General features: G+C 72.7%; 53 protein-coding genes and 1 pseudogene (2 of these 54 cut by a window edge). 13 read left to right on the top strand and 41 right to left on the bottom strand.

All coding sequences use genetic code 11. The features are described from left to right. A protein-coding gene (locus tag ACIRJR_RS05280; protein WP_403774120.1) for a LuxR C-terminal-related transcriptional regulator crosses the window boundary here: on the top strand, nt 1-688 show its 3' portion. Its footprint begins 314 nt before the window's first position; only the last 688 of its 1,002 coding nucleotides appear in the window; its start codon lies beyond the left edge, outside the window; its stop codon occupies nt 686-688. Nucleotides 689-776: 88 nt separating this feature from the next. On the opposite strand, the gene ACIRJR_RS05275 is transcribed toward ACIRJR_RS05280, so the two are convergent. The 19 genes from ACIRJR_RS05275 to ACIRJR_RS05185 all read right to left on the bottom strand — a co-directional run bounded on the left by ACIRJR_RS05275 (nt 777) and on the right by ACIRJR_RS05185 (nt 22,311). Continuing rightward, a complete protein-coding gene (locus tag ACIRJR_RS05275) occupies nt 777-2,297 on the bottom strand; it encodes a DHA2 family efflux MFS transporter permease subunit (protein ID WP_403774117.1) in 1,521 nt (506 codons plus the stop codon). Nucleotides 2,298-2,328: 31 nt separating this feature from the next. Further along, the gene (locus ACIRJR_RS05270) at nt 2,329-3,510 is read right to left on the bottom strand and encodes a hypothetical protein (protein WP_403774114.1); all 1,182 of its coding nucleotides are present in this window, start codon (nt 3,508-3,510) and stop codon (nt 2,329-2,331) included. Continuing rightward, nucleotides 3,507-4,208, bottom strand: coding sequence for a hypothetical protein (locus ACIRJR_RS05265; RefSeq protein WP_403774111.1), 702 nt, complete (start codon nt 4,206-4,208; stop codon nt 3,507-3,509). The genes ACIRJR_RS05270 and ACIRJR_RS05265 overlap by 4 nt, the downstream gene beginning before the upstream one ends. Beyond that, complete coding sequence (locus ACIRJR_RS05260; protein ID WP_403774108.1) at nt 4,205-6,523, bottom strand: beta-ketoacyl synthase N-terminal-like domain-containing protein; 2,319 nt, start codon at nt 6,521-6,523, stop codon at nt 4,205-4,207. Before ACIRJR_RS05260 ends, ACIRJR_RS05265 begins: the two co-directional genes overlap by 4 nt. Next, nucleotides 6,523-7,566, bottom strand: coding sequence for an aminomethyl transferase family protein (locus tag ACIRJR_RS05255; RefSeq protein ID WP_403774105.1), 1,044 nt, complete (start codon nt 7,564-7,566; stop codon nt 6,523-6,525). Before ACIRJR_RS05255 ends, ACIRJR_RS05260 begins: the two co-directional genes overlap by 1 nt. Nucleotides 7,567-7,651: 85 nt before the next feature. Then, nucleotides 7,652-9,688 carry a GNAT family N-acetyltransferase gene (locus tag ACIRJR_RS05250; RefSeq protein WP_403774102.1) on the bottom strand — a complete coding sequence of 679 codons (2,037 nt, stop codon included), beginning with the start codon at nt 9,686-9,688 and terminating at the stop codon, nt 7,652-7,654. Between the two features lie 97 nt (nt 9,689-9,785). Beyond that, a complete protein-coding gene (gene fabZ, locus ACIRJR_RS05245) occupies nt 9,786-10,337 on the bottom strand; it encodes a 3-hydroxyacyl-ACP dehydratase FabZ (protein ID WP_403774099.1) in 552 nt (183 codons plus the stop codon). Nucleotide 10,338: 1 nt separating this feature from the next. Then, nucleotides 10,339-10,629 (bottom strand): acyl carrier protein, encoded by a 291-nt coding sequence (locus ACIRJR_RS05240; RefSeq protein ID WP_403774096.1) that lies wholly within the window; start codon nt 10,627-10,629, stop codon nt 10,339-10,341. Between the two features lie 59 nt (nt 10,630-10,688). Next, nucleotides 10,689-11,441, bottom strand: coding sequence for a 3-oxoacyl-ACP reductase FabG (fabG, locus tag ACIRJR_RS05235; RefSeq protein ID WP_403774093.1), 753 nt, complete (start codon nt 11,439-11,441; stop codon nt 10,689-10,691). Continuing rightward, nucleotides 11,438-12,472, bottom strand: coding sequence for a 2,3-diaminopropionate biosynthesis protein SbnB (gene sbnB / locus ACIRJR_RS05230; protein ID WP_403774090.1), 1,035 nt, complete (start codon nt 12,470-12,472; stop codon nt 11,438-11,440). The genes fabG and sbnB overlap by 4 nt, the downstream gene beginning before the upstream one ends. Continuing rightward, a complete protein-coding gene (gene sbnA, locus ACIRJR_RS05225) occupies nt 12,469-13,560 on the bottom strand; it encodes a 2,3-diaminopropionate biosynthesis protein SbnA (protein WP_403774087.1) in 1,092 nt (363 codons plus the stop codon). The genes sbnB and sbnA overlap by 4 nt, the downstream gene beginning before the upstream one ends. Then, on the bottom strand, nt 13,557-15,893 hold the full coding sequence (locus tag ACIRJR_RS05220) for a lantibiotic dehydratase (RefSeq protein ID WP_403774084.1): 2,337 nt from the start codon (nt 15,891-15,893) through the stop codon (nt 13,557-13,559). The genes sbnA and ACIRJR_RS05220 overlap by 4 nt, the downstream gene beginning before the upstream one ends. After that, on the bottom strand, nt 15,890-17,068 hold the full coding sequence (locus ACIRJR_RS05215) for a PLP-dependent aminotransferase family protein (RefSeq protein ID WP_403774080.1): 1,179 nt from the start codon (nt 17,066-17,068) through the stop codon (nt 15,890-15,892). The genes ACIRJR_RS05220 and ACIRJR_RS05215 overlap by 4 nt, the downstream gene beginning before the upstream one ends. Nucleotides 17,069-17,074: 6 nt before the next feature. Then, a complete protein-coding gene (locus ACIRJR_RS05210; RefSeq protein ID WP_403774077.1) occupies nt 17,075-17,329 on the bottom strand; it encodes an acyl carrier protein in 255 nt (84 codons plus the stop codon). Beyond that, entirely contained in the window at nt 17,310-18,836 is a 1,527-nt protein-coding gene (locus ACIRJR_RS05205; protein WP_403774074.1) for a class I adenylate-forming enzyme family protein, read from the bottom strand. The genes ACIRJR_RS05210 and ACIRJR_RS05205 overlap by 20 nt, the downstream gene beginning before the upstream one ends. Next, complete coding sequence (locus ACIRJR_RS05200) at nt 18,823-19,770, bottom strand: ACP S-malonyltransferase (RefSeq protein WP_403774071.1); 948 nt, start codon at nt 19,768-19,770, stop codon at nt 18,823-18,825. The genes ACIRJR_RS05205 and ACIRJR_RS05200 overlap by 14 nt, the downstream gene beginning before the upstream one ends. Before the next feature lie 101 nt (nt 19,771-19,871). Further along, a complete protein-coding gene (locus ACIRJR_RS05195) occupies nt 19,872-20,669 on the bottom strand; it encodes an ABC transporter permease (RefSeq protein ID WP_403774068.1) in 798 nt (265 codons plus the stop codon). Continuing rightward, nucleotides 20,666-21,565: an ABC transporter ATP-binding protein gene (locus tag ACIRJR_RS05190; RefSeq protein WP_403774065.1), complete on the bottom strand. Its 900-nt coding sequence runs from the start codon at nt 21,563-21,565 to the stop codon at nt 20,666-20,668. The genes ACIRJR_RS05195 and ACIRJR_RS05190 overlap by 4 nt, the downstream gene beginning before the upstream one ends. A 362-nt stretch (nt 21,566-21,927) precedes the next feature. Next, nucleotides 21,928-22,311, bottom strand: a complete 384-nt coding sequence (locus tag ACIRJR_RS05185) for a cold-shock protein (RefSeq protein WP_329231467.1) — start codon at nt 22,309-22,311, stop codon at nt 21,928-21,930. 163 nt (nt 22,312-22,474) lie between these two features. Between ACIRJR_RS05185 and ACIRJR_RS05180 the strand changes: the two genes are divergently transcribed. Then, nucleotides 22,475-22,711 carry a hypothetical protein gene (locus ACIRJR_RS05180; RefSeq protein WP_403774062.1) on the top strand — a complete coding sequence of 79 codons (237 nt, stop codon included), beginning with the start codon at nt 22,475-22,477 and terminating at the stop codon, nt 22,709-22,711. Between the two features lie 16 nt (nt 22,712-22,727). Here ACIRJR_RS05180 and ACIRJR_RS05175 read toward each other — a convergent pair whose 3' ends face one another. The 8 genes from ACIRJR_RS05175 to ACIRJR_RS05140 all read right to left on the bottom strand — a co-directional run bounded on the left by ACIRJR_RS05175 (nt 22,728) and on the right by ACIRJR_RS05140 (nt 32,147). Continuing rightward, entirely contained in the window at nt 22,728-24,374 is a 1,647-nt protein-coding gene (locus ACIRJR_RS05175) for a bifunctional aspartate transaminase/aspartate 4-decarboxylase (RefSeq protein ID WP_403774059.1), read from the bottom strand. 33 nt (nt 24,375-24,407) lie between these two features. Continuing rightward, the gene (gene aspT, locus ACIRJR_RS05170; RefSeq protein WP_403774056.1) at nt 24,408-26,111 is read right to left on the bottom strand and encodes an aspartate-alanine antiporter; all 1,704 of its coding nucleotides are present in this window, start codon (nt 26,109-26,111) and stop codon (nt 24,408-24,410) included. Nucleotide 26,112: 1 nt separating this feature from the next. Further along, nucleotides 26,113-27,789: an aspartate-alanine antiporter gene (gene aspT / locus ACIRJR_RS05165; RefSeq protein ID WP_403774053.1), complete on the bottom strand. Its 1,677-nt coding sequence runs from the start codon at nt 27,787-27,789 to the stop codon at nt 26,113-26,115. A gap of 132 nt (nt 27,790-27,921) precedes the next feature. Then, nucleotides 27,922-28,548 carry an HAD family hydrolase gene (locus ACIRJR_RS05160; protein WP_403774050.1) on the bottom strand — a complete coding sequence of 209 codons (627 nt, stop codon included), beginning with the start codon at nt 28,546-28,548 and terminating at the stop codon, nt 27,922-27,924. A gap of 107 nt (nt 28,549-28,655) precedes the next feature. Then, complete coding sequence (locus ACIRJR_RS05155; protein WP_403774047.1) at nt 28,656-29,570, bottom strand: SDR family oxidoreductase; 915 nt, start codon at nt 29,568-29,570, stop codon at nt 28,656-28,658. A 231-nt stretch (nt 29,571-29,801) separates the two neighbouring features. Next, on the bottom strand, nt 29,802-30,347 hold the full coding sequence (locus tag ACIRJR_RS05150; protein ID WP_403774044.1) for a TetR/AcrR family transcriptional regulator: 546 nt from the start codon (nt 30,345-30,347) through the stop codon (nt 29,802-29,804). 8 nt (nt 30,348-30,355) lie between these two features. Then, nucleotides 30,356-30,937 carry a sugar O-acetyltransferase gene (locus ACIRJR_RS05145; protein ID WP_403774041.1) on the bottom strand — a complete coding sequence of 194 codons (582 nt, stop codon included), beginning with the start codon at nt 30,935-30,937 and terminating at the stop codon, nt 30,356-30,358. 70 nt (nt 30,938-31,007) lie between these two features. Continuing rightward, nucleotides 31,008-32,147: a hypothetical protein gene (locus tag ACIRJR_RS05140; RefSeq protein ID WP_403774038.1), complete on the bottom strand. Its 1,140-nt coding sequence runs from the start codon at nt 32,145-32,147 to the stop codon at nt 31,008-31,010. Nucleotides 32,148-32,211: 64 nt separating this feature from the next. On the opposite strand from ACIRJR_RS05140, the gene ACIRJR_RS05135 reads away from it, so the two are divergent. Continuing rightward, entirely contained in the window at nt 32,212-34,683 is a 2,472-nt protein-coding gene (locus tag ACIRJR_RS05135; protein WP_403774035.1) for a helicase C-terminal domain-containing protein, read from the top strand. 81 nt (nt 34,684-34,764) lie between these two features. Here ACIRJR_RS05135 and ACIRJR_RS05130 read toward each other — a convergent pair whose 3' ends face one another. Next, on the bottom strand, nt 34,765-35,544 hold the full coding sequence (locus tag ACIRJR_RS05130) for a uracil-DNA glycosylase (protein ID WP_403774032.1): 780 nt from the start codon (nt 35,542-35,544) through the stop codon (nt 34,765-34,767). 141 nt (nt 35,545-35,685) lie between these two features. On the opposite strand from ACIRJR_RS05130, the gene ACIRJR_RS05125 reads away from it, so the two are divergent. Continuing rightward, nucleotides 35,686-37,329: a DNA repair helicase XPB gene (locus ACIRJR_RS05125; RefSeq protein WP_403774029.1), complete on the top strand. Its 1,644-nt coding sequence runs from the start codon at nt 35,686-35,688 to the stop codon at nt 37,327-37,329. 21 nt (nt 37,330-37,350) lie between these two features. Here the strand turns inward: ACIRJR_RS05125 and ACIRJR_RS05120 are convergent, their stop codons facing one another. Next, nucleotides 37,351-37,542, bottom strand: coding sequence for a hypothetical protein (locus ACIRJR_RS05120; protein ID WP_403774026.1), 192 nt, complete (start codon nt 37,540-37,542; stop codon nt 37,351-37,353). 363 nt (nt 37,543-37,905) lie between these two features. On the opposite strand from ACIRJR_RS05120, the gene ACIRJR_RS05115 reads away from it, so the two are divergent. Continuing rightward, nucleotides 37,906-39,966 carry a HelD family protein gene (locus tag ACIRJR_RS05115; RefSeq protein ID WP_403774023.1) on the top strand — a complete coding sequence of 687 codons (2,061 nt, stop codon included), beginning with the start codon at nt 37,906-37,908 and terminating at the stop codon, nt 39,964-39,966. A 33-nt stretch (nt 39,967-39,999) separates the two neighbouring features. On the opposite strand, the gene ACIRJR_RS05110 is transcribed toward ACIRJR_RS05115, so the two are convergent. The 9 genes and pseudogenes from ACIRJR_RS05110 to ACIRJR_RS05070 form a co-directional block, all read right to left on the bottom strand. Next, nucleotides 40,000-40,665, bottom strand: coding sequence for a GPP34 family phosphoprotein (locus ACIRJR_RS05110; RefSeq protein ID WP_403774020.1), 666 nt, complete (start codon nt 40,663-40,665; stop codon nt 40,000-40,002). Between the two features lie 22 nt (nt 40,666-40,687). Next, a pseudogene (locus ACIRJR_RS05105) lies at nt 40,688-40,900 on the bottom strand (MMPL family transporter); the annotation flags it as partial. A 12-nt stretch (nt 40,901-40,912) separates the two neighbouring features. Next, complete coding sequence (locus tag ACIRJR_RS05100; protein WP_403774017.1) at nt 40,913-41,602, bottom strand: copper homeostasis protein CutC; 690 nt, start codon at nt 41,600-41,602, stop codon at nt 40,913-40,915. A 180-nt stretch (nt 41,603-41,782) separates the two neighbouring features. Next, nucleotides 41,783-43,192: a lipase family protein gene (locus ACIRJR_RS05095; protein WP_403774014.1), complete on the bottom strand. Its 1,410-nt coding sequence runs from the start codon at nt 43,190-43,192 to the stop codon at nt 41,783-41,785. 184 nt (nt 43,193-43,376) lie between these two features. Then, nucleotides 43,377-44,366, bottom strand: coding sequence for a CU044_5270 family protein (locus ACIRJR_RS05090; RefSeq protein WP_403774011.1), 990 nt, complete (start codon nt 44,364-44,366; stop codon nt 43,377-43,379). Continuing rightward, entirely contained in the window at nt 44,359-45,009 is a 651-nt protein-coding gene (locus tag ACIRJR_RS05085; RefSeq protein WP_403774008.1) for an RNA polymerase sigma factor, read from the bottom strand. Before ACIRJR_RS05085 ends, ACIRJR_RS05090 begins: the two co-directional genes overlap by 8 nt. A gap of 85 nt (nt 45,010-45,094) precedes the next feature. Continuing rightward, complete coding sequence (locus ACIRJR_RS05080; RefSeq protein WP_403774006.1) at nt 45,095-45,955, bottom strand: biotin-dependent carboxyltransferase family protein; 861 nt, start codon at nt 45,953-45,955, stop codon at nt 45,095-45,097. Further along, nucleotides 45,952-46,587, bottom strand: a complete 636-nt coding sequence (locus ACIRJR_RS05075) for an allophanate hydrolase subunit 1 (protein WP_403774002.1) — start codon at nt 46,585-46,587, stop codon at nt 45,952-45,954. The genes ACIRJR_RS05080 and ACIRJR_RS05075 overlap by 4 nt, the downstream gene beginning before the upstream one ends. Continuing rightward, a complete protein-coding gene (locus tag ACIRJR_RS05070) occupies nt 46,584-47,333 on the bottom strand; it encodes a LamB/YcsF family protein (RefSeq protein WP_403776353.1) in 750 nt (249 codons plus the stop codon). The genes ACIRJR_RS05075 and ACIRJR_RS05070 overlap by 4 nt, the downstream gene beginning before the upstream one ends. Nucleotides 47,334-47,487: 154 nt before the next feature. Between ACIRJR_RS05070 and ACIRJR_RS05065 the strand changes: the two genes are divergently transcribed. Both ACIRJR_RS05065 and ACIRJR_RS05060 read left to right on the top strand, forming a co-directional pair. After that, nucleotides 47,488-48,156 (top strand): hypothetical protein, encoded by a 669-nt coding sequence (locus ACIRJR_RS05065; RefSeq protein ID WP_403773999.1) that lies wholly within the window; start codon nt 47,488-47,490, stop codon nt 48,154-48,156. 72 nt (nt 48,157-48,228) lie between these two features. Next, nucleotides 48,229-49,548: a Cmx/CmrA family chloramphenicol efflux MFS transporter gene (locus tag ACIRJR_RS05060; RefSeq protein WP_403776350.1), complete on the top strand. Its 1,320-nt coding sequence runs from the start codon at nt 48,229-48,231 to the stop codon at nt 49,546-49,548. Here ACIRJR_RS05060 and ACIRJR_RS05055 read toward each other — a convergent pair. Then, nucleotides 49,499-49,771, bottom strand: coding sequence for a DUF4031 domain-containing protein (locus ACIRJR_RS05055; RefSeq protein WP_403773996.1), 273 nt, complete (start codon nt 49,769-49,771; stop codon nt 49,499-49,501). The genes ACIRJR_RS05060 and ACIRJR_RS05055 overlap by 50 nt on opposite strands. Continuing rightward, the gene (locus ACIRJR_RS05050; RefSeq protein ID WP_403773993.1) at nt 49,768-50,136 is read right to left on the bottom strand and encodes a hypothetical protein; all 369 of its coding nucleotides are present in this window, start codon (nt 50,134-50,136) and stop codon (nt 49,768-49,770) included. Before ACIRJR_RS05050 ends, ACIRJR_RS05055 begins: the two co-directional genes overlap by 4 nt. A gap of 102 nt (nt 50,137-50,238) precedes the next feature. Between ACIRJR_RS05050 and ACIRJR_RS05045 the strand changes: the two genes are divergently transcribed. The 5 genes from ACIRJR_RS05045 to ACIRJR_RS05025 all read left to right on the top strand — a co-directional run bounded on the left by ACIRJR_RS05045 (nt 50,239) and on the right by ACIRJR_RS05025 (nt 54,696). Next, nucleotides 50,239-51,156, top strand: coding sequence for a MurR/RpiR family transcriptional regulator (locus tag ACIRJR_RS05045; protein ID WP_403773990.1), 918 nt, complete (start codon nt 50,239-50,241; stop codon nt 51,154-51,156). Nucleotides 51,157-51,233: 77 nt separating this feature from the next. After that, complete coding sequence (gene murQ, locus ACIRJR_RS05040) at nt 51,234-52,196, top strand: N-acetylmuramic acid 6-phosphate etherase (protein ID WP_403773987.1); 963 nt, start codon at nt 51,234-51,236, stop codon at nt 52,194-52,196. Nucleotides 52,197-52,231: 35 nt separating this feature from the next. Further along, on the top strand, nt 52,232-53,761 hold the full coding sequence (locus tag ACIRJR_RS05035) for a PTS transporter subunit EIIC (RefSeq protein ID WP_403773984.1): 1,530 nt from the start codon (nt 52,232-52,234) through the stop codon (nt 53,759-53,761). Nucleotides 53,762-53,983: 222 nt separating this feature from the next. Continuing rightward, the gene (locus tag ACIRJR_RS05030; protein ID WP_103516400.1) at nt 53,984-54,151 is read left to right on the top strand and encodes a DUF5670 family protein; all 168 of its coding nucleotides are present in this window, start codon (nt 53,984-53,986) and stop codon (nt 54,149-54,151) included. A 191-nt stretch (nt 54,152-54,342) separates the two neighbouring features. Beyond that, nucleotides 54,343-54,696, top strand: a complete 354-nt coding sequence (locus ACIRJR_RS05025) for a PRC-barrel domain-containing protein (RefSeq protein ID WP_403773981.1) — start codon at nt 54,343-54,345, stop codon at nt 54,694-54,696. 77 nt (nt 54,697-54,773) lie between these two features. Here the strand turns inward: ACIRJR_RS05025 and ACIRJR_RS05020 are convergent, their stop codons facing one another. Beyond that, on the bottom strand, nt 54,774-55,379 hold the full coding sequence (locus ACIRJR_RS05020) for a Uma2 family endonuclease (protein ID WP_403773978.1): 606 nt from the start codon (nt 55,377-55,379) through the stop codon (nt 54,774-54,776). A 234-nt stretch (nt 55,380-55,613) separates the two neighbouring features. On the opposite strand from ACIRJR_RS05020, the gene ACIRJR_RS05015 reads away from it, so the two are divergent. Continuing rightward, a protein-coding gene (locus ACIRJR_RS05015) for a hypothetical protein (protein ID WP_403773975.1) crosses the window boundary here: on the top strand, nt 55,614-55,906 show its start. Its footprint extends 736 nt past the window's final position; 293 of the gene's 1,029 nt are visible here — the first part of the coding sequence; the start codon lies at nt 55,614-55,616; its stop codon lies off the right edge, out of view.

The following is a 55,906-nucleotide window of genomic DNA, read 5'->3' as shown; positions in this document are numbered from 1 at the left end:
GGCCACCCGGCTCGACAAGCGGATCGAGGGCGTCGAACGCCTGGACGGCATCGAGGAGATCCGCGACCGCATCGCTCTTCTCGTGCGCCACGTCTCGGCCGAGATCATGACGTTCGCCCCCGGTGGCGCGCAGAGCGAGGCGAGCATGGAGGCGGCCAAACCCCAGGACGAGGAGCTGCTCGAACGCGGGGTGCGGATGCGGACCCTGTACTTGGACAGCGTCCGCCACAATCCGGCCACCCTGTCCTATGCGAAGTGGCTGACGGCACTGGGCGGCGAGGTGCGGACCACCCCCTCGCTGCCGGTCCGCATGATGCTCCTCGACCAGACCACCGCGATCGTCCCGGTGGACGGCGGGGACAGTGCCGCGGGCGCGCTGGTGCTCAGCGGCTGCGGCACGGTCACCGCGCTGACCGCCCTCTTCGAGAGCACCTGGGAGCAGGGTGCCCTGCTGGGTCAGGTCCCCAGCCGTGAACGGGACGAGCGTGATCTCACTCCTCAGGAGGCGGAGGCGCTGCGGCTGCTGGGCCAGGGGCTCACGGACGAGGCGGTGGCCAAGAGGCTCGGGGTGTCCCCCAGGACCGCGCGCCGCATCGCGGCGGACCTGCTGGAGAAGCTCGGTGCGCGCAGCCGTTTCCAGGCCGGCGCCAAGGCCGTCTCCAGGGGCTGGCTGACCGGCGCGGAGTGAGTGCCCGGCCGGCCCCGGGCGGGCCGGCCGGGGCCGCCGCATCCCCCGCGGCGCACCGGCCGGTCCGCGCCTCGCGCCCGTCACGGCCTCACGCCTCCCGCGCGCGTCGCCGCTGCTCCGCACGGTCTGCGGCGAACAGCGCGAGCGCGGGCAGGAGCGTGAGCGCGTAGACGCCGATGAGCCAGCCGAAGGAGTGGGCGAACGCGCCCGGCACCAGCCCGTGCCGGTCCTCGGCGGCCTGTTGCAGCACCACGGTCACGACGGCGACGGCGACCGTGCCGCCGATCCGCTGGACGAGGTTCAGCTGCGCCGAGGCGTCCCCGATGGACTCGGGGCGGATCGACTGGAACGCCCTGGTCATGGCGGGCACGATGGTCAGGCCGGTGCCGAGCCCGCGCACGGCGAGGGTCGCGCAGATCAGGACGTAGGAGGTGTCGCCTCCGACGCCGGCCAGCGGGAGCGTCGCCAGCATGGTCAGCGCGATGCCGATGACGACGGTGCCACCGCCGCCCACCTTCTTCATCAGGACGCGGCACAGCCAGGCCGCGGTCACCACGCCCACTCCCGCGGTGGACATCAGCAGGCCGGTGGTGACAGCGGACTCGCCGCGTGCGCTCTCGAAGTAGAGGGGGATCAGCATCATCGGCGAGTAGAGGATGAACCCCAGGCAGAGGACGTTGATCACGGCCATGGTGTAGACGCGGTTGCGGAACAGCCGCAGGTCGAGCAGGGGGAACGGGGTGCGCAGTTCACGGACCACGAACACGGCACCGCTGGCCACGGCGATCAGCAGCGGGAGCAGCAGGTCCGGGCGAGCCGCGACCCCGTGGTCGGTGAACTCCTTGATCGCGAGCACGGTGCTGACGGTGCAGGCCGCGGAGGAGAGCAGCCCCACCACGTCCAGCGGCTTCGGTGAGCGCTCGCCGGGGGCGTCCGGGCGCACCCAGCGCACGGTGACGTAGAGGAGGGCGGCGCAGAGCGGGATGTTGATCGCGTACACCGCGGGCCAGCCCCAGGCCCCGACCAGGAGCCCGCCCACTGTCGGACCGAGCAGCGGGCTGATCAGCATCACGCTGCCGTTCAGCGCCTGGACGCGGCCCAGCTGCTCGCGGGGCACGCCACGGGTGAGGAGGATCGTCGACACCGGGGTCAGCACACCGGCCGCCGCGCCGGACACACCGCGCGCGGCCACGAGTTCGGGCAGGGTCTGGCTGAGCGCACAGGCGGCCGAGCCCAGGGCGAACAGGACGGTGGCGCCCATGAAGACGCGCTTGACGCCGAATCTGCCGGCCAGCCAGCCGGTGGCCGGCATGCAGGCGGCGAGGGCGATCAGATACCCCGTCACCACCCACTGGACCTGGTCGAGCGAACCGAACCGGGCGGTGGTGTCGTGCAGCGAGACGTTGACGATGGTGGTGTCGAGCAGGGCGAGGAATCCGCCCGTCACCGCGGCGGCGATCGTCCCGAAGGCGGGCCCCCGGCCACCGGACGCCGGCGCCCCGGCGGGGGCGGACGGCTCGGCCACCGCCTTCGCGGTCCCCTGCTCGGAGGGCTCCGGGTCCACGGGTGGACCCGTCACGTCCTCGTGGGTCTGGTTGGTCATCGACATGATGGATGCGTCCTTAGAGGTCACTGGGAGGTCAGCTGGCTTGCGGGTCCGGCCGGTCCGCCGTGAGGAGTGCGTCCTCGACGTCGTCGAGGAGCGCCTGGGCCGCGGCTCGCGCGCCGGGGCGTTCACGGCACGCCAGGGTCAGTTCGGTCTCGTCGCCGATCCGGAAGGCGCTGATGAACATCTCGGCGTACGGGACGAGCATGGGAAGGGTGAAGAAGCCTGTGGGGGTGAACCACGGGGTGCGGTGGTCGTCGGTCTCGACACGGCCGTGGTCGGAGATGATCGCCGTGCAGGGGAAGCGGGTGCCGTCCAGGTCCTGTGCCTCGCGGAGGCTGTTGGCGAAGGGGTTGCTGCGCAGGAAGTCCCTTTCGAGGACCGCCACATCGCGTTTGCGCAGCAGGGCGCCGACGATCTGGCCGTGCAGGCGCTTCCAGTGGTCGTCCTGCCTGAGGTCGAGCACCACCTGGGACGTGAGGTTGGCGGAGGACCGGACACCGGGGTCGTGGCGACGCAGGTCGACGGGGACCACCAGCCGCCCGGAGCCGGTGGGCAGGCGCCGGGACACGGCTGCCGCGACCCGGGCGGTGACCGCCGAGGGGCAGGCGGCCACGCGGCGCCGGATCCACAGCGGGGTCCCGTGGGCCGGCCCCTCGCCGAGTACCGCCGGGAGCCCTTCGAGCCGCACGGGCGGCGGCGCCGAGGCCACCTTTCCGGCCGCCGTGCGGAAGTGCGTGTCGTCGGCGGTGGAGGCCGCGCCCACCGGTTCCTCCCCGCGCAGCGCGCGGAACACGTCGGCGATCCACTGCCGCAGGCCCCTGCCGTCCGTGACGATGTGGCTGGCGCGCACGGTGAGCCGGGTCACCGGCCCGTTCGTGAGACCGAGCTCGCACACCGGCCCGGTGACCACGTCGATGTCCCGGAGGTGGAAGGGCGAGCCGAATCCCGACGACGGGATCTCGACGACCGGCGGAAGGGGGCCGTCGGCCCTCCAGGCCGCCCCGCGCCTGCGTACGGTGAGGCCGGGCCCGGCGAGGCAGGCGACCCGTACGGCGTCCCTGAGGGCGTCCGGGTCGATGTGCCCCTCGCCCTCCACGACCATCTGGATCAGCTGCGGCGTGCCGGTGGCGGCCGCGTTCAGATAGCCGCGCTCGATCTGTGAGATCCGGCGGGTGTAGGGCCGCACGGACTCGGCCGTCGGCGTCGTGGTCATGCTGGCTCCAGGGTGGGGGCGTCGGTGCGGGTGGCGGCGGTGCCGGGGGCCGGCTGCCACCACCACCGCACGGGGACGGCCCCGTCGGCGGCGAGGGCGAGGTGGGCGGCCCGGCCGACCGCGGTGGACCGGACCCGGTAGGCGCCGGTGCCGGTCGGGCGCCATCCCGGCCGCCAGACGGGCAGCCGGACGCCCTGGAAGGTCTCCTTCGTCAGGTGGGAGGCCTTGATGAGCGCCTCGCACTCGGCGAAGTCCCGGATGCGGGCCGGCCCGGGCATGCCCAGCAGGTCTCCGAGCCACCGCATGGCGCCGGGGCGGTCCCGCTCGTCCTGGAGGTCCACGCCCACCTCGGTCCCGGCGCCGAAGGCCACGGCGCTGTACTCGGCGCAGTGGGCCACCGAGACGGTGAGGCCGTGAGCCGGCAGACGCCAGCGGCGGTGCCCGTCACGGGCGAGGTCCCGGCCGGTGACCCGCAGCCCGTACAGGCTGTGGGCGGCGTCGATGATCAGCGAGCGGCCTGATGCGCTCAGGCGGTTCCCCATACGGTCCCGGGGCAGCCCCGGATGGTGGGTGAGGAGGCAGTCGACGCCCGCCCCCTCACCGGGGCGCACGGCCGCGCCGTACGCCCCGGTGCCGGCAGCCGGGACCGCGGAGGAGCGGAGCGCGGCGGGCGGCAGCAGGGTCAGCAGGCCGCTCATCGGGACCCCGTGTCGAAGACGGCGGCGGCGTACGAGCCGCCGTGGGCGAAGCTGGAGAGCAGCAGCCTGCCCGCGGGCGCTGCCCCGTTGAGCGCGGTCACCAGCCCGAGTGCACCGGCGCTGCCGTAGGTCTCTCCGAGCAGGGCCTTGGGCGCGACGACCGGGTGGTCCGCAAGGCCGGCCAGCTCCAGTGCACGGCTCTCCGCCCGGTCGACGAGTGCGTGACCGGAAGCCGCCGACACCACCGTGTCGATGCCGTCGGGCCCCGTCCCGGCGTCGGCCATGGCGGTGCGCAGGGCGCGTGCCCAGGCTCCGCCGTCCCGGCCGAGGCGTCCGATGCCCACCGACTCGCCGGAGGCACCGTAGCCCTCGGCCCTGGCCAGGACACCGGCGCCGCGGGCGGCGGCGGCCTCCTCGCTCTCCAGCAGGATGGCGGCGGCACCCTCGCTGAGCACCATTCCGGTGCGGCCTCCCGGCACCACGTGCGGGGACCGGGCGTAGCCGGGCAGGTTGGCCTGGGTGGCCAGGGCCTGCTCGGGGAACTCGTCGGCGACGACGACCATGATCCGGTCGGCGGCGCCCCGGGCGATGACCCGTGCCGCGAGGTGCAGGGCGAGAACCGAACTGGTGCCGCCGTTGGCGATGGTGGCGGTGTAGCCCCGGTAGCGGTGCAGCATCGCCACATGGCCGGCGGCGGCGTTCACCACGGTGTTGGCGAACAGCGAGGGGTTGGCCCCGGTGATGCCCTGCCGCAGCACGCCCTCGTGGAAGCGGAGGACGGAGGTGACAGGCCCGTAGCCGGTGGCGAACACGATCCCGGTGGACTCGGCCTCGGCCCGCGAGGGCTTGCCGTGCCGGGCGTACAGGTCGCCGACCGCGGCGGCGGCCAGCAGGCTCAGGGGGTCCATGCGGCGGGCCCGGCTCGGGTTGAGCTTTCCGGTGGCCGCTTTGACGTCCACCCGGCCGACGGGAACCTCGCCGACGCCCTCCACGTGTTCCATGCCTTCGAAGCACGGGCGTCCGGCCGCCAGGGCCTCGGCGAGCGGCCCGGTGCCGGGCGCCGCACCCGCGAGGCCGGCCGCACCGGTCACCACGACCTGGTGCCGGGCCTCGGCGCGTCGGGGCGAGGAGTGCTTGCGTCCCGGCCGGTTGAGCACCACGGACGCGTTGTTCCCGCCGAAGGCGAAGGAGTTCGACAGGACCACCTCGGGCTCCGCCCTGCGGCCGGTCCCGGGGACGATGTCCAGACCGAACGGGGACTCCACGCCCCGGGTGTTGACCGTCGGGGGCAGTACTCCGCGGTCGATGGCCAGCGTGCTGACGACCGCCTCGACCGCCCCTGCGGCGCCCAGTGTGTGGCCGAGCATCGACTTGGTGGAACTGGCGGGCGGCACCGACGGGCCGAACAGCAGCTTCAGCGCCTTGGGTTCGGACGCGTCGTTGGCGGGCGTGCCCGTCCCGTGCAGGTTGAGGTAGTCGACGTCCTCGGGGCCGAGACCCGCCGTCTCCAGGGCCTGGGCCATGGCGGCGGCGGCGCCCTTGCCGCTGGGGTCCGGTGCGGTCTGGTGGTAGCCGTCGCAGGACAGTCCGTATCCGCCGAGCTCGGCCAGGACACGGGCGGAGCGCCCGGCGGCGCGTTCGACCGATTCCAGGACCATGAACCCGGCACCCTCGCCGAGGGTCAGCCCGGTCGAGGCCGACAGCGGTGAGCAGGGTTCGGGGTCCAGGGCGCCCAAGGCGCTGAACCCGTACGCGGAGAGCGAGGCCAGGGGGTCGACGCCACCGCAGATGACGTGGTCGACGTCGCCCTTCCACAGCATCTCGGCCGCGTAGCCGAGGGCCACCGCGCTTGCGGCGCAGGCGTTGGAGAGCACCACGCGCGGTCCGCGCAGGTCGAACTCGGCCGCGATGTAGTCACCCACACAGGGGAGCTGGGCGACGGCGGCCTGCTCGGCGTCGAGCCGGCCCTCGTGCACCAGTGCCCGGTGGACGTTCTCCAGCGTCGGCATGGCACCGAGGCTGGAGCCGACCACGACCGCCACGCGGTCCCGGTCGACACGGTCCAGATCGAGGCCGCTGGTGCGCAGGGCCTCGCGGATCGCGGTGGCGGCGAGGCTGTAGCAGCGGTCCAGGCCGGGCTCCTGGGGGCTGGTGACCATGCCCGCCCAGTCGGTGAGCAGCTCCTCGGTGCCGAACAGCGTGTTGGTCCGGATTCCGGAGACACCGGCGGTGACGGACGACCAGCTCTTCTCGACGTCGTCCCCGGCCCCGGTGATCAGCCCCAGGCCGGTGAGGGCAATGCGCGGGGCGGTCATCAGGAGATCCGCGTGGTGAGGGAGCGGGCGATGACCCGGGGCAGTGTGACGGTCCGCAGCGGGCGCTCGGCGTCCTGGTCGTCCGGGGCGGACAGTTCGAGGCCGGGCGCCCAGAACGGGGCGTCCAGGAGGGCGAGGACGAGCTCCTCCTCGGGGTTGGCGGAGGGTGCCTGCGCGAGGACGGTTCCGACGGCCTGGCCGGCCGCGGAGACCTTCACCCCCGCGGCGAAGCGGCTGAGGGCCGGGGCCGCCAGGACGGTGAGCCGGGCGGACCCGGTCGTCGGCCTGACGAGGTTCTCGGAGCCCCGGAACTCGCCGATCCGGCTCCAGTCGACCATCCAGGCCAGGTCCGCCTCGTCCACGGCCAGACCGGCGAAGCCGGTGGCGTAGCCGCCGAGTCCCGCCTCGGCCTGGACACGGGCCAGGCCCTCCGGCCCGACCTCGGAGCCGCCCAGCTCGCCGACGGCCGCGAGCACCGCGGCGAACGCCGCCTCCGGCTCGTCGGACAGCAGCAGGTAGCCGTACTCGCCGGTGGTCCCGACGCGGGCGAGCTGGGCCTGGGCGGCCGGGGCCTCGGCGACGGCGGCCTCGGTGACCCCGTGCAGGGTCAGGCCGGAGATGTCGAAGTCGACGAAGCGTGCCGCCGCGGACCAGGCGTTCGGCCCCTCGAAGGCGACCGCGCCCCAGCCCTCGGGGGCCGTTTCGACGGTGACGCCCTCGGGGATGTCGAGCGCGGCCAGATAGCCCCGCAGCCCGTCCTCGGTGACCGGCGTGCGCGGCAGGAGCCACGCCTCCTCACCGATCTCGAAGTGCAGCAGGACGGCGAACGGGGAGCCGTCGGCGTTGAGTGCCAGCGCCTCACGGACGGTGTCCGGGTCGACGAACTCACCGGACTTGGCGAGGAACTGGTCCAGCAGCTCGATGCGCTCGTCGCCCGTGATCCGCACCAGCGGCGCGGTGATCCGGTAGGCGCCGGCGGTGGTCCGCAGGGTGGCGTAGTCGTCGAGGCTGGTACGGAGGCCGGCGACGGTCGTGGTGGTCATGGTGAGTGGGTTCCTTTCACAGGTACGTATGTGCGGAGGGAGTACAGGAAGCGATGTGGTGAGCGATGTGGTGCGGGGCCGGGGCTCAGAGCCCGGGCTCCTGCCGGACGGCCAGGTGCCAGGTGGCGGTGACGCCGTCCGGGGTCCCGGCCGCCACGCAGCCGATGAGCAGACCTGACGAGGTGGTGCGGAGCACGATCTCCGCGTCGTCCGACGGTGTTCCGCCCGGCCGGCAGTCGAGCCAGCTGCCGTCCGACAGCCGGACCGAGGCAGCCGAGGCCCACACCTGCCGGAAGTCCCGGGAGTCCAGCTCCCACCTGGTGCCGGCGGAGTCGATCACCGCGGTCGTCCGGGCCGCGGTGTCCGGGGTGATCCAGAGGACGGTGTCGTCCTCGGTGGACGGGGCGCGTACGTCGACGCGGAGTGGCCCGTCGCCGGGGGCGGTGACGTCCCAGCCGATCCCCCGCCCCGCGTCGTACAGTCCGAGCGCGTGCTTCTCGGCCCAGTCGGCGTTCAGGTGCACCCCCCAGCCGAGACCGCTGGCGCGGCTGGAGCGGCTTCGCTCGGGGGTGACCCACATCCCGGCGGACCAGGCCGGGTTGCAGCCGAACGCCCGGGTACGCGGATGGGGGCTGCGCAGCACCCTGGTGCCGCCCTCACGCCACGCGGTGACGCCCCCGGCCGCGGCGTCCATCACCGGCCGGCGGTCCCCCGCACCGGTTCCCGCGGCGACGGGAGGCAGCGGGCGCCGTGCCGCCGCCCGCGTGTCGAACACGGTGCGCAGGCGTGCCACCCCGTCGGCGCCCGGCTCCGGCCGGCGCTCCAGCAGGGTGCTGTGGATCAGCCGGACCCGCTGCTCGGCCGGCACCTGGATCCGGGTGCCGGCGCCCTGCCAGGCGAGCGTGGAACCGGAGGGAGCGGTCGGAGAGGCCGCGACGACCTCCGAGGAGTCGCGCACCCCGAGGCCGAGGCCGAGGGGGTGCTCTTCGGCGGGGCCGCCGTCCGGTCCGGGCAGGACGAGGGTGCCCTGCCGGAGCCCGATGGTCTGGAAGACCCTGCCGGGCCTGCCGGTGAAGGTGAAGTCCTGGCCCAGGACCCCGCCGGTGAGGGTGACCGTGCCGGTGACCACGTCGTCCCCGTGGGTTTCGGAGATCCGTACCCCGTGCTCCACGGGGACGATCCGCAGGTCCAGCGGCTCACCCTCGCGCCAGCCCGCCTGCCGGTCCGGCCGGCAGCCCGGCCAGGTGGAGACGGACAGCGGCCCGTGGTGGCCTGGGGCGAACACCCGCACGGTCCCGTCGTCGCCGTCGACCTCGCAGGTCAGCCCGCCGTCGGTGAAGCCGTGCGGTCCGGCATGCCGGGACTCCCGTATCTCGTACGGGGGTTCCGTGATGCGCAGCGGGCGGGCGGTCCCGTCGGGGCCGGTGATCTCCGCCGCGAGGACGCGGCCACGGTCGACGTCGACCGTGGCGCCGAGCCGGTAGTCCCCGAGGGCCAGGCCGTACGCGACCGTACGGATGCCCTCGGCCACCACGACGTCGGTGCGCAGTTCGTCGGCCCGGGCCTGGGTGACGGTGCCGAAGCTGCTCAGTCCGCCGAGCGCCGCCCGCACCCCGTCGTCCAGGTCGGCGAAGACGCTGCGCAGGATCAGCGGGATGTAGTTGTGCAGCTCGACGTTGCCGTCCTCGCCGGGCACGGTCTGCCCGACGGAGACGCAGCCCACCCTCCGGTAGAGCCGGAACGCCACGGAGTTGGCGGGGTTGACGGTGAGTCTCAGCACCAGGCAGCCGGTGCGCATCATCCACTCGACGGCCTCGGTGAAGAGCCGGCCGGTGATGACGCCGTTGCGGTAGGCAGGGGCGACGAAGAACATGTCGGCGATGAGCTCCCCGGCCCGGGCGGAGCGCCGGCCGGTGTTGTGGAACAGGCCGAAGGTGCCCACCGGCCGCCCGTCGTCGAGGGCTACGAGGAACGTGGCCGTGTCGCGCTCGGCGAGCTCGCGGGCCAGTTCCGCGCCGCTGATCCCGCCGGCCACCGGGTTGGGGTTGTCGCGGTGGCGGCCGTAGAGCCTCGCGATGTCCTCGGCGTCGCCCTCCTCGTACGGGCGGATCGTGACGGTCATTCCACACCTCCTTGCTTTCGTGTCGTGGGATGGGCGGGTAGCGCGGGGATGTCCGGTGGCCGCGCCGGAGCGGCCGGGCCGCCGGGGTACGCCGCGCTCACGTCCGGGCGGCGGTCCGTGCCTGCGGCTTGCGCTCCGTGGTGACGATCAGCGATCCGGACGCGGCGGTCTCCGAGCCGACCGTGGCCCGCACGGAGACCTGTCGCAGCCCGCCCAGGCGCTGGCCGAGCTTGGCCTCCAGCTGCAGCTGGTCGCCGGGGACGACCAGCCGGGAGAACTTCATCGAGCTGATGGATCCCAGGTAGCCGACGCCCTCGGACGGGTCGCCGCCCGGCGCACCGGACTCGACGATCTCCGCGACGTACACGACGGCCACCAGCTGGGCCATCGCCTCGACGATCATCACGCCGGGCATGATCGAGTGGTCGGGGTAGTGCCCGGCGAAGAAGGGTTCGTTGACCGAGACGCTCTTGACCCCGCGTCCGGACACCCCGGGGACCACGTCGTGGGCCCGGTCGATCATCAGCATCGGCCAGCGGTGCGGCAGCATCCGCTTGATGTCGTCCGAGGAGTAGCTGAACCTCCTGGGGGCCGGCTTCGCCACGGCCGCGGGTGCGGCCGCCCCGGATCTCTCCTGTATGACCGTCATGTCAGACCTCGCGGGCTTCGACGAAGTCGACCAGGGAGTTGATGGAGCCGAAGGCCTCGAAGTCGTCGTCGCTGATGAGCACGTCGTACTCGTTGTTGACCATCACGACGATCTCCAGCGTGTCGAGCGAGTCCATCTCCAGACCGCGGCCGAAGAGCGGCTGGTTGTCGGACACCAGGACCGGCTCGACGTCCAGGCCGAGACGGTCGATGATCATGGACTTGACCTTCATGTTCTTCTCGAGCCGGGCCTCTGCCTGGCTGCGGACGTCCTCGAAGGTGGCGACGGACATGGGTGTTCCTCTCGGGTTGCTTGGATGGGTGGTGCGAAGAGACCGGTGGTCGGCCGGGTTCAGCCGGGGATCATCCCGCCGTCGACGGTGAGGACCTTGCCGGTGATGTACGAGGCGGCGGGGCCCGCCAGGAAGGCCGCGGCCTGGGCGACCTCGGCCGGTTCGCCCATGCGGCCCAGAGGGATGGCCTGGAGGGCCTCCTTCATCTGCGCGCCCGGCACCTTCTTGACCATGTCGGTGTCGATGAAGCCGGGCGCGACCACGTTGACGCGGATGCCGCGCGGCGCGCCCTCCTGGGCCAGGGTCTTCGCCAGGGCGATCACCCCGCCCTTGCTGGCCGCGTAGTTGGCCTGGCCGGCGCGGCCCGCGATCCCGCTGGTGGAGGCGATGAACACGAGCGCGCCACCGCCGCCGTACATCTGCTTGGTGGCCTCACGGGCGGTCAGGAACGCTCCGGTGAGGTTGGTGGAGACGACCTCGTTCCACTTCGTGCTGGACATCGCCGCCAGATGGCCGTCCGCGGTGATCCCCGAGTTGAGGACAGCGACGTCGAGAGAGCCCCACCGCACGCGCAGCTCCTTGTACATCGCGGTGACCTGGGCCTCGTCGGAGACGTCCGCCTTCAGCAGCAGCGCCTGCCTGCCGAGATCCCGCACCCGGGCGGCGACCTCCTCGGCCTTCGCCTCACTGGCGCGGTAGTTGATCGCCACGTCACAGCCCTGTTCGGCCAGGGCGACGGCGACGGCCGCCCCGATGCCGCGTGAGGCGCCGGTGACGAGGGCCCTGGTGCCCTCGGCGAAGAGGCCGCTCATGCCGCCCTCCCCGCGGTGGCCGCGGCGCCGGTGACCCGGTGGCTGCCGGGGTCGAAGCCGGCGGCCTCACTGCCGATCCCGGTGCGGGACGCCTCGGTGAGGACCGCGTCCGCGACCGCGAGGTCGAGGATGCCCAGTCCGAACGGCGAGAAGACGACGGTGCCCGTCTCCGGGGGCGTGACGGTGCCTTCGAGGACGTCGGCGATCTCGGCACGGACGAAGTCGCGGTGTCCCGTCTCCTGTTCGGCGCGGTGCAGGGAGGTCTGTTCGCGCACGGTGTGCTCGGTGTCGTCGACGACGTTGTACGCGCCGAGCACCGACGAGGTGCTCAGGTCCCGCAGCGAAAGGTGGAGGATCACCTGGCCGTCCGGGCGCCCGGGGAAGTCCGCGAGGTCGAGCCAGTAGCTCGAGTCGGTCGTCGCGACCGACACCGTCTGCGCGCCGAGGGCCTCGGTGAGGCTGCCCGCCCGGAAGGTGATCCCCGGGTGAACGTCCGCGAGTTCGGAGGCGAGGGCCTCGGCCCTGCCGGGCACGGCGTCCTGGAGGACGACGGTCTCGACGGCGGGGTGCGTCAGCGTCAGATAGGCGGCGACGCGGTGGTTGATGGTGCCGCATCCGACCAGGCCCACGGTGCGCACCTCGCGGTCGCCGTGCAGTGCGCGGGCGGCGAGCGCCGCGCTCGCCGCGGTCCTGGAGGCGGAGATCTGGCTGCCTTCCAGGAGGGCGGAGGGGTAACCGGTCTCGAGGTCGTTGAGGATCTGCAGCGACGAGGCGCGCTGGAGTCCCTGCTCGACGTTGGCGGGGAAGGACGATATCCACTTCAGGCCCATGACCGGCGCCGGGCCGCCCAGATGCGCCGGGAGCGAGATGATGCGCGATCCGGGGGTCTCGGGCGGTCGCAGGAAGGTGGAGAACGGCACCTGCGACCGGCCGCGGCCGTGCAGGAGGTAGGCGGTGCGCACCGCGTCCAGCACGGTGGTCTCCAGGCCGTCCAGCGCGGCCCGGACGTCGTCGCGGCCGAGGATTCTCAACGTTCGCTTCTCTCGTCGTGGGTGATGCCGTCCCGGAGGACGGAGTGGTGGGTGAGCCGGAGTTCGTCGAGGAGTCCGGGGAACTCCGCGTCGACCCAGCCGTCGTCGTAGACCGTGTCGAGGTAGCGGTCGCCGCCGTCGGGGAGCACCGCGACGCAGGTGGCGCCCGGCTCGATCCATGAGGCGGCTCCCGCGAGCGCGGCCATGACGGCACCCGAGGAACCGCCCGCCAGGACGGATTCGGCCGCCAGGAGCCGCCGGCAGCCGCGTACGCAGTCCGCGTCGGTGACCTTGACCACGCGGTCGGCCAGGCCCGGCAGGAGCAGCTGAGGCACGACCGCGGCGCCGTGCCCGGGTATCGAACGCCGGTGGCCGCGTTCCCAGGGTTCCGGCGGGCCGAAGATGACGCTGCCCACCGCGTCCACCGCCACGATCCGGGTGCGCAGCTCGTGGTCGCGGATGTACTCGGCGCAGCCCCGCAGGGTGCCGCAGGTGCCGGCGGCGAGGAAGAGGTAGTCGGGGCCGCCGGGCAGGGCCTCGCAGATCTCGCTCATGGTGGAGTGGTGTGCGCGGGCGTTGTACTCGTTGGCGTACTGGTTGGGCCAGTAGGCGTCCGGGATGCTCTCCAGCAGCTCCTGGACCCGGCCGATGCGAGCCGGCAGGTACTCCCCGGTGGCCGGGTCCCGGTCGACGACCTCGACCCGGGCCCCGTACGCCCTCATGATCGAGGTGTTCTGCGCGGTGGTGCGGGGGTCGACGACGCAGACCAGTCCGAGCCGGTGGAAGTTGCACAGCTGGGCCAGGGCGATGGCGAGGTTGCCCGACGACGACTCGACGACCGTGGAGACTCCGGGCACCAGCCGGCCGGTCCAGATCGCGTGCTCGATCATCGACCTGGCGGCGCGGTCCTTGATGCTTCCCCCGGGGTTGAACCGCTCGCACTTGCCGTAGACCTGGAACTCCGCCGGAGGGAAGAGCCGGTCGAGGGCGACGAGCGGGGTCCCGCCGATCGTCTGGACGATGTCGGCTTTCGGGTGATGGGCCGGGGGCGCCGCCAGTGCGGTCCCGGCGGGGGCGACGAGCGTCATGACACCATCTCTCTGCTGATCTGGAGCCGCAGTTCACTGACGTAGCGCTCGCCGTCGGCGTCCGGCAGCCAGGAGTCCTCCGGGGCCGGCAGGGGTTCGCTGATGGTCACGACGGCGGCCGGGTCGGCCCTGAGGGCCCTGCGGGCGGTGTTCACGAAGGAGAGCACCAGCGCCGGGCTGGTGAAGTCGGCCAGCGACGGCTTGGTCTCCTCGGGGAACTTGACGAAGGCCCTGTCGGGCAGCCCGTTGTCCGTCGCCCAGCGGCGCACCGCCAGGTAGTCGGCGTGCCGGTCCGCCTTGGCGGCCGGCGGGATCCCGGCGGCGGGCAGCCGCCAGGTCTCCCTGAACAGCACGAGCTTGTCGACGGTGACGCGGGGGGTGTGGGCGTGGTCGAGACCGATCTTGAAGGCGTCGGCGGCGATGATCGACACGAGCACACCGAGGAGTTCCGGGATGCTCCACACCCGGCCGTCGGGCGTGGTCGCGGTGACCGTGCCGTCCTCCTCCGCCAGGACGACGGCCGCGGCCGGGTCTACGCGGGAGCGGTCGCCGAACGGGGCCCGGGTGAATCCGATCAGCCGGTCCCCCACGCCGATCGGCGCGGGCACCATCCGGCCGCTGTTGCGGCGCCAGTTGGTGGGCAGCAGCGGGACCATCCTGGGTGCGCCGAGCGCCCGGTTCACCTTGTCCCGGAGCGACTCACCGTCGGCCGTCCACTCCAGGAACGGCAGGTCGAGGGTGGCGAGGCAGGCGTGCATCTCCCCCAGGACGACCGTGTAATCGCCGGAGTTGACGGCGTCCACCGACCGGGCGACCACCTGGAGGTCCGGGCTGTGCACCGAGGCGGGGCGCGGCCGGGCCGGGTCGACGGCGAACGCCGCCCGCGCCCGGTCCTCGATCGCGTCGACCGGCAGGCTCACCCGCGCGGCCCCTCTCTCCGCCGGGCCGAGCGCGACGACCTCGCGCCACTTCTCGGCGAGTTCGCGTGTCGCGGTCCGCACAGCGGCCGGGTCGTCCCCCCAGAACATGCCGAGCACCTGGGGCCAGACGTCCGCGAGGGTCACCCTGCCGTGCCGTGCCGCCGCGGTGCGTACGAGCTCGGCGACCTGGTCCTCGACGAGCCGGGACAGCCGGTCGCCGAACCAGTCCGCCGCATCGGCCGCGACGGCCAGCGGGCGGGCGATCGGGGCGAAGAAGTCCTGCCCGAGCGAGGTGCGGCAGTCGCGCAGGGTGTCCTGGAAGCACAGGGTGCGCCCGGCGTACGTCTTGCCTTCCTCCCGGGACGCGGACCGGCCGGTCGTACGGACGAAGAAGTCGTCCAGCAGGTCGAGCGCGGCGGTGAGCGCCTCCGCGTCGGGGGCCTGCCCGATCCGCTCCCGCAGCCGGGCGAGTTCGGTGAGGACCGCGTCGAAGCGGACGAACAGCGCGGGGTCGCCGATCGCGTCGACGCGCCGGCGCAGGGTCTCCTCCGCCCACAGGTCGACGGGGATGTTGGCGTCCCAGCTGAGGACCCGCTGCCGCAGCAGCCGGTTCAGGGCGCGGTCCACGCGCTTCACGGCGTCGGACAGTTCCCACCCCTGCCCGTCCACGAGCGCGTCCACGATCCCCTGGGCGCTGCGCTCGCCGTCCGCGTGGCGCAGTACCCGGACCTCGTCGTCGCGCAGCCGCGCCGAACGGCCGCCCGGGAGGGTGAGCCGGTCGCCGTCGAGGTGGACGTCCGGCCGCAGCACCGGCGGGAACCACCAGCGGGCGCCCGGCTGCTCGGTCATCCACTCGGCCAGGGCGGCGACCGCCCAGCGTTCGAGGAAGACCCGGCTCCGTGCGGTCAGCGACGGCCCCGGGGTGAAGTCGAGGGCGCGCCGCTCCTGGCCCACGGAGATCCAGGAGGCGGGCCCGAAGAAGCCGATGGTGTCGGCCTTGGCGCCGTACCGCATCCAGTACATGGCGAGGGTGCGTTCGCGTTCCCTGCGCTTGGCGCCCTTGGCGGTGCCGCGCACCAGCGAGTCGAGGATCCGGTAGACACCGCGGTTCTGCCAGGCGATGGCCGTGCGCACCCGTTCGTCCCCGGCGATCCGGGCAAGCCGGGCGGCCTCGGCGGCGTAGTCGCTCTCGTACCGGGCGACGAACTCGGCGTGGTCCGCGGCGCCTTCGGCGTGGAGGGCCGCCGCCTCCGCGGCGCGCGGGCCGCCTATCCGGTGCAGACCGGAGACGGGGAAGCCGGCGCTGCGGAGCATCCCGACGCCCCAGACCCGCCATTCGGTGTCCGCCAGCGCGTACGACGGGGTGCAGGACGACCAGTCGAAGGGGCGGACCGTCTCCAGGGTGGCGGTCATCGGCCCGCCCCTTCCCGGAGTGCGGCGGCGAGCCGCGACACGCCTTCGTCCATGCGCCGGAGCGGTACGTGGCTGAAGCAGAGCCGCAGTCCGTCGGCGTGCTCGCCGTCGACGGAGAAGTGGCTTCCGGGCACGAAGGACACCCCGTGCCGGGCCGCGGCCTCGGTGAACCGGCCGGTGTCGGTGCCGTCGCGGTGCCGCAGCCAGATGTAGAAACCGCCGTCCGGGCGCTGCCACTCCCAGGGGCCGTCGGGGCCGAGTTCCGCGTCGAGGGCGTCGGCCATCCGGGTGCAGCGTTCCAGGTAGCCGCGCCGGTAGCCGTCGATCGTCTCCGTCCACCCGTTGCGTGCGTAGAAGGTGGCGAGCGCGGACTGGGCGAGCGCGGACGGGGAGAGCGTCATCACCTCCGTGGTGGAGCGGAGGTTCTGCGTGAGACGCGCCGGCGCGGCGATCCAGCCACAGCGCAGCCCGGGGGCGAAGACCTTGGAGAAGGTGCCGAGGTAGACGACGTGGTCCGGGGCGAGCGCCTTCATCGAGGTGACGCACGTGCCGTCGAAGGAGAGCAGGCCGTAGGGGTTGTCCTCGACGATCAGGAGGTCCAGCTCCCGGCAGACCGCGATCAGCGCGGTCCTGCGCTCCTGGGACAGGGTGCGGCCGGTCGGGTTCTGGTGCGTCGGGTTGCAGTACAGCAGCCGTACGGTCCGCCCGTCGGCCCGCAGACGCTCCACGGTCTCCCGCAGTGCCCGGGGGTCCATGCCGTACGGGTCCTCGGGGACACCGCACGGACGGAGGCCTGCGGTGCGGAAGGCGGCGGTGGCCCCCGGGTAGGCGGGCGTCTGGCACAGGACGGTCTCACCGGGTGAGGCCAGGCCCAGGGCTACGGTCATCAGCCCCGCCTGGGACCCTCCGGTCGGGATCAGCTCCTCGGCCGGTACGCGCGCCCCCTCGCGGTCCATGAGGTCGGCGATCGCCGGGACCAGGGCCTTGGGCACGTGCGGGGTGCTGTACTGGAAGGTGATCTTCCCGCCGAGCCGCACCAGGCGGGACAGCTGGCCCGATATCTCCTCCAGTGGGAGCACGTCGAGGTCCGGCAGGCCGCCGGCGAAGGAGATGAGGTCACCTCCCCGCTCGAACAGGCGCGGCATCTCCGCGGTGGTTCTGGTGGTGGTCCACATGGGTCGTCAGCTCCCGGCCGTCGCGGGCAGCGACGCGGCGAGGCGTGCCTGCACCGAGCGCCAGAGACCGGCCGACGAGGTGAGGGACGGGTCGGCGAGTGCCTCGGGGTCGAGCTCGATGCCGAACCGTTCCTCGACGGCCATCACCAGGGCGACGGTGTGCAGGGAGTCGACGCCGAGGTCGACGAGCGGGGTCTCGGAATCCTTGACGGTCACGGAGCAGATCTCCTCGACGAGCTGGTCAAACTGCGACTGGTTCATGGGTGGTCCTCGTCTGTGCGAAGGGGGGCGTGTCCGTCTCCCCGGCGTGGGCCGGGGAGTCGATCAGGCGCTGGGTGGCCGCGCGGTCCGGCTTGCCGTTCGCGGTCAGGGGCACGGCGTCGAGCGGGATGATCAGGTCGGGGAGCCGGGCGCGGTCCAGCCGGCGCGCGAGGTGGGTGCGGATCTCCTCCGGCGTCAGACGGCTGCGTACCGCGAGCCGCAGCGGCCCGTCCTCGGGTTCGGGCTTCAGGGCGACCGCCGCGGTCACGCCGGGGATGTGCTCGGCGGCGCTCTCGATCTCGGTCAGTCCGATGCGGACGCCGCGGCGCTTGATGATGTCGTCGTCGCGGCCGACGAAGTGGAGACGGCCCTCTTCGTCCAGGTAGCCCTGGTCGCCGGAATGCAGTTCGAGTGATCCGTCCGCACGCCGGACGAATCGGTTCTGCTCCTCGATCGGGATCCGCCAGTAGCCGTCCATCACCGTGGTCCCGTGGACGACGATCTCGCCGGTCTCTCCCGGTCCGAGGGTCCGCTTGTCCGGTCCGACGATCCGGACGTGGTCACCGGGGATGGGCCGGCCGACCGAGTCGGGGTGGGCGGCGTATTCGGCGGGGTCCAGGATCGAGATGCGCTTGCACTCGGTCATCCCGTACATCGAGGCGAACTCCGAGCCGGGGAAGACCTCCAGCAGTTCGGCCATGACCGCCCGGCCGGGCCGGGCTCCGGTGTTCGTGAACAGCCGGACCTTCGTGGGCCTGCGGAGCTTGCGCTGGAGCAGGGTGAGGATCTGGGCGAGCGACGGCACCAGAGGGACCACGGTCAGACCGTGCCGTTCGATGAGCCGCAGCAGTCCGACGTCCTGGGCCCGCCCGGTCAGCACCAGGGTGCCGCCGGTCAGCGCGCAGAGCAGCGCCTGGTAGAGCCCGTAGTCGAAGGAGAGCGGGAGCCGGCAGAGCACCACGTCGTCCGGGCGGTAGCCCAGGCAGGCGTTGACCGCGTGGAGCGCGGCGGTCATCTGCCGGTGGGGGCAGACGACCCCCTTGGGGCGGCCGGTGGTACCGGAGGTGTAGATGAGCATCGCGACGGCGGTGTCGGGCAGTTCGGCACGCCGGAGGTCGGGAGCGGCGCCCTCGATCTCCCGGTGCGCCACCGTCGCGGTGACGGTGGCCCCGGCGCCTGTGCCCGCGCCCGGCGGACAGATCGCCAGGGCGGCGGAGCAGTCCTCGACGATGCCGGCGGTCTGTGTGTCCGTCAGCTCGGGGTGTACGGGGACGAAGACGGCACCGACGCGGAGGGTGGCGTAGAGCAGGGCGAGGAAGGCGCGGTCGTTGCCGCCCGCGTAGACGACCCGCTGTCCGGGGGCGATGCCCCGGCCGCGCAGCCATCCGGTCGCGCGGTCGACGGCGGCGCCGAGCTCGCCGTAGGTCCAGGAGCCCTCGGTGTCGATGACGGCGGTGTGCCCGGGGCGCTGGGAGCGGGGGCGGTCGATGAGGTCAGACACCAGCACGGGCCGGCTCCGTTCTCGCGGCGCCTGCGTCGAGCCGGGCTGCTGCCTTCACGAGGTCCCGCGGGGTGTTCACGGACACCACGTCGAGCGCGGGGTACCGGCGCTTCAGGATTCCGGCGAGCGTGCGGGCCGGCGGAGTCGAGAACACCGCCCGGGGCGCGGTGCGGGCCAGGGCGTCCATGCACAGGTCCCAGCGCACCGGCCGCACCACCTGCTCGACGAGCCGTCGGCGTATCTCGTCGGGCGGGGTGACCGCGGCTCCGTCGGTGTTCGAGAGGAGGATCTGGCGCGGTGGGGCGAAGCGGGTGGCCGCCGCGGCGTCGGCGAAGGCCTGCCGGGCCTGCTCCATGTGCGGGGTGTGGAACGCCCCCGCGACCGGCAGTTCCCGGACCGTGGCCCCGCGGGGCGGATCGGCCAGCAGCCGCCCGATCCGGCCGGACGTCCCGGCGGCCACGATCTGGCCGGGGCCGTTGTGGGTGGCGGCGCTCAGCCCGAGAGCGGAGAGGTGGGCGAGCACCTCCGGCTCGTCCCCGCCGACCACGGCCGCCATGGAGGTCGGTGTGCCCGCACAGGCCTCCGCCATGGCCCTGCCGCGTACGGCGGCGAGGCGTACGGCGTCGGCGGGGTCCAGGACACCCGCGTACGCCGCAGCGGTGAGCTCTCCGACCGAGTGGCCGGCCACCACGGCCGCCCCGTCGGGCAGACGGCCCGTCAGAGCGCCGTGGGCCAGCAGCCCCTGGGCGACGAGCAGCGGCTGGGTGTTCTCCGTCCGTGCGATCTCGGCCGCCGAGGCCTTGGTGCCCAGATGGGCCAGATCGCAGCCCGATGCCTGGGACCACTGCCGTACCGCGGCGGCGCACTCCGGGTCCCGGAGCCAGCCGGCCAGCATGCCGGGGGTCTGGGACCCCTGGCCTGGCGCGATGATTGCGAACATGTGTTCTATCCCCCCTGTGTCGAGTACCCCTGCGCGGCCCGTCGGCCCGCGAACGGTGAAGAACCGCAGCTCCGGGATGTGCTGCCGGCGTGACGCGGCCCCTACTGCCGGCCGGTGCTCCTGGCGAACCTTCGGACCGCCATGAACGAGAACGCGGCGAACCAGGCGACGACGTTGACCACGGCCCCGGTGAGGCTGGAGTGCTCACCGCTGAAGGCGTAACCGTCGGTGAGGGCGTACCGGGCGAGGGTCGCCACCCCGTACATCGGGGTGTAGCGCGAGATCTCCAGCATGATCCCGCTGAGCGGGATGAAGAGGTCACCGAGGAACGCGAGCGCCGTCATGGTCAGCCCCGGCATATGCATGACCACATCGGGCTTCATCGCCAGCCCCATCGCGATGCCGAGTGCCGCGAAGACCGCCGCTCCCAGCCATGCGACGAGCAGGGCCGTCACCCACACCGTCGCGTCCGCCCGCGCCCCGGTGACGAGCCCGAGGACGCCGACGATGATCACCGGGACCCCGGCCATGAGCACCGAGCACAGCACCTTGACGAGCAGATAGCCCGGCGGGGTGAGCGGGCTCAGCGCGATGGTGCGCATCCAGCCCACGGACCGCTCGACCGAGATCGTGGCCGCGGAGCTGATGGCCGCGGTCCCGGCGCCGTACACGGCCAGACCGCACATCATCCACGCGGCGAAGTTCCCGTGCGGCAGCGAGGCGTCGTCCGGGCCGGTCCGGAACAGGGCGAGGTAGAGCACCGCCGGCAGCAGCAACGTGAAGATCGTCGTCTGCCGGTTGAAGCGCCGGCGCAGCTCGTACCCGATGAACGTGGCGTTGACCCCGCCGAGGACCGGCCCCCGGGAGCCCGTCTCCGTCTGCGTGAGCGTGGTGGTCACAGTCCCTCCCGGGCGCCGCGGTCCTGCTGGGTGATGGCCATGAACGCCTCTTCGAGGCTGCGTGGGGTCACTTCGATCTCGCTCGCGCGTGTCCGTCCGACGAGCAACCGCAGCACGGTGTCCGAGTCGGAGCAGTCGAAGAAGTGACGGTCACCGCGCACCGTGCAGGAGCGGACACCGGGTGAGGCGGCCACCGCCTCGGCGTCCTGCGGGGTGATCACGGCGGACACCGTGCGCCCGCTGGTCGCCGCGCGGACCGAGGAGGCCGAGCCGTCGGCCACGACCGCGCCGTGGTCGATCATCACCACGCGGTCGGCGAACTGGTCCGCCTCCTCCATGTAGTGCGTGGCGAACATGACGGTCATGCCCCGCCCGGCGTCCTCCCGGACGGCCGCCCAGAACTCCCGGCGGGCAGCCACGTCCATTCCGGCCGTCGGCTCGTCCAGCACCAGGAACTCGGGGTCGGACAGGAGCGCCACCGCGAACCGCAGCCGCTGCTGCTCACCGCCCGAGCACGCGGAGACCTTGCGGTCGCGCAGTCCGGTGATGCCGGCCCTGCTCATGCACCGGTCGGGGTCGGCACCGGGGTGCAGCGAACCGAGCATGTGCACCGTGGCCCCGACCGTCAGGTCGGGAAGCAGCCCGCCCGACTGCATGACGGCGGCGACCCGTCCGGCCCGCACCGCGTGCTGCGGCTCCTGGCCGAACAGCTCGACCGTCCCGGAGTCGGGCCGGGTCAGGCCCAGGAGCAGGTCGATGGTCGTCGACTTCCCGGCGCCGTTCGGGCCGAGGAACGCCACGATCTCACCGCGCCGGATCCGCAGATCCAGCCCGTCGACGGCGGTGAAGTCCTCGCCCTTGGCGTTGGAGAAGCGCTTGACGACCGTCCCGAGCAAGGCGACGTCCTCCGGCGCACCTCCTCCCGCTGAGGGGCGGACTCGGGATTCGGTCATCATCGGAAGGCCTCACGATTCGGTCGACGCCGGCTGGCGGAAAACACTCTTCCGCGCGCCGCTATCCGTCCGGACCGGAGCCGCTACTCCCCGCCTATCCGCGCCCTGTCCCCGGGAGGTCGGGGGGTGGCCGCGGGGCGGGCGCACATGCGACAGGCCGGGTCCCCACCACGTGTGGTGGGGACCCGGCCTGTCATGGTCCGGTCCGGACCGGCCGGATCGCGACGGTCGTACGCCGCGCCGCCGGGGACACCGGACGGCTCGGCGGGACCGCCGTGCGCGGGAACCCGCGGGCCGTCGGCCGGTCAGACGTCGAGCTGGTCCGCGACCGCCCTCAGCAGGCCCGCGATCTTCGCACCGGCGGCCTTGTCGGGGTAGCGGCCCCGCTCCAGCATCGGCGTGATGTTCTCCAGCACCGTCGTCAGGTCCTGCACGATCGACGCCAGCTCGTCCGGGCTGCGCCGCTGCGCGGCGGCGACCGACGGGGTGGGGTCGAGAATCACCACGGAGAGGGCCTGGTCACCGCGCTGGCCCGCGACCACACCGAACTCGACGCGCTGACCGGGCTTGAGCGCCTCGACGCCGGCCGGGAGTACGGAGGAGTGGACGAAGACGTCGGCGCCGTCGTCACGCGAGAGGAAGCCGAAGCCCTTTTCCGAATTGAACCATTTGACCTTACCCGTGGGCACGTCTGTCCTCGTCCTCGTACTCGTCGGTGTGCGGGAGAGCCGAAAAGGCTCCGGATAGCAGTACAGCGGGTCTGTGACCCGCCGTGTCCCAGGCTAATGGCCCGGGGGCCGGACACAAGACGTCGCCGACCGGTTCCGCCGAGCGGGGAACTACCCTGGCCGGGTGAGTACTACTCCTTCAGGCGCAGGCGACCGGCTCGTACAGGTCGGCGCGATCGTCTTCTTCGTCGGCGCACTGGCCACGCTGGTCACCGTGGCCCCGCTGTTCCTGGGCACCGACCCGTTCCCGTCCGTCGCCTACGCGGTCTGCATGCTGATGGGACTGGGCTTCCTCATCGCGGCCGCCGGGGTGGTGCGGTCGGTGTGGAAGAACTCCCCGAAGCGGGCCGCGACGAGGTAGCGGCCCGCCCCGCCCCCTACGCCGACCGCCACTCCTGGGCGTAGTCGTCGAAGATGACGCGCAGGTGGTGGCCGATCTTCAGGTAGTCGAGGTCGTCCAGATTGGCGAGCGAGACCCGGACCGACCACTCGGGCCCGTCGAATCCCCCGCCGTTGAGCAGCACCACCGAGGTCTGCTCGGCGAGCCGGAAGAGCGGGTCGACGGGCTCGTAGTTCTGCTGCAGGAATGCGGCGAACTCCTTGCCGTGGACGCGTTCGGCCTCGGCCAGGAGATCCAGCTCGATGTAGTACGCGGCCCGCTTCGAGTCGTCCGAGATCTTCATGTGGACGCCCTCCAGGAGGAGGTCGAGCCGCTGCCGGACAATGGCGCGAATCCGGTGCTTGTACTCCTGGCCCTCGTCCAGCATGTCGAAGAGCGAGAACAGCGCCATCATCACCTGCTGCGGGAGCGAGAGCCCGGCCGTGTGGTTCAGCGCCACCTGCCGGGAGTCCGCGACGAGCCGGTCGATGAAGCGGATCTTCCCCGGCTCCAGCGACAGCGTCCCGTACCGCTTCTCCAGCCGTGCCCTCTGCTCCGGGGACTGGGCGGCCAGCATCCCGTCGATCACGTTGTCGTCGTGCAGCCCGATGACCCCGAGCCGCCAGCCGGTCGCACCGTAGTGCTTGGAGTAGGAGTAGACGAGCAGCGTGTTGCGCGGCAGGTCGGCGGCGAGTGAGCGGAACCCCTCCACGAAGGTCCCGTACACGTCGTCGGTGACGACGATCAGATTCGGGTTGCGCTCGGCCACCAGGGACACGATCTGCTCGGAGACCCTGGTGGAGAGGGCCAGCGAGGGCGGATTGCTCGGATTGACGCAGCAGACCATCTTCACGGACGGGTCGGCGAGCTTCTCGATCTCCTCCGCCGGGTAGCGCCACTGGCGCACGCCGGTCTCGGTGAAGAGGCTGGCCTGCACCAGGACCACGTCGAAGTCGTAGGTGTCCAGCTCCGGGATCTCCAGGTACGGGGTGAACACCGGGACCATCAGGGCGATCCGGTCGCCCTTCTCCAGGATCCCGTTCTTCATCAGGGAGTCGAAGATGTAGCACATGGCCGCCGTGCCGCCCTCGGTGGCGAAGAGGCTCATCGTCTGCCCCTCGGGCGGCCGGTGGTCGAACATCTCGTCCGCCAGGTAGCCCCGCACGATCTGCTCGGTGTGGCGCAGGATGCGGTCCGGTACCGGGTAGTTGTCGCCGATGGAGGAATCGGCCAGCTCGTGCACGAAGGCGTCGGGCACGAAGCCGAAGCGCTTCACCGCCAGGTCGACGCACGCCTTCAGCAGCTCGATGCCGGGCAGAGCCGGATTGGTGCGGACGAAGTGCTCGAAGCGCGCGGCGCACCCCGACTCCTCCGGCATGCCGCCCAGGTTGTCGGCCGTCCACACCCGCCTGGACTCGCTGATCGCGAAGTAGCCGAGCGCGTGGTACGCCTCACGGGGGCCGGTGGCCACCCAGTTCGGGTTGCCCCGGCCCGCGTTGAGCATGGCCTCGGCGGCCGTGCCCTTCTGGCCGGCCTTGTCGCTCTGCGCCTCCGTCGCGATCTGGATGAACTTGTCCTTCAGCTCGAAGGGGGAGAGCTGGGCGAAGGACCGGATCTCTTCCCGGCTGAGTCTCGTCTTCGGCATGGTGGTGTCCGCTCCCGTGCAGGTCGTGTCGGGTCAGTGGTTGAGGAGGACGATCACGGCGCCCCACACCGTCAGCAGGACGTTGCCGACGGCGTACGGGATCGTGTAACCGAGGGTGGGGATCTGGGATCTGGAGGTCTCGTTGACGGCTCCGATCGCCGCCGTGGTGGTCTGACCGCCGGCCAGGACGCCCATCAGGACCGGGAACCGGATCCTCTGCACGTGGTGCCCGACCAGGAAGCCCACGATCAGCGGGACGACGGTGGCGACGGCGCCGAGGACCAGGAGCCCCCAGCCGGCGGAGGACAGCCCGCTGGTGAAGCCGGGCCCGGCGTTGATCCCGACGACGGCGACGAAGACGCACAGCCCCAGCGTGTCCATGAACCACTGGGCGCCCGGCGGAACGTTTCCGTACGTCGGATACCTTCCGCGGATCCAGCCGAAGACCAGGCCCATGATCAGCCCGCCGCCCGAGGTGGACAGTGAGATCGGCACCCCGCCCGCGGTCAGCGCCGGGATGCCGATGCAGCCGCCGAGGAAGATGCCGAGGCCCACCCAGACCATGTCGGTCGCGAAGCTCGTCGGCACCGGCTTCCCGAGCGCCTCCGCGGCGGGGCCCACCAGCCGCTCCGGGCCGGTGAGGATCACGGTGTCGCCCCGCTCCAGCCGGGTGGAGAGCCGGTAGGGGAACTCCGCCCCGGCCCGGTACAGCTTGTCGACGTACACGCCGACCATGAACGGCTCCCGGCGCAGCTCCTCGATCGTCCGGCCGAGCTGCGCCTTCTCCGACGCCACCACGTGCAGCGTCTCGGTCCGGTAGCCGAGCAGCTCGACGTCGTCGGCCTCCGTCCCGATGTGCGTACGGGCGTCGAAGTCGACCAGGTCGCCGCGGATGGCGCTGACCGCGACGGTGTCGCCGAGCCGCAGGGTGCGGGACTGGTCGTGTTCCAGGACCGTGCCCTCACGGCGGACGCCGGTGAGGTAGACGCGGCGCCCCAGCTGCTTCTGCTGGTCCTCGAAGTCCGCCACCGACCGGCCGACCAGGTCGGGGCGCTGGACGCGGTAGGCGCGCAGCACCACCTCGTAGTAGCCCTCCCCCTCGTCGGGGCTCTCGTCGGGGGCGTCCATCTCGGCGGCGAGCGCGGCGCTCTCCTCGGCCAGGTCCCTGCGGTACAGCTTGGGCAGCACGTTCGCCAGGAGCATCGCGCACAGGATGGTGCCGAGCGGGTACGTCACCGCGTAGCCGACGGCCACCAGGTTCTGTTCGGACTTCACCTCTGCGGAGGAGAGTCCGGGCAGGGTGCCGATGGCGTCCTGGGCGACACCGATGGCGGCGGACTGGGTGAGGGCCCCGCTCATCAGGCCGGCGCCCAGGCCCGGACCGTAGCCGAGCAGGCTCGCGAACAGCCAGGAGACCAGCAGCCCCGTCACACAGACGACGACCGCGTTGAGGACCTGCGGCAGGCCGTCCTTCTTCAGCCCGCGGAAGAACTGCGGGCCGACGCGGTAGCCGAGGGCGAACAGGAACATGATGAAGAACAGGTTCTTCACCGTGTCGTCGATCTCGACCTCGAACTGGGCGCCGAGCACCAGCCCGGCGACCAAACAGCCCGTCACGGCGCCCAGCGCGATGGTCCTGTAGCGGACCTTCCCGAGGAGGAACCCGAGCGCGATGACGACGAAGACGAGCAGTTCGGGGTGGGGCTGGAAGATGTTCCGGTTCAGGAAGTCGACCATGTCAGGCCCCCAGCACTCCGACGAGAATGGGTCCGGTCAGCGGCAGCAGGAAGTTGGAGAGCGTGTAGGTGATCGTGTAGCCGAGGAGCGGTACGGAGCTCTGGGCCACCTGGGTGATGGAGGTGATCGCCGGGGTGGAGCACTGCTGCCCGGCGATGGCGCCGATGAGGAGCGGCTTCTCGATCTTCAGCAGCTTGCGCCCGACGACCAGTGAGATCGTCGCCGGGATCAGGACCATGGCGATCCCGGCGACCGGGAGCAGCGCCCCGTACTCCTTGAGCAGCGGCCAGGCCTGCGGCCCGGCGGCAAGCCCGGTGCAGGCGATGAAGACGGCCAGGCCCATGTCCTTCAGGGTGCTCGCGGCCTGCGGCGGGAAGGCGCCGAAGGTCTGGCTGCGGGAACGGAACCAGCCGAAGACCAGGCCGGAGATGAGGCAGCCGCCACCGGTGCCGAGCGACAGCGGGACGTCCCCGGCCTTGACCACGATCTGGCCCAGCAGGGAACCCGCGACGATGCCGAACCCCAGGTAGATGAAGTCGGTGGAGTCGTTCTTCACCACCGCCCCGAGCTTCGCGACCAGTCTCTGCAGCCCGCCCCTGGCACCGACCAGGGTGAGCACGTCACCCCGGGCGAGGACCGTCTCCCCGCTGGCGGGCAGGTGCTGTTCGTTGCGCAGGACGTCGGTGACGTAGACACCGTCCCCCCGGAACTCCGGGTGGCGCTTCTGCAGCCGGTCGATGCTCGCGCCGACGGTCTCCTTGTCGGTGACGGCGACCTGGCTGGTGGCCAGTGGGGTGTCGAGCCCCGGCACGGCGGGCGTCTCGGGGCCGATCTCCCGGCCCGCCTCGATGATCGCCGACCGCAGGCCGACGACCTGGACCAGGTCGCTGAGCGTCAGCTCCAGATCCGCGTCCGGGGTGAGCAGCCTGCTGCCGCGTTTGACGCCCTCGACGGTGATCCGGCTGTCGAACGCCCTCTGCAGGTCCCCGACGGTCCGGCCGTCCGCCAGGGTCACCAGGTAGGTGCGGCCGACCATGCGGGGCAGCGCCTCACGTTCGTCGGCCTCCAGACCGCCCCCGCCGCCGCGCATCTTCTCCCACAGTTGGCGGGAGGCGTCCGCGAGGTTGATGCGGAGCAGCATCGGCATGATCTGGCTGGTGTAGAGCACGATCGTGATCAGGCCGAACAGGTAGCAGACCGTGTACGCGGTGGCCACGTGCCCCTGGTACTGGTCGATCTGGTCGGAGGTCAGGTCGCTGAGCTTGCCGATGGCCTCGGTGGCCGTGCCCACGACCGCTGATTCGGTGGCCGCCCCGGCGAGGATGCCGGAGGCCGTACCGACGTCCAGGTCGAAGGCCTTGGCCAGCCCGTAGGCGATGCCGAGGACGCAGACCATCTCGATCAGGCAGAGCGCGAAGAACCGCAGGCTGCCGCGGTTGAGGTTGGCGAAGAACTGCGGCCCGGCCATGTAGCCCAGCGAGAAGATGAACAGGGCGAAGAAGACGGTCTTCACGTCGTCGTCGACGCTGACGTGCCGGGTGCCCAGCAGCAGCGAGACGATCAGCGTGCCGCAGATGCCGCCGAGGGCGATGGGCCCGACACGGAGTTTGCCGAGGAGGTATCCGGCGGCGAGGCAGAGGAAGAGGGAGAGGGCGGGATTGTCACGGAGAACACCCACCTCACCTCACCCCACGATCAGGCGATTAGTGAACTTAAGGCACATAGGGGCGAAATTAACAGCCGAACCCCGGAGGGGCACCCCCGACAGGGCCGGACGCCCCGGGGCCGGCCCGGGGTGCCGTCCCTCGCGTCACACCGCCGTGAAGGCCCGCAGCCACGCGGGGAACGCGGTGAGGTCGGGCAGGACCACGTCGGCTCCGGCCGCCCGGAGCTCCTCCTCGTCGCACGGGCCGGTGGTGACGCCGACCGCCAGCGCGTTCGCCGCGTGCGCCCCCCGGACGTCGCCGGTGTGGTCGCCCACGTAGATCCGCGCACCGTGCTCCAGGAGCGCCTCCGCCTTGCCCTCGGCCCAGAGACCACCGATCAGCGTGTCCGCCGGGATGCCGAGGTGGGCGAGGTGGAGCTTGGCGTTCGGCTCGTACTTGGCGGTGACGACCATCACGTGTCCGCCCAGTGCGTGGACGGCCTCGACCGCCTCCCGGGCGCCGGGCATCGCCGTCGTGGGGGTGATCGCGCGGTCCGGGTAGATCGCGCGGAACCGGTCGGCGGCCTCGGCGATCGCGTCGGCGGGGAACCAGTTGGACATCTCCTCCGCGAGCGGCGGGCCGAGGCGGCTGACGGCCAGGCCGGCGTCTATGTACACACCCGTCTCGGCGGCCAGCGCCTCGTAGACGGCCCTGATACCGGGCCGGGAGTCGATGAGGGTCATGTCGAGGTCGAATCCGACCGTCAGGGTGTGTGAAGGCATGGGGTCCATTGTGCCGAGTGTCCGGGCGGTGCCTCCGGACCGCCCGCGCGGGGACCCCGGCCGCCGCACCGGGGACCGCCCGCGCGGGGACCCCGGCCGCCGCACCGGGGCGTCGGTCAGCGATACCCCGTCGCGTCGGCGGGCCCGCCCGCGTCCTGGACCTCGACGAGGTAGCGCCAGGCGTCCGGCCGGCTGCCGTCGAGGTCGGTGAACCCGTACTCCCGCGCCAGCCCGCCGCTGGACAGCGACTGCCCGTTCCACCGGCTCACCTCTGGATCGGCGGCCAGCGCGACGACGGCCCGCCCGGTGTAGGACGGCGTCTCGGAGATGCAGAAGTGCGGCACCCGGTCGAGGGCGTCCCGCCAGGTCTCCTCCGTCACCTCGAAGTGGTCGAGCATGATCTCCGAGCGCATCCACCCCGGCGTCAGAGCCACGGCCGTCGCACCGCGGGGGCCCAGTTCGTGGCCGAGGGAGAAGCCCATGCGCAGGACGGCGGACTTGGCGAGGTCGTAGAAGAAGGAGTTCCGGTAGGTGTCCCGGTTGTACTCGGCGGTGCCGTCGGTCATCTCCACGACCAGACCGCCCCGGCCGCGCAGCAGGAGCGGGAGGGCGTGGTGGCTGGTGATCGCGTGCGTCTCCACGGCGAGCCGCAGCAGCCGCAGCCCCTTGTCCAGGTCGTGCTCCCACACGGGGGCGTCCCAGGCGAAGAGGTGTTCGCCGCCCCAGATGTCGTTGACCAGGACGTCCAGTCGGCCCTGTTCGGCCGCGACGCGGTCCACCAGGGCGCGGACCTGCGAGGGGACCAGATGGTCGGTGGGCACCGCGATGCCGTGGCCGCCCGCCTCGGTCACCAGGTCCGCGGTGTCCTCGATGGTCTCGGGACGGTCGTACTCCGAGCGCTGCGCCCGGGTGCTGCGTCCGGTGACGTAGACGGTCGCCCCGGCCGCGCCGAGCTCGACCGCGATCCCTCTGCCGGCTCCCCGCGTCGCCCCCGCGACGAGGGCCACCTTGCCGTCCAGTGCCGCTGACATGTGTGTCCTTCCGGATCCACGGGCTGTCCCGCGCCGTGCCGACGCCCGTGCGGACGGCGGAGACACCATGCTTTCCCGGAAACCGGACATCCTCTGTCGGCATTTCCCGGCGTGTTCCCCACGGCTGCCCGGGACGGGGCCGAAGCCTGTGGGGCGCGGTGTCAGGTCCGCGCCCCACAGGTGATCCGGGGATGTAACACCTGGGCGTGATCCTGCCCAGGCTGCTCCGGTCTAGGCTCCCGACGTCATCCGCTCCACCGCGAGCCGCGTCAGCTCACGGCTGGAGGGCTCGGTGTCGAGGGAGCGGTGCAGGGCCAGCCCTTCGATCAGCGCGTCGAGCCGGCGGGCGGTCTCCGGCTCGAAGTGCTGCTCCAGCAGACGCCGGCTGCGGTTCATCCACGCGTGGGTGAGCTCGCGGTACTCGTCGCGCCGGGCTGCCAGGGTGTAGAGCTCCTGGGTGAGGACGAGCTCGCGGCGCGGACCCTCGGACAGCACGTGGATGAGGTCGGTGACCGCCTCACGCGCCTCCTCGGGTGTGCCGGCCCGCCCCAGGTGCAGCTCGAACACGGCCACGATCTGGTCGGCGAACCGGGTGAACGCCTCGCGCAGCAGGTCGTCGATGCCGCTGAAGTGATAGGTCATCGACCCCAGCGGCACATCGGCGCGGGCGGCGATCTTGCGGTGCGACACGCCGACGACGCCCTCCTCGGCGATGTGGTCGAGCGTGGCGGCGAGGATCCGCTCGCGCCGCTGGGGGTCCGTACGTCCGGTGGCCACGGGGCCGGTCAGACGGCGCGGACGACGCGGGCGGGGTTGCCCACGGCGACGACGTCGGCGGGGATGTCCTTCGTGACCACGGCACCCGCACCGATCACGGAGTTGTCGCCGATGCTCACCCCCGGACAGACGATGACTCCCCCGCCGAGCCAGACGTTGTCGCCGATGGTGATGGGGAGCGCGGCCTCCAGCTTGTCCCGGCGGGGCCCCGGCTCGACGGGGTGGGTGGGCGTGAGGAGCTGGACGTTGGGGCCGATCTGGCAGTCCTCGCCGATGGTGATGCGTGCGACGTCGAGCGCGGTGAGGTGGTAGTTCACGAAGGTGCGCGCGCCGATGGAGATGTTGCTGCCGTAGTCGACGTAGAGCGGCGGGCGCAGGTCGACGCCCTCGCCCACGGACTCCAGCAGCTCGGCCAGGACCGTCCTGGCCTCGTCGGCGTCCTCGGCGTAGGCGGCCTGGAAGCGGGCCGCGAGGCGCATGGCCCGCTGCTGGCGCCGCGCGATCTCCGGATCGTCGGCGATGTAGAGGTCACCCGCGAGCATGCGCTCCAGGTTGGTACGCGGATCATCGGCGAAGTAGTCCATGGGCATGGCCGTGACCGTACACCCAAAGCGTACGAACGTACACTTCGATTCGCGTCGCCCTTCCGTCCCGGCCCCGTCAGCCCGCCAGCCGGCGGGAGCGCCAGACCAGGTAGAGCGCCGACGCCACCGCCGCGACCCGCACTACCACCGGCCAGACGTCCGTCATCGCGTCCCCCATGGCGCTCTCCGCGAGCGGCTCGCCCCAGCGCCCCTCCATGCGGCCCCAGAGCCAGACGAAGGCACCGCCGACGACCAGGCCCGGCAGGCCCAGCGCGACCCACTTCGCCTCCGCCCGGGAGAACCTGCGCGAGCTGTACGCCAGCAGCCAGCCGCCGGCGAGCGCCAGCCACGAGCCGAGCACGGCTCCGGCCACCAGCAGCGCGGCGGCCAGCAGCAGCAGCGGATGGGCGAGGCGGGGCCGCGCGACGGCCTCGGCGTCGACGACGGCCTTCCTGGGCCGCCGCGGCCGCAGCCTCATGCGCGGCCGCGGTACCGCGGGCGGGGCGGCGGGCGGGGCGGCGGGCCCCTTCTCCTCCGCCGGCGGCGCGGGCTCCTCGGCGTCCGCCGGGGGACGCGGCGCGGGGGCCTTCGGCGCGCCCGGCAGGCCGAACAGCTCCGGGCTCTCCAGCCCGCCCACGAACCCCGGCACGGACGTGCCCATGCCCATCACCCCGGGCCCGCCCTGCGCGGTCCCGCCGAAGGGCCCCGGCTCGATCCGCCACCACTCGGGCTCGGCCCCGGACGCCTCCGGGCCCAGTCCCGCCATGTGCGGCGCGGACGCCGACGGCCAGTCAGGGTCCGGCTCCCCGAGGGCAGGCCCCCGGGGCCGGGAATCGGCGTGCCCGGCCGTCGCGGCGTCCGGCGACTCGCCCTTGCGCGACGCGTCTTTCCTGAGCACACCCCGCCGGGCCCGGGGCACCCCCCGGGAGCTGTCGGCCCCCGTCGCGGCGTCCGCCCGGGGCGGAGGCAGCGGCACCTCTCCGTCACCCGACTCGGCCGCGGCGGAGACGAGTTCACCCGGCGCCCCGAGACGGCCGAGGATGCGCCGGACCACCGCCGGAGAGTCGGATCCGTCCGTGCCGCGCTGCCGGTCGATCTCGCCCCGCAGCGTCGCGACGAGTCTCATCCGGGCGCCCGAGGACAGCTGTTGCTGCTGCGCCAGGTCACCGACCCGGCTGAGGTAGTCGTAGACAAGCTGGTCGCTCTCGATCCCCACGCGCTGGTTCTCCCTCCACCCGCCCTGCCCCGACGGTAGCGTTCCAGGGGCTACCGTGGGACGGATGGGGACGACCACACCACCGCGCACGCTCGCCGAAGCCCTGCGCGCCCGGGGCGACGAATCGCTGGCAGGGCTGCTGCGCGCCCGCCCCGACCTGCTCAGTCCCGTGCCGAACGACATCACTCAGCTGGCGACACGGGCCGGCACCCGGGCCTCCGTGGTCCGCGCGCTGGAGCACCTGGACCGCTTCGCCCTCCAGACCGCGGAGGCGCTGGCCGTGGCGCCGGACCCCGCTCCGTACGACACGCTGCTCGCGCTCCTCACCGGTGACGGGCAGGACGACGGCGAAGGGCGCGACGACGCCGGCGCGGCGATCACCGCCGCCCTGCCCGCCGCCCTCGGCACCCTGCGCGAGCAGGCCCTGGTCTGGGGCGAGGACACCCGGCTGCACCTCGTGCGCACCGCCCGCGAGCTGCTCGCCCCGTCGCCGCAGCACCCCTCCCCCACGGGCCTCGGCCCGACCGTCTCCGAGGCCACGGCCGGGATGTCGCCCGGCAGGCTGCAGGAGATCCTGACCGCCGCCGGGCTGCCCGCCACCCATGACCCGGTGTCCGCCGTCACCGCGCTGGCCGGACTCTTCACGGACCGGACCAGGATGGCGGAGCTGCTGGACACCGCCCCGGTCGAGGCGCTGTCCGTGCTCGACCGGCTGGTCTGGGGCCCGCCCTACGGGGAGGTCACCCCGAACCCCACCCCGCCCGTGCAGTGGCTGCGCGACCGCGGGCTCCTGCTGCCCGTGTCGACGCGCACCGTCGTCCTGCCGCGCGAGGCGGCGCTGCACCTGCGGGCCGGCCGCGCCCATCGCGTACCCGAGCCCGTGCCGCCGGTGCTCGTCGCCGCGGCCGAGCGTGATCCCCAGGCTGTGGACAGAGCCGCGGCGGGCCAGGGCTTCATGGCGTTGTCCACCGTCGAGGAGCTGCTGAAGCTCTGGAACAACGGCGGTCCGGCCATCCTCCGCGCGGGCGGTCTGAGCGTCCGCGAGCTGAAGCGTGCCGCCGTCTCGCTCGACGCGTCCGAGCCCGTCGCCGCCTTCTGGATCGAACTCGCCTACGCGGCGGGCCTGCTGGCCTCCGACGGCGAGTCCGACGAGCGGTACGCGCCGACCCCGGCCTCGGACGAGTGGCTGGACCTCCCCGCCCAGGACCGCTGGACCCACCTCGCCACCGCCTGGCTCGCCGCCACCCGCACCGCCGGCCTGATCGGCGGTCAGGACGCCAAGGGACGGGCGCTGTCCGCGCTCGGCCCCGACCTGGACCGTTCCGCCGCGCCCGAGGTACGCCACCGGGTCCTGGCCCTGTCCGCCTCGCTCCCGCCGGGCACCGCGCCCGACACGCAGACCCTGCTCGCCCGGCTCCGCTGGGAACGTCCGCTGCGCACGGCACCCCCGGGCGGGCCGTCGCCCCAGGGCGAGGCCTCCGACCTCCGCTCCCGGATCGCCCTGTGGACGGTCAACGAGGCGGAGCTGCTCGGCATCACCGGCCGCGGGGCCCTCTCCACCCAGGCCCGCGCGCTGCTCGACGAGGGGCCCGACGCCGCCGCCGCCCGCCTCGCCCCGCTGATCCCCGAGCCCCTGGACCACGTACTGCTCCAGGCCGACCTGACGGCGGTCGCCCCCGGCCCCCTGGAACGCCCGTTGGCCGACATGCTCTCGGTGCTCGCCGACGTCGAGTCCAAGGGCGGCGCGACGGTCTACCGCTTCACACCCGGCTCCGTACGCCGGGCGCTGGACGCCGGGCGGGCCGCGACCGACCTGCACGCCTTCCTGGCCACCCACAGCCGTACGCCGGTGCCGCAGCCGCTGAGCTACCTCATCGACGACGTGGCCCGCCGCCACGGCCATCTGCGGATCGGCGCCGCCTCCGCGTACGTGCGCTGCGACGACGAGGCCGTGCTCAACGAGATCCTGGCCGACAAGCGGTCGGCCGCCCTGCGGCTGCGCCGGCTCGCACCGACCGTCCTGGCGGCACAGGCCGACCCCGGTTCGCTCCTCGAGGGGCTGCGCGAGATGGGGTACGCCCCGGCCGCGGAATCCTCCGAGGGCGACGTCCTGATCACCCGCGCCGGCGCCCGCCGCACCCCGCCGCGTACGCCGCCCGTCCCCGTCCCCGAGGGCCCGCCGGTCCCGGACGCCACCCTGCTGGCCGCCGCGGTCCGGGCGGTCCGGGCCGGTGACACGGCCGCCCGGGCCGTCCACAAGGAGTCTCCGGAAACGGCCACGGCCACGGCGGGCTCCCTTCCCCGCACGAGCCCCGCCGAGACCCTCGCCACGGTGCAGGCCGCCGCGATGACCGGCTCGGCGGTCTGGATCGGCTACGTCAACGTGGACGGGGCGGCCAGCCAGCGGGTGATCGCCCCGGTGAAGGTCGAGGGCGGCTTCGTGACGGCGTACGACCACACCGCCGACGAGGTCAGGACGTATCCGCTGCACCGGATCACGGGCGTCGCGGAGCTCGCCGACGAGCAGCCGGCCTGACGGTCCCGCGGCCGGGCTGCCGACGCGAATCCCCTCTCCGCCGGCCGCCCCTGATCCGTCGTCCGGCCGCGCCGGGAGCGGTCAGGGAACCGGCAGCCCGCCCGCCCCGGCGGCCTCACGGAGCACTCCGACGAGCATGGGCATGGTGAGCCGTCCCGTGAACGTGTTGCGCTGACTGGGGTGATAGCTGCCGAAGAGGCGCAGCTCCTGCCTCCGCTCCGTGGCGGGGAGGACGACCTGTACGCCGTGGCCGAAGGCGGGGCGCGGGCGCGGCACCCGCCACCCCGCCTCGGCGAGCACCGGGAGCAGCGCCTGCCACCCGAACCCGCCGAGGACCACCACCGCCCGCAGCCCGGGGCTCAGCAGGTCCAGCTCCGCGGCCAGCCAGGCGCGGCAGGTGTCGCGTTCCGCCGGGGTCGGCTTGTTCGCAGGGGGTGCGCAGTGCACGGGTGACGTGAGCCGTACGCCGCGCAGGGCGAGGCCGTCCCCGGCGTGGACGGAGGACGCCTGTGAGGCGAGCCCCACCGTGTGCAGCGCCTCGAAGAGGAAGTCCCCGGCCGCGTCGCCGGTGAACATCCGGCCGGTCCTGTTGCCCCCGTGCGCGGCGGGCGCGAGCCCGACGACCGCCACGGCGGCGTCCGGCGGCCCGAAGCCGGGGACGGGCCGTGCCCAGTACTCCTGGTCCTGGAAGGCCGCACGCCTGACCTCGGCGACCTCCTCACGCCAGGCCACCAGCCGGGGGCAGGCCCGGCACCCCGCGACGAGCGCGTCCAGCTCGCCCAGCCCGGCGCACCGGGGCGCGTGGTGAGCCGGGAACCCCGGATCGCCGGGACCGGGCCCCGCCGCTTCGGCTCCGTCCATCCCTCCACGCTACGGGCCCGGACGGGTCCGGGCCGCACTCCGTCACTCACGCGCGCCACCCGTTCGCGGCCGATGCGGCACACTGGACGTTTGGCCGTTCGCACCCGGACGGCCACCCCCCGCAGGAAAGGGCCGACGCGCGTGACCGGACCCCTCATCGTCCAGAGCGACAAGACGCTGCTCCTCGAGGTCGACCACGAACAGGCCGAGGCCTGCCGCCGTGTCATCGCACCCTTCGCCGAGCTGGAGCGTGCCCCCGAGCACATCCACACCTACCGCGTGACCCCGCTCGGCCTGTGGAACGCCCGTGCCGCCGGGCACGACGCCGAGCAGGTCGTCGACGCGCTCGTGGAGTACTCGCGCTACCCCGTGCCGCACGCGCTCCTCGTCGACATCGCCGAGACGATGGCGCGGTACGGCCGTCTCACCCTCTCCAAGCACCCCGTCCACGGCCTGGTGCTGACCTCGAACGACCGGCCCGTGCTGGAGGAGATCCTCCGCTCGAAGAAGGTCCAGCCGCTGGTCGGGGCGCGCCTCGACCCGGACACCGTGGCCGTGCACCCCTCCGAGCGCGGGCAGATCAAGCAGACGCTCCTGAAGCTGGGCTGGCCCGCCGAGGACCTCGCCGGGTACGTCGACGGCGAGGCGCACCCGATCGAGCTGGACCAGGAGAGCTGGTCGCTCCGCCCCTACCAGAAGCAGGCCGTCGAGGGCTTCTGGCACGGCGGTTCCGGTGTCGTCGTGCTCCCCTGCGGCGCCGGCAAGACGCTGGTCGGCGCGGGTGCCATGGCCGAGGCCAAGGCGACCACGCTGATCCTGGTCACCAACACCGTCTCCGCCCGCCAGTGGAAGCACGAACTGGTGAAGCGGACCTCGCTGACCGAGGAGGAGATCGGCGAGTACAGCGGCACGCGCAAGGAGATCCGGCCGGTCACCATCGCCACGTACCAGGTGCTGACCACGCGGCGTAAGGGCATCTACCCGCACCTGGAGCTCTTCGACTCCCGGGACTGGGGGCTCGTGATCTACGACGAGGTGCACCTGCTGCCCGCGCCCGTCTTCAAGTTCACCGCCGACCTCCAGGCCCGCCGGCGCCTCGGCCTCACCGCGACGCTGGTGCGCGAGGACGGCCGCGAGTCCGACGTCTTCTCGCTCATCGGGCCCAAGCGGTTCGACGCCCCGTGGAAGGAGATCGAGGCGCAGGGCTACATCGCGCCCGCCGACTGCGTCGAGGTCCGCGTGAACCTCACGGACTCGGAGCGCCTCGCCTACGCGACGGCGGAGGCCGAGGAGAAGTACCGCTTCTGCGCGACGACGGCGACGAAGCGGAAGGTGACCGAGGCGCTCGTACGCAAGCACCAGGGCGAGCAGACCCTGGTCATCGGGCAGTACATCGACCAGCTGGACGAGCTCGGTGAGCACCTGGACGCCCCTGTGATCAAGGGCGAGACGAGCAACGCCCAGCGCGAGAAGCTCTTCGACGCGTTCCGTCAGGGCGAGATCAGCGTGCTGGTCGTGTCGAAGGTCGCGAACTTCTCGATCGACCTGCCGGAGGCCACGGTCGCCATCCAGGTGTCGGGCACGTTCGGCTCGCGCCAGGAGGAGGCACAGCGGCTCGGCCGGGTGCTGCGGCCGAAGGCGGACGGGCACGAGGCCCGCTTCTACTCGGTGGTCGCCCGCGACACGATCGACCAGGACTTCGCGGCACACCGCCAGCGGTTCCTGGCCGAGCAGGGGTACGCCTACCGGATCGTCGACGCGGACGAGCTGCTGACGGAGAACTGACAGGTATCCCCGGTCGGGGGATCAGCGGCGGCGGCGGACGACTCCCGCCTCCTCCGCGTACTCGCCGAGGACGGCCACACCGAACGCGGTGCGCGCGAAGACGGAGACGGCGCGCACCGCGTTTCCCATGCGGTGGCTGTGTGGGTGACCGGTGGCCGCGGTCGCGCCGTGCGCGGGGCCGGTCCTTTCCGGGTTCAGATAAAGGCTGCTCATGTATTCCATGGTGCTCCGCCCGCCCGCGCCCCGGCATCGGCCCGCAGGCCGAAGCGCGGGCGGGCACGGGTAGGCCGGAGGTCGGATGCCGTCCCCTACGGGACGGACACGGCACCGCCTCTTATTCGTTCGCCCCGGGGGACGACGGTCGCTACAATCGCCGGTCTGCCCGCCTCCCGCACCGTGGTACCGGCCAGCCCTTCGAGCGGCCGGCAGCCGGGGGAGCGCCGCCGACCGGACGGAAACCGGCCGACAACTGCCGCACACGCCCACCGGCGTGTGCGTCTGCGTGTGAACGTCCCCGAGCGGACCGGGCGGTGAGCCCCGTCCGCCGTCCTGCGTCGAAAAGCCGGAGGCAACACCGTGCCCGCGCACGAAGAGACAAGCAATCCACTGGTCAGGGAGCGGGCCCATCTCGCCGCGTCCCGTGCCGCGCTGCGCGCCATGCGCGAGGACGTACAGGCGCTCGACATCCGTGATGTCACGGCGAACTGGGTCAACGCCGCGGTCCTGCAGGCCCAGATCGACGACCGCATCAAGGCGCTCGCCGACCTCTCCCACACCCCGCTCTTCTTCGGCCGCCTCGACTACCTGCACGTGGTCGGCGCCGAGAAGGCGGAGGGCGCGGAGGGAGAGCGCTTCTACATCGGCCGCCGCCACGTCCACGACGCCCACGGCGATCCGATGGTCATCGACTGGCGCGCACCGGTCTCGCAGCCGTTCTACCAGGCGTCCAGGAACAACCCGCTGGACGTCGACCACCGCCGCCGCTTCGGCTACACCGGCGGCGAGCTGACCGCGTACGAGGACGAGCACCTCACCGACCCGGCGGAGACCGAGCAGACCAGCAGGCTCCTCCAGGCGGAGATCGAGCGGCCCCGTGTGGGGCCGATGCGTGACATCGTCGCGACGATCCAGCCCGAGCAGGACGAGATCGTCCGCAGCGGCCTGGGCGGCACGGTCTGCGTCCAGGGAGGCCCGGGAACCGGGAAGACGGCCGTCGGTCTGCACCGTGTCGCCTACCTCCTGTACGCGCACCGCGAGCGCCTCGCCCGCACCGGCACCCTCGTCATCGGCCCGAACCGGTCCTTCCTCCACTACATCGAGCAGGTCCTGCCCGCGCTCGGCGAGCTGGAGGTGCGGCAGGCGACCGTCGAGGACCTGGTGACGGCGCGCGTCGAGGTGCGCGGCACCGACGAGGCGGCCGCCGCGGTGATCAAGGGCGACGCCCGCATGGCGGAGGTCCTGCGCCGGGCGATCCGCTCACACGTGACACCCCCGGCCGAGACGGTCGTGGTGGTGCGCGGCTCCCGCCGCTGGAGGGTACCGGCCTACGAGATCGAGGAGATGGTCGGCGAACTGCTGGCCCGCGACATGCGGTACGGCGCCGCGCACGAGGCCCTCCCCCAGCGCATCGCGCACGCCGTCCTCGTGCGGATGGAGGAGGCGGGCGAGGCCCCCGACGACCGGGTGCAGAACGCGGTGGCGCGCGATCCCGCGGTGAAGGCGGCCGTGAAGGCGATCTGGCCCGCGGTGGAGCCCGCGAAGCTGGTGCTGCGGCTCCTGACGGACGCGGACTTCCTGGCAGCTCACGCGGAGGGCGTCCTCACCGGCGACGAGCAGAAGCAGATCCTGATGGCCAGGCCCGCGCGCAGTGTGAAGTCGGCGAAGTGGACGGCGGCGGACGCCGTCCTGATCGACGAGGCGGCCGACCTGGTGGCCCGTACCCACTCGCTGGGCCATGTCGTCATCGACGAGGCCCAGGACCTGTCCCCGATGCAGTACCGCGCGGTGGGACGGCGCTGCTCGACCGGCTCGGCGACCGTCCTCGGCGACCTGGCACAGGGGACCACCCCGTGGTCGACGCGGAGCTGGGAGCAGGCGCTGTTCCACCTGGGCAAGGGGGACGCGGTCGTGGAGGAGCTGACGGCGGGCTTCCGTGTGCCGCGCGAGGTGATCGCGTACGCCTCCCGTCTCCTGCCGGCGATCGCCCCGGGCCTCGCCCCCGTGGAGTCGGTGCGTGAGACGCCGGGCTCCCTGGCGGTGCGGGAGGTCGCGGCGGCGGACGGGCTGGACGCGGCGGTGGTCGCGGCGTGCGAGGAGTCGCTGCGCCACGAGGGCTCGATCGGCCTGATCGCCGCCGACGCCCGCGTCCCGGCGCTGTCGGCGGCGCTCGCGGAGGCGGGCCACAGCGTCCTGTCCCCCGGCGAGGAGACCACGGCGGACTCCCGGCTGACGCTGGTCCCGGCCTCGCTCGCGAAGGGCCTGGAGTACGACTACGTCGTCCTGGACGAGCCGGCGGCCGTGGTCGACGGCGAGCCCGACGAACGCACCGGCCTGCGCCGCCTGTACGTGGCCCTGACCCGTGCGGTCTCGGGCCTCGTGGTCCTGCACGCGGCTCCGCTGCCGGAGCAGCTGGGGTAGCGGGGACGGCCGACCGGACCCTCCGTCGTCAGGTCAGCCGATCACCGTCACCGTGGTCAGCACGGTGACCGCGACCATCGCCGCCTGCATGGTGCGGATCGCCGTGCGGACGTCGTCGCCCGCCCACCGGCCGTCCGCGATCTTCTCCATGCGCGGCGTCACCTCCCGGACCGGGACCTCCGGAAACGCGAGGCGGTGCAGCTTCGCGGCGTGTATCAGGGCGATGAGACCGGCCGTGCGGTCGTCCGGATCAGTGCCGCGCAGCACCACCGAGGCCAGGCGTTCCCGCAGCTCGCGCTCGGGGGCGCCGTCGGCCTCGGGGTAGCGGCGCACCGGGAAGAGGCCCAGCACCTTGCGCTGTTCCTCACTCACGAGCCCTCGGGCGCGGAGGCTCTCGATCGTGGCTCCGACCGCTCTGCCGTGGTCCTTCGTCAGCCAGTCCGTCACCTTGGGAGCTCTGCTCTTCTTCGCCGCCCAGGCGTCGATCAGTCCGAGCCGCTCGTCGAGGAGGCCGGTGCCCGTGGGCGTCCGGTCGGCCACCTCCAGCCGCCCCGCGGCGACCGCGAGCCGTCCCGCCAGGGCGAGTTCGAGCACGATCCCGCCCGCGACGGCCCAGCCGGCGGCCTCCCGGTCCTTGGCCGCCCCGGACTCGTCGTCCAGGGACAGCAGCATGATCTCTTCGCCCAGCGTGACCGACATCGTCCACTCCCCGTTCGTTTGCCTACTCTGAGTGACGAACGGCGGGGGCGGGTGGTTCCCGGTTCTCCGGTCCTTCCGCGTCGAGGTGCGGCAGGATCCGTTCCAGCCGTCCCGGCGTCCACCAGGCCGCGCGGCCGAGCAGGGTCATCACGGCGGGCACCAGCAGCAGCCGTACGACCGTGGCGTCGATGAGGACGCCGGCGGCCAGGCCGGGACCCAGCATCTTGACGACGATGGTGCCCGCCCGTCAGCCGTCGAGCGCCGTACGCCACTCGCGTACGGCCTCGGCGTCCACCGGACCGGACCAGCCTCCCGGCCGGGCCGCCCCTCCGATGTGGAAGGCCTCGACGCCCGCGGCGCACAGCCGGGGCAGGTGCTCCAGGCGCAGGCCGCCGCCCACCATGATCTGCGGTTCATAGCCGGGCAGCTCCGAGCGTGACGCTTCGGCGAGCAGCGTCTCCATGCCGTCGTCGACGCCGTCCGGCGAGCCCGCCGTGAGGTACGTGTCGAGTCCCGGCAGGTCGGCGAGGTGCTTGCGCAGCACGTCGCGGTCGGCCGCGCGGTCGATGGCGCGGTGGAAGGTCCACGGGCGGCCGTCCAGCTCGGCGACGAGCCGCTCGACGGCCACCAGGTCGGCGTGACCGTGTTCGTCCAGGAAGCCGAGGACGAACTCCTCCGCCCCCGCTGCGCGCAGCGCGCGGGCCCTGTCCACGAGGACGCCGATGTCGCCGGCCGTGAAGCCGTCCGCGACCCTGAGCATGACGCGCAGCGGGATGTCGACGGCGGCGCGGATCTCCTCGAAGACCGCGATCGGGGGCGTCAGGCCGTCGGCCGCCATGTCGGTGACCAGTTCGAGGCGGTCCGCACCGCCCGCCTGCGCCGCGACCGCGTCCTCCACGTCGAGTGCGATCACCTCCAGGAGTGCACGGTTGCTCATGGTGTTCCATTCCTTCGCAGCGGCTGTGGACTACAGGTCTAGTCCAATAAACCAGACTACGGGTCAGTCACCCCGGGCGCAGCTTCCCACGTGAACGTGAGCGTGAAGATGCGCGGAGGCCGCGGCGGCATCCGCGGGGAGCGGACGCGCCGCGGCCTCACGGGTCACGGGGCGGGGACGTCAGGGCTGGAGCGGCATCGACCAGCAGTTGGAGGTGGTCCTCTTCCCGGAGAGGCGGTCGGTGAGCCAGGAGATGGCACTGCCCTGGTCGGTGAGGAGCGGGACGAGGTGGTTGGTGAGGAGCTTGTCGCCGAGGTCGGGCAGGTGGATCGCCTCGTACGTCACGTCTCCGCCCTTGCGGCACCAGTCCACCGCGAGCTGCCGGGCCTGCCGGTGTCCGACGATGTCGTCCTGCACGCCGGTGGCCAGGCGGACCGGGGCCGTCGGCTTCAGGTTGCCGATGCGCTGCTGGGCGAGGATCGCCTGCAGCTTCGGTTCGGCCGCGATGATGTCGGCGATCGGCTTGCCGTTGGCGGTCCACTTCTTGCTGTTCGTGAAGCCGTAGCCGAGGATCGCGTCACCCACGCACATGGTGGAGGTGTCCTTCAGCGCGGCCTTGCCGACGTCGTTCGTGTTCGCGTCCACGACCGCCTTCAGCGACGGGTCGGACTGGGCGAAGCCGTTGATCGACCAGCCCAGCGCGCCGGCCAGGGCACTGCCGTCGATGCCCTTCATGACCTCGGTGAGGTCGGCGGGCGGGGCGCCCGCGTAGGTGCCCGCCAGATTGACGTCGGGGGCGTACGAGGACTGCAGTTCGGCCGCCGAGGCGCTGGCGCCGCCACCCTGGCTGTAGCCGTAGAGCCCGACCTTGGAGGCGGAGGTGACCGAGGCTCCCGAGACGGAGCGGGCGGCGCGGGCCGCGTCCAGGAGGGCGTGCCCCTCGTCGACACGGTTGACGTAGGTGTGGAGCCGGTCGGTGGTTCCCAGCCCGGCGTAGTCGGTGACCACGACGGCCGCGCCGGCGGCGAGGAAACGGTAGACCGCGATGTTGTCGTAGCCGACGGACACCGTGCCCTCGCCGATGGTCAGCGGGTGCTGGAGCGACAGCGAGGGGGCGCACTGGTCGCCCTGGCCCATGGTCCCCGAGGCCAGCGCCACGAGGGGGCGGGCGCCGCCGCCCTTCCACGCGGCGGACGGCTCGATGTAGGCGCCGGTGACGGCGACGGGCCCGCCGCCCGCGTCGGTGGACTTGTACATCAGCCGGGTCGCGGTGCCGGGCATCCGCCGGCCGTCGAGACCGGGGAGGCTCACCCCGAGAGGCAGCGGCTCCGTACGGACGAGGGCCCCGTCGGCGGAGGGCAGCCGCGCCGGCGGGTCGTAGAAGGCGGGGACGGTCACGCCCCGGGAGACCACCGGCTCCGGTCCGGCGGTACCGGCGGCCGAGGCCGGTACCGCCGCCGCGCCCAGGCAGACGGCGACGGCCACGGACACGGCCGGCAGGCGCCCCGCACGGCGTCCCGGCCGACGGGGTTCCAGGAGGTGGGGGGTGTTCACGGTCGAGCTCGAACGGGCGGTCTTGCGCGGGCTCACGGCTCACTCCTCGCTCTGCTCCGATGAAGGTGAGCGCAAGCTAGCACCGAGGCGTTACCCGAAGTAACTCGTCGGTAAGTTACGCTTCGGTAACGTGCGGGCGGGCCCGGCCCCCCGACCGGGCCCACCCGCACGTGCCTACCGGGGCCACCCGCACACGCCTCCCGGGGCCGCCCGCACCCGCCTACCGGGGCCGCTGCCCGAGCTCGTCCACCACGCCCGACGCCACCAGGCCCTTTACCTCCGTGTACGTCTTGTCACCCGTCGGCCCCGCGAAACCGTCCTGCAGCAGGCCGAGATAGACGTACGTACGCCGTTCGAAGACGAGGCCGTACGAGATCCCGGGATACGAGACACCGATGCCGTGCCGGCCGAGGGCGTCCACCTCGTCGTCGTCGAGCACGATGCCGGGCAGCAGCGCCAGCGCCTCGAAGGCGGCGGCCCGCAGACCCGGCGGCATGACCCGGGGGCCGCGCAGCAGCGCACAGATGTTTCCGTACGCCATTCGCCCGGCCATCCGCTCCGCGCTCCTGCCCGGGCCGACCGTCTCCCCGTCGGCCCCTACCAGCACGTCATCCGAGCCGTACGGTCCGAACGCTTCGAGGAGTTCCTCCGGGTCGGTCGGCAGCTTGGCCAGCTTCGCGTACTCGTTGGGCGGCCACTGCACGCTGTGGGCCGACGGGGGCTCGTCCTTGATCCGCCCGTCGTAGACGTACCGGGAGAGCCGGGAGCCGTCCACCGAGATCCAGAACTCGTCCGTGTGCGTCGTCCGCCTCCCTCCCTTCACCCTGGTCCGCGTGTAGACCTCCCTGGCATAGAGGTACTGGTCGTCACGCGGCACCGGTGCCCCGGCGCCGTCGGCGCGTGTGCGGTCCGCGGCCCGGTGCAGCACCTGGGCGGCGGACAGCATGGCCCCGCCGCCGTCCCGCCCACCCCCGCCGCCGTCCCGCCCGTCCCGCCCGTCCCTGCCGACGACGACCGTTCCGGCCACCGCGGCGGCCGCCGTCGCGGTGAAGGCCACCCGCAGCACCGACCGCCTCGACGGCACACCGGCTCTCCGCCGGCCCTCCTTCACCATGGCCTCCGACAGCCGGGTGCGGGCAGCGGCGCGGGCGTCCTCGGTGAGCGCGGGCACCTCGGCCTCCAGCTCCCGCAGCGCGGTGAGGTCATTCATGACCGGGCTCCTCAAGATCGTCGTGAAGTCGGGTGGGATCCGAGCCGCCGAGCGCCTCGCGGAGCTTCTTCCGGCCCCGGTGGAGCCGCGAGCGCACGGTCCCCACCGGGATGCCGAGGGCGTCCGCCGCCTCCGCGTAGTCCAGGTCCCCCCAGGCGACGACCAGCAGCACGTCCCGGTAGCGGGCGGGCAACGCGGCGAGCGCTCCGGCGAGTTCGGAGCGGACGCCCTCGGCACTGACCCGCGCCGCCACCCGGTCCTCCAGGGGTTCGCCGTCTCCGGGGGCGGCGGAGGCCGCGCGTGAGAGGGCGCGCAGCCTTCTGGCCTCGGCCCGCCGGTGTCCTCCGACCAGGTTGGTGGCGATGCCGTAGAGCCAGGGCCTGGCGTGGGGCCTCGACAGGTCGTACCGGCGGCGCTGCTGAAAGGCGGTCACGAAGGTCTCGGCCATCAGGTCGTCGGCCGCCTCGGTGCCGAGCCTCCTGGCGACATAGCGGTGGATGTCGGCCGCGTACCGGTCGAACAGCACCGAGAACAGCTCGGGTTCGGTCCAGGACCGCTCGACGACCGAGGCGTCCGGAGGCTCGTGGCCACCGACGCCGGAGCCGGCGGTGCGGCGGGCTTCGACCTCCGGTGGGGCGGTCACTGGTCGGCTCTTGGGCTCATGGGGTTCCCCCGGGGAGACGGTCACGGTCACCCCCTGTTGGCCGATCCCCGCTTCCGGGTTCCCGTCACGCGCGCACGAACCGCACCGGTGTCCCCGGGACCGCCTGCGCCGCACCCGCCAGGGCCGCTTCGCCGACCACGCCGACGACCGGGTAGCCGCCCGTCGTCGGATGGTCGTTGAGGAACACCAGGGGCAGCCCGTCGGGCGGAACCTGGACGGCCCCCAGCACCATGCCCTCGCTCGGCAGTTCGCCTTCGCGGGCGCGCTCCAGGGCCGGCCCCTCCGTGCGCAGCCCGATGCGGTTGCTGCGTTCCGACACCCGGTACACCGCGGTGGTGAGCGTACGCAGGGCCGCCTGCGTGAACCACGTGTCCCGGGGCCCCGGGCGGAGGGGCAGGACGAGCTCGGCGGGGACGCCCGGCCAGGGGACGGGGTCCGCGGCCGGGGTGCCGCGCGCCGGGCCCAGCGGCAGGACGTCGCCGTCGCGCAGGACCGGCGGACCGAGCCCCGAGAGCAGGTCGGCGGACCTGCTGCCCAGCACCGGCTCGGGCACCAGGCCGCCCGCGAAGGCCAGATAGCCGCGCAGCCCGTGCACCGCGGGCCCGGCCTCCAGCACCGCGCCCGGCGGTACGCGCACGGGCCCGCCCCAGGCGGCCGGACCGCCGTCGACCGTGACCCGGCACCCAGCCCCACCGACGACGGCGAGCACCGGCCCGTCCCCGGTCACCCGGACCGCGCACCCGGTGAGGGTGGTCTCCAGCACCGCGGCGTCCGGGGCGTTGCCGACGAGCCGGTTGGCCAGCCGGCGGGCGGGCCCGTCCAGCGCCCCGGCCCTGGGCACGCCGAGATGGGCCCAGCCGGTGCGGCCCTCGTCCTGCACCGTGGTCAGGGCGCCCGCCCGGACCACCTCGATTCCCCGGCTCATCCGCGCGCCTCCGCCTCGACGAAGCGCACCCGGGCTCCGGGGCCGAGCAGCGCCGCCGGTTCGCGCGCCGGGTCCCACAGGGCTTCCGGCTCCGGCATCCGGCCGATGAGCTGCCAGCCCCCGGGAGAGGGCCGCGGGTAGACACCCGTGTACGGCCCGGCGAGGGCCAGCGCCCCCGCCGGCACCCGGGTCCGCGGTGTGGCCCGCCTCGGCACGTCGAAGTGCCCGGGCAGGCCCGTGAGGTAGCCGAAGCCGGGTGCGAAGCCGCAGAAGGCCACCCGGAACTCCGTACGGGCGTGGATGCGCGGCACCTCGTCGACGGCGACGCCCCACGCCTCGGCCACATCGGCGAGGTCCGGTCCGTCGTAGACGACCGGTATCTCGACGGCCTCGCCGTCGCCCCGGCGCAGCGGCGGTACGGTCCACGACCGCAGCCGCCCCGCGAGCGCGGCGTCCTCGACCCCGTCCAGCAGCACCGTCCGGGCGCCGGGGACGATCTCGCGCACGGCGGGGAGTTCACCGGCGGCCCTGCGGCGGAGCAGTTCGGCGTGGAAGGCCTCCGTCTCCTCGCCGGAAGCGAGTTCGACGAGCAGGGCGCGGGGTCCCGCCTCCAGCACCCGGAGGCCGCTCATGTGAAGGCCCGCACGCGGACGCCGGCCGCTTCCAGCGCCGTACGGACCCTCCGGGCGAGCGCCGCGGCCCCGGGGGTGTCCCCGTGGACGCACAGTGACCGGGCCTCCACGGCTATCCGGCTGCCGTCGATCCCGCTCACGGCCCCGTCGACGGCCATGCCCACACTGCGGCGCACGACCTCGTCCGCGTCGTGCACCACGGCTCCCGCCTCGGTCCGCGGCACGAGTGTGCCCTGCGGGGTGTACGCGCGATCGGCGAAGGCCTCCGCGACGGTGGTCAGGCCCGCCGCCTCGGCGTGGGCGAGCAGCCGGGAGCCCGGCAGTCCGAGGACGGCCGGCCGGCCGCCCGCGAGCAGCACGCCCGCGACGACGGCGGCGGCCTGCTCCTCGTCGTGGACGACACGGTTGTAGAGGGCGCCGTGCGGTTTCACGTACGAGACCGTGGACCCGGCCGCCTCCGCGAAGACCCGCAGGGCGCCGATCTGGTAGGCGATCTCGGCGGTCAGCTCGGCGGCCGGCACGTCCATGGAGCGCCGTCCGAAGCCGGCGAGGTCGCGGTAGGAGACCTGCGCCCCGATGCGTACCCCGCGCTCCGCCGCGGTGTCGCAGACCCGGCGCATCACGGAGGCGTCGCCCGCATGGAAGCCGCAGGCCACGTTCGCGCTGGTGACGCAGGTCAGCAGCGCCTCGTCCTCGGTGAGGGTCCAGCGGCCGAACCCCTCACCCAGGTCCGCGTTGAGGTCCATCGGCCGCGCCGGGCCCGTGCCGAGGTCCACCGGGTTCGCCGGGTCGAGTTCCGTCACGACCGCACGCTAACCACTGTCCGCCTCGTCCGACAAGGACGGCCCGGCACCCCTTGCGATCTCGTCCTCAGGCGGAAACACGCCCTAGGGTCGGGGCATGAACGACAGCGCCCGACACCTTCCCGGGGACGCGAGCGGTCTCCGCACCCGCTGGCAGGACGCCCTCGTCGCCGCCCGGGGCGGCGGGCCGGGCCCCGACCCTCTGCCCTACGCCGACGCCCTCATCGCACGCTGGGCCGAACCCCAGCGGCGTTACCACACCACCGCGCACCTGACCCAGGTCCTGGACCGCGTCGACACCCTGGCCGGGCACGCCGCCGACCCGGACCTGGTGCGTCTCGCCGTCTGGTTCCACGACGCGGTCTACCGCCCCGACCGCTCCGAGAACGAGGAGCGCAGCGCCGCCCTGGCCGAGCGCGCCCTGCCCGAGGCGGGCGTCCCCGGCGCGGCGACGGCGGAGGTCGCCCGGCTGGTCCGGCTCACCGTCACGCACGACCCTGCCGACGGTGACACCAACGGCGAGGTGCTGTGCGACGCCGATCTCGCGATCCTGGCGTCGGCCCCCAAGGAGTACGCGGCCTACGCGGCGCAGGTGCGTGAGGAGTACGGCTTCGTCCCGGACGACGCCTTCACCGAGGGCCGGGCCGGCGTCCTGCGGCAGCTGCTGGAGCTGCCCCGGCTGTTCCGTACGCCCCACGGCGCGGCGCAATGGGAAGCAAGGGCCCGGCAGAACCTGACCACGGAACTGGAGCTGCTCACCCACTGAGACAGGGGAATGACAGGGACGAAAGCACTGTTGGCCACTGTCATGCCCGACTCTGCTTCCAGTCGCCCCCGTATGCCGATGGCGGTCTACATCCTCGGCCTCTCGGTCTTCGCCCTCGGCACCAGTGAGTTCATGCTGTCCGGGCTGCTTCCGCCCATCGCCGACGACATGGACGTGTCCATACCGAAGGCCGGACTCCTCATATCCGCCTTCGCCATCGGCATGGTGGTCGGCGCCCCGCTGCTGGCGGTGGCCACGCTGCGGCTGCCTCGCCGTACGACCCTCATCGCGCTGATCTCGGTCTTCGGGCTGGGTCAGATCGCGGGCGCCCTGGCGCCGACGTACGAGGTGCTCTTCGTCTCCCGGGTGGTGAGCGCGCTGGCCTGCGCCGGTTTCTGGGCGGTCGGGGCCGCGGTCGCCATCGCGATGGTGCCGGTGAACGCGCGGGCCAGGGCGATGGCCGTGATGATCGGCGGACTGTCGATCGCCAACGTGCTGGGTGTGCCGCTGGGGGCGTTCCTCGGGGAGAGCTTCGGCTGGCGATCGGCGTTCTGGGCGGTGGGGGCCGCCTCCGCCGTCGCTCTGGTCGGTGTCGTCACGCGCATTCCGCGCATCCCGCTGCCGGACGAGAAGCCGCAGCTCAAGCAGGAGGTCGCGATCTACAGGGACCGCCAGGTGTGGCTGTCCGTCGCGATCACGGCCCTCGCCGCGGGCGGCGTGTTCTGCGCGTTCAGCTATCTCGCCCCGCTGCTGACGGACGTGGCCGGCCTGAGCTCGGGCTGGGTGCCGTGGGTGCTCGCGCTGTTCGGTGCCGGCGCCCTGATCGGCACGACGATCGGCGGCCGGGTCGCGGACGCGCACCTCTTCGGTGTGCTGCTCAGCGGCATCAGCGCCTCGACGGTCTTCCTGGTCGCGCTCGCCCTGTTCGCGTCCAGCCCGGTCGCCGTCGTCGTCCTGGCGTTCCTGCTCGGGCTCTCCGCGTTCTACACGGCCCCGGCGCTCAACGCCCGGATGTTCAACGTCGCGGGTGCGGCCCCGACGCTGGCGGGGGCGACGACCACGGCCGCCTTCAACCTGGGCAACACGAGCGGTCCGTGGCTGGGCGGTGCGGTGATCGACGCGGACTTCGGCTTCCGGGCCACCGCCTGGGCGGGCGCCTCGATGCTCGTCCTGGGCCTGGCCGCCGTGGTGGTCTCGCTGCGGCTGCGCGGCGGTGCGCCGTCCAGGCGGATCGCGGGCGCCCCGGCGCACGCCGGTCTTGAGCAAAGCGCCCAGGCGCACGCCGAGCCCGAGCGGGGCATCCCGGCGCAGTCCCACCCCGAGCACGGCACCCCGGCGCACGTCAGCCCGGAGCAGGCCGCCCCTTCGGACGCCTCAGCCCCGCGTCGGTGATCCGGCGCACGATCTCCTTCGACCCGACCTCCAGCGCCCCGGCGCGCACCGCGTCCGCGTAGCGCGCCTCGGGCACGTCGTAGTGGTCGCGCTCGAAGGCACGGGGCGGGCAGCCGATCGTGGCGGCGAAGGCGTGCAGTTCCTCGAACGACACGTCGCTGACCAGGTGCGACCACATCCGCCCGTGCCCCGGCCAGGTGGGCGGATCGATGTAGACGGTCACCGGCCGAACACCTCGGCGAGCGAACCCACCCGTGCGACGGACACCGTCGCCTTCGTGCAGACCCAGTGCGGATCGGCTCCGAGCTCCGGCTCGACGTCCAGGGCGTGCGGTCCCTCCTCGGTGCAGACCGGGCACAGCGGCCACCGCCCGTACTCCTCGAGGAGTGCGTCCTGGACGTCCTGCGCCACGAGCCCCGTGACGAACGGCACACCCTCGGGCCACTGTTCGACCCACCAACGCCGGTGGGCCACCGCGTCCTCGACCATCGAGACGATCCCGGCCTCGGCGACGTCACCGGCGACGAGGTCGGCCATCACCCGTGCCCGCGCGGTGTGCAGCTCCTGTTCCAGGCTGTTCAACTCCATGGCCCCATTGTCCCCCTCCCCGCGACGGGCCGGGCGTGATCCTTCAGAGGTCGGGACCAAAGGGGGCTTGACGGGATTCGTCCCTGAAAATATCTTTCAAACGTGACCAATGACGTGAAGGAAAGTTTCAACCCGGAATCCCCGCCCGCTCCCGCCGCTCTCGCGGCGAAGGTGCGGACGCTCGCTCCGTCCATGACCCGTTCCATGCAGCGGGTCGCCGAAGCGGTGGCGGGGGACCCCGCCGGGTGCGCCGCCCTCACCGTCACCGGTCTCGCCGAGCTCACGGGCACGAGCGAGGCGACCGTCGTCCGCACCGCCCGCCTCCTCGGCTACCCCGGCTACCGGGACCTGCGCCTCGCGCTCGCCGGCCTCGCCGCGCACCAGCAGTCGGGCAGGGCACCCGCCGTCACCGCCGACATCGCGGTCGACGACCCCATCGCGGACGTCGTCGCGAAGCTCGCCTACGACGAGCAGCAGACCCTCGCCGACACGGCCGCAGGACTCGACACGGTGCAGCTCACGGCGGCCGTGGCCGCCGCGGCCACTGCCCGCCGCATCGACATCTACGGCGTCGGCGCCTCCTCCCTCGTCGGCCAGGACCTCGCGCAGAAGCTGCTCCGCATCGGCCTGATAGCCCACGCCAACATGGACCCGCACCTCGCCGTGACCAACGCGGTGCAGCTCCGGACGGGAGACGTGGCGATCGCCATCACCCACTCGGGGTCGACGGTCGACGTCATCGAACCGCTCCGGGTCGCCTTCGACCGGGGCGCGACGACGATCGCGATCACCGGCCGCCCCGACGGACCCGTCTCGCAGTACGCCGACCACGTGCTGACCACGTCCACCGCCCGGGAGAGCGAACTGCGGCCGGCCGCCATGTCGAGCCGCACAAGCCAGCTCCTCGTCATCGACTGCCTCTTCATAGGCGTCGCCCAGCGGACGTACGAGACGGCCGCGCCCGCACTGTCCGCGTCCTACGAGGCGCTCGCCCACCGCCACACCCCGCGCAGCCGCTGACCCGGCAGGCACCCGCACCCGCACCCGCACCCGCACCCGCAGAACCGTACGAGAACGAGAAAGCAGAGCCGCTGTCCATGACCTCCACCACCGACGCCGACGCCCCCACCCCCGGCGGCTACGGCGAACTGCGCGCCCAGCTGGCCACCCTCACCACCGAGGCCTTCCGCCCGGAGCTCGCCGAGATCGACCAGCTGCCGACGCAGGAGATCGCCCGCATCATGAACGGCGAGGACACCACCGTCCCCGCCGCCGTGGCCGAGAACCTGCCCCTGATCGCAGCGGCGATCGACGCCACCGCCGAGCGCATGGCGCGCGGCGGCCGGCTGATATACGCGGGCGCCGGCACCGCGGGCCGTCTCGGCGTGCTCGACGCCAGCGAGTGCCCGCCCACCTTCAACACCGACCCGTCCGAGGTCATAGGCCTCATCGCGGGTGGCCCCTCCGCCATGATCAAGGCGGTGGAGGGCGCCGAGGACAGCAAGGAGCTGGCCGCCGCCGATCTGGACGAGCTGGGCCTGACCGCCGACGACACGGTGGTCGGGATCTCCGCCTCCGGCCGCACCCCGTACGCGATCGGCGCCGTCGAGCACGCCCGTGAGCGGGGCGCGCTCACCATCGGCCTCTCCTGCAACGCGGACTCCGCGCTCGCCGCCGCGGCCGAGCACGGCCTGGAGATCGTCGTCGGACCCGAGCTGCTCACCGGCTCCACCCGCCTCAAGGCGGGCACGGCACAGAAGCTCGTCCTCAACATGCTGTCGACGATCACGATGATCCGGCTCGGCAAGACGTACGGGAATCTCATGGTCGACGTGCGCGCTTCCAACGAGAAGCTGCGCGCCCGCTCCCGCCGGATCGTCTCCCTCGCCACCGGCGCCTCGGACGAGGAGATCGAGACGGCGCTCACCGCCACCGACGGCGAGGTGAAGAACGCCATCCTCACCATCCTCGGCGGGGTCGACGGCCCCACCGCCGCCACGCTCCTGGCCGATGCTCACGGCCACCTCCGCGCCGCCCTCGCGGCCGTCCGTACGACCTGACGCACCACTCCCCGCACAGCAAGGCACCACGCACCATGGCTACTGAAGACAAGAACCGCGCCACTGCCGCCGCGATCCTGCCGCTCGTCGGTGGCGCTGCGAACGTCAGCTCGATCGCCCACTGCATGACCCGGCTCCGGCTGGGCCTGCACGACCGTTCCCTCGTCGACGACGAGGCCCTCAAGGCCGTCCCCGCGGTGATGGGCGTGGTCGAGGACGACACCTACCAGATCGTCCTCGGCCCGGGCACCGTCGCCCGGGTCACCCCGGAGTTCGAGCAGCTCGTCGAGGAGGGCAAGGCGTCCGGGACCCCGGAGCCCGCCCCCACCGCGGAGGAGCTCGCAGGCAAGGGCGCGGCCCTGAAGGCGCAGCAGAAGGCGAAGAACGCCACCCCGTTCAAGCTGTTCCTGCGCAAGATCGCGAACATCTTCGTCCCGCTGATCCCCGCCCTGATCGGCTGCGGCATCATCGCCGGCCTCAACGGCCTGCTGGTGAACCTCGGCTGGCTGCCCTCGGTCACCCCCGCACTGGCGGCGATGGCCTCCGGCTTCATGGCGCTGATCGCGGTCTTCGTCGGCTACAACACGGCGAAGGAGTTCGGCGGCACGCCGATCCTCGGCGGGGCGGTCGCGGCGATCATCGTCTTCCCGGGTGTCGCGAACATCGACGCCTTCGGCCAGACGCTCTCCCCCGGCCAGGGCGGTGTCCTCGGCGCCCTCGGCGCGGCGGTCCTCGCGGTGTACGTCGAGAAGTGGTGCCGCCGCTGGGTGCCCGAGGCGCTTGACGTGCTGGTCACCCCGACGCTGACGGTGCTGATCTCCGGGCTCGTCACGATCTTCGGCCTGATGTACGTGGCCGGTGAGGTCTCCTCCGCCATCGGTACGTTCGCCGACTGGCTGCTCTCCACGGGCGGCGCGGGCGCGGGCTTCCTGCTGGGCGGCTTCTTCCTGCCACTGGTGATGCTGGGCCTGCACCAGGCCCTGATCCCGATCCACACGACCCTGATCGAGCAGCAGGGCTTCACGGTCCTGCTGCCGATCCTCGCGATGGCCGGAGCGGGCCAGGTCGGCGCCGCGGCAGCGGTCTACCTCCGCCTCCCGAACAACGAGTCGATCCGCAAGACCATCAGGTCCGCCATGCCCGCGGGCCTGCTGGGTGTCGGCGAGCCCCTCATCTACGGCGTCTCGCTCCCGCTGGGCCGCCCGTTCATCACGGCCTGCGTGGGCGGCGCGTTCGGCGGCGGCTTCGTGGGCCTGTTCAACCAGCTCGGCGACTCGGTGGGCTCCACGGCCATCGGCCCGTCCGGCTGGGCCCTCTTCCCGCTGCTGGACGGCAACCACGGCCTCGGCTCCACGATCGCGATCTACGCGGGCGGCCTGCTCGTCGGCTACGTCGCGGGCTTCGTCGCCACGTACTTCTTCGGCTTCAGCAAGTCGCTGCTGGCGGAGTTCAACGTCTCCCAGGAGCCGGCCTCCTCGACGGTCGCGGCCACCGGCGGGGCCTCGGCGCCGGGCTCGGGCTCGGGCTCGGGCGACGCCCCGGCGAAGGAGCCGGCGGGCGTCTGACCCTCACCCTCCGACGACGGCGTCCCCGCACACCATGTGCGGGGACGCCGTCGTCGTCATGCGTGGCCCGGACGTCCTGCCGCCGGACGCGCGGTGCCCGCGGCGAGGCGGGGACCCGACCGGCCCCGAGCAGCACGAGAAGCCCGCGAACTTTTTTCCGCACGAACACGTGTGTGTAGGCAATTGATTGCCGGGCACCAGATGTCTCGGAGGTTGATAACAATGGTTCCCCTGCTTCTCGTTCTTCTTCTCGCCCTGATCCTTTTCGGTGCCGGTTTCGCGCTCAAGGCACTGTGGTGGATCGCCGTGATCGTGCTGGTCATCTGGCTGGTCGGATTCTTCGCCCGGTCCACAACAGGCGGCAAGCGTGGCCGCTGGTACCGCTGGTAGACCGCATCTACCAGCACAGACGCGGGTGGCGCGAGACCTTCGGGTCCCGCGCCACCCGCGTTTTCTCCGCGTTCTCCGAATACTCCGGGCATGGACCCGAAATGCGCGGGCAGTCGAATAAATGAGCGGCACTCACCCTCATCACGAGGGGATTGGCCGCGTCGAATGAACCGTCGAGGAAGGAGCCAGTAATGAGCGACAACCTGTGGGGCTACCAGCCCACGAGCGGTCACACCGCCGGCGCCGACCTGACCGGATTCTCGGTCGAGGCGACGGACGGCAGCATCGGCAAGGTCGACAAGCACTCGGACGAGGTGGGCTCCGCCTACCTGGTCGTCGACACCGGGGTCTGGATCTTCGGCAAGGACGTGCTCCTGCCGGCCGGCACGGTCAAGGGCATCGACACCGAGCACAGGACGATCTTCGTCGACCTGACCAAGGACCAGATCAAGGACTCCCCGGAGTTCGACAAGCACAAGCATGCGGGTGACCCGGGCTACCACGCCCAGGTCGGCGGCTACTACGACAGCTACCGCATCATGTGACCTCGGCGCACAGCGCACCCTGATCAGAGGCGGGGCCAGCTCCCATCACGGAGCCGGCCCCGCTGTTCGGACGTGGTTCAGACCGGGAAGCCGTCGGTGAGCAGGGTGACGTCGAAGGGATCGGGCAGCGGGAGCGGCTTCCCGAAGGGCACGGCCTCGCTGTGCTTGTACGTCCCGTCCTCGTTGGGCTCGGTGAACAGCGTCGCCATCGCCCCACGGGTGTCGAACCTGTCCAGCAGCAGGTACATGGGGACCCCGGCGCGGGCGTAGGCGCGGTACTTCTTCGTCCTGTCCTCCCGGGCATTGCCCTTCGAGGTGATCTCGACGATCAGCAGCGCCTCCGCCGCGTCCAGCGGGTCGCTGGACTCCGGGTCGGCGGCCTCGATCAGCTCCGCGGGCATCACGACGAGATCCGGGACGTACAGCTTGTCGAGGGGCGCGACGTGGACCCCGAGCGTCTGGTAGATCTCCAGCTCCTGCGGCAGATTCGCGTAGAGCCTTCGCTGCACCTTCGCGGCGATGCCGTTGTGGTGCGGATGGGGCGGCGGTACCAAGACGATCTGCCCTTCGTCGATCTCGGCGCGCCACCCCTCGGGCACGTCCAATTCCTGCCAGGTGCGCAGCAGGTAGTCCCACGGGCGACCCTCAGAGTCCTGATCGCTTTCGACCATCGCGGCGGTCATCGCAGGTCCCTCCTCCTGTGGTCGTACGTGGGAGCGTAGATCGACGTGTGCGCGGCGGTCCGCCGCTCTCATCAGCGTCCCACGAACGTGTGACGCGCGCAGTGACCTCTCCGCAGGTGTCCCTCACGCTCGTCCCGGCCGAGGAACCAACCGCCCGTTCTCCCGCATCCCTCTTCCAAGACGTTGATCTTCGATCACGGACGGCGTCCCCCGGGGCCGAGAGAGGCGGTAGACATGACGAACAGCCAGGCGGGTGGTGGCAGCGCCCACCGAGCGGCGCCGGGCGGGGAACGGCAGACGGAGGAGGCTCACGAACCGCGACGCGGCACCGCCCGCACGGCGCTCGCCGTCATGCGCCGTGACGGAGGCCGGCTCTACGGCCGGGCGGCCCTCGTCACGGGCCCGGTCGCCTTGGGCGGACTGCTGCTGACCGCCGTGGGCTTCCTCGCCGCCTGGCCCGAGTTCACCGAGATACGCCTCGGCGCGGAGCGAGCCCGTGTCGACGAGGACTCCTACGCCCCCGACGG

This window comes from Streptomyces sp. NPDC102402 (genome assembly GCF_044765765.1).
Taxonomy (GTDB): domain Bacteria; phylum Actinomycetota; class Actinomycetes; order Streptomycetales; family Streptomycetaceae; genus Streptomyces.
The sequence above is the reverse complement of the archived record's forward strand: the minus strand, read 5'-3'. Positions and strand labels throughout refer to the sequence as shown.

Bases quoted from the DNA above. Each gene is read 5' to 3' on its own strand.
- ACIRJR_RS05275 (WP_403774117.1), bottom strand. From the start codon at position 2,297: ATGTCGATGACCAACCAGACCCACGAGGACGTGACGGGTCCACCCGTG.
- ACIRJR_RS05270 (WP_403774114.1), bottom strand. From the start codon at position 3,510: ATGACCACGACGCCGACGGCCGAGTCCGTGCGGCCCTACACCCGCCGG.
- ACIRJR_RS05265 (WP_403774111.1), bottom strand. From the start codon at position 4,208: ATGAGCGGCCTGCTGACCCTGCTGCCGCCCGCCGCGCTCCGCTCCTCC.
- ACIRJR_RS05260 (WP_403774108.1), bottom strand. From the start codon at position 6,523: ATGACCGCCCCGCGCATTGCCCTCACCGGCCTGGGGCTGATCACCGGG.
- ACIRJR_RS05255 (WP_403774105.1), bottom strand. From the start codon at position 7,566: ATGACCACCACGACCGTCGCCGGCCTCCGTACCAGCCTCGACGACTAC.
- ACIRJR_RS05250 (WP_403774102.1), bottom strand. From the start codon at position 9,688: ATGACCGTCACGATCCGCCCGTACGAGGAGGGCGACGCCGAGGACATC.
- fabZ (WP_403774099.1), bottom strand. From the start codon at position 10,337: ATGACGGTCATACAGGAGAGATCCGGGGCGGCCGCACCCGCGGCCGTG.
- ACIRJR_RS05240 (WP_403774096.1), bottom strand. From the start codon at position 10,629: ATGTCCGTCGCCACCTTCGAGGACGTCCGCAGCCAGGCAGAGGCCCGG.
- fabG (WP_403774093.1), bottom strand. From the start codon at position 11,441: ATGAGCGGCCTCTTCGCCGAGGGCACCAGGGCCCTCGTCACCGGCGCC.
- sbnA (WP_403774087.1), bottom strand. From the start codon at position 13,560: ATGACGCTCGTCGCCCCCGCCGGGACCGCACTGGCGGCGCCCCCGGCC.
- ACIRJR_RS05220 (WP_403774084.1), bottom strand. From the start codon at position 15,893: ATGACCGCCACCCTGGAGACGGTCCGCCCCTTCGACTGGTCGTCCTGC.
- ACIRJR_RS05215 (WP_403774080.1), bottom strand. From the start codon at position 17,068: ATGTGGACCACCACCAGAACCACCGCGGAGATGCCGCGCCTGTTCGAG.
- ACIRJR_RS05210 (WP_403774077.1), bottom strand. From the start codon at position 17,329: ATGAACCAGTCGCAGTTTGACCAGCTCGTCGAGGAGATCTGCTCCGTG.
- ACIRJR_RS05200 (WP_403774071.1), bottom strand. From the start codon at position 19,770: ATGTTCGCAATCATCGCGCCAGGCCAGGGGTCCCAGACCCCCGGCATG.
- ACIRJR_RS05175 (WP_403774059.1), bottom strand. From the start codon at position 24,374: ATGCCGAAGACGAGACTCAGCCGGGAAGAGATCCGGTCCTTCGCCCAG.
- aspT (WP_403774056.1), bottom strand. From the start codon at position 26,111: ATGGTCGACTTCCTGAACCGGAACATCTTCCAGCCCCACCCCGAACTG.
- ACIRJR_RS05160 (WP_403774050.1), bottom strand. From the start codon at position 28,548: ATGGACCCCATGCCTTCACACACCCTGACGGTCGGATTCGACCTCGAC.
- ACIRJR_RS05155 (WP_403774047.1), bottom strand. From the start codon at position 29,570: ATGTCAGCGGCACTGGACGGCAAGGTGGCCCTCGTCGCGGGGGCGACG.
- ACIRJR_RS05145 (WP_403774041.1), bottom strand. From the start codon at position 30,937: ATGCCCATGGACTACTTCGCCGATGATCCGCGTACCAACCTGGAGCGC.
- ACIRJR_RS05135 (WP_403774035.1), top strand. From the start codon at position 32,212: ATGGGGACGACCACACCACCGCGCACGCTCGCCGAAGCCCTGCGCGCC.
- ACIRJR_RS05130 (WP_403774032.1), bottom strand. From the start codon at position 35,544: ATGGACGGAGCCGAAGCGGCGGGGCCCGGTCCCGGCGATCCGGGGTTC.
- ACIRJR_RS05120 (WP_403774026.1), bottom strand. From the start codon at position 37,542: ATGAGCAGCCTTTATCTGAACCCGGAAAGGACCGGCCCCGCGCACGGC.
- ACIRJR_RS05110 (WP_403774020.1), bottom strand. From the start codon at position 40,665: ATGTCGGTCACGCTGGGCGAAGAGATCATGCTGCTGTCCCTGGACGAC.
- ACIRJR_RS05100 (WP_403774017.1), bottom strand. From the start codon at position 41,602: ATGAGCAACCGTGCACTCCTGGAGGTGATCGCACTCGACGTGGAGGAC.
- ACIRJR_RS05090 (WP_403774011.1), bottom strand. From the start codon at position 44,366: ATGAATGACCTCACCGCGCTGCGGGAGCTGGAGGCCGAGGTGCCCGCG.
- ACIRJR_RS05080 (WP_403774006.1), bottom strand. From the start codon at position 45,955: ATGAGCCGGGGAATCGAGGTGGTCCGGGCGGGCGCCCTGACCACGGTG.
- ACIRJR_RS05075 (WP_403774002.1), bottom strand. From the start codon at position 46,587: ATGAGCGGCCTCCGGGTGCTGGAGGCGGGACCCCGCGCCCTGCTCGTC.
- ACIRJR_RS05070 (WP_403776353.1), bottom strand. From the start codon at position 47,333: ATGGACCTCAACGCGGACCTGGGTGAGGGGTTCGGCCGCTGGACCCTC.
- ACIRJR_RS05065 (WP_403773999.1), top strand. From the start codon at position 47,488: ATGAACGACAGCGCCCGACACCTTCCCGGGGACGCGAGCGGTCTCCGC.
- ACIRJR_RS05060 (WP_403776350.1), top strand. From the start codon at position 48,229: ATGCCGATGGCGGTCTACATCCTCGGCCTCTCGGTCTTCGCCCTCGGC.
- ACIRJR_RS05050 (WP_403773993.1), bottom strand. From the start codon at position 50,136: ATGGAGTTGAACAGCCTGGAACAGGAGCTGCACACCGCGCGGGCACGG.
- murQ (WP_403773987.1), top strand. From the start codon at position 51,234: ATGACCTCCACCACCGACGCCGACGCCCCCACCCCCGGCGGCTACGGC.
- ACIRJR_RS05035 (WP_403773984.1), top strand. From the start codon at position 52,232: ATGGCTACTGAAGACAAGAACCGCGCCACTGCCGCCGCGATCCTGCCG.
- ACIRJR_RS05030 (WP_103516400.1), top strand. From the start codon at position 53,984: ATGGTTCCCCTGCTTCTCGTTCTTCTTCTCGCCCTGATCCTTTTCGGT.
- ACIRJR_RS05025 (WP_403773981.1), top strand. From the start codon at position 54,343: ATGAGCGACAACCTGTGGGGCTACCAGCCCACGAGCGGTCACACCGCC.
- ACIRJR_RS05020 (WP_403773978.1), bottom strand. From the start codon at position 55,379: ATGACCGCCGCGATGGTCGAAAGCGATCAGGACTCTGAGGGTCGCCCG.